This window comes from Mucilaginibacter arboris (assembly GCF_009754915.1).
Lineage (GTDB): Bacteria > Bacteroidota > Bacteroidia > Sphingobacteriales > Sphingobacteriaceae > Mucilaginibacter_A > Mucilaginibacter_A arboris.
This window is the reverse complement of the sequence record NZ_WPIK01000005.1, coordinates 57672-115342: the sequence shown is the minus strand read 5'-3', so window position 1 is coordinate 115342 and position 57671 is coordinate 57672. Positions and strand designations below refer to the sequence as shown.

The 57671-nt window shown below is 39.6% G+C and carries 53 protein-coding genes (2 of these 53 cut by a window edge); 24 read left to right on the top strand and 29 right to left on the bottom strand.

The window, feature by feature from the left end:
- On the top strand, positions 1–2015 hold the 3' portion of the coding sequence (locus tag GO621_RS06780) for a S9 family peptidase (protein ID WP_157565414.1). It extends 166 nt beyond the left edge of the window; 2015 of the gene's 2181 nt are visible here — the last part of the coding sequence; the start codon falls outside the window, past its left edge; the stop codon is at positions 2013–2015.
- Between the two features lie 70 nt (positions 2016–2085).
- On the opposite strand, the gene mutY is transcribed toward GO621_RS06780, so the two are convergent.
- A complete protein-coding gene (mutY, locus tag GO621_RS06775) occupies positions 2086–3165 on the bottom strand; it encodes an A/G-specific adenine glycosylase (protein WP_157565412.1) in 1080 nt (359 codons plus the stop codon).
- A 156-nt stretch (positions 3166–3321) separates the two neighbouring features.
- On the opposite strand from mutY, the gene GO621_RS06770 reads away from it, so the two are divergent.
- The 6 genes from GO621_RS06770 to GO621_RS06745 all read left to right on the top strand — a co-directional run bounded on the left by GO621_RS06770 (position 3322) and on the right by GO621_RS06745 (position 9079).
- Positions 3322–3621 (top strand): HU family DNA-binding protein, encoded by a 300-nt coding sequence (locus tag GO621_RS06770; protein WP_157565410.1) that lies wholly within the window; start codon positions 3322–3324, stop codon positions 3619–3621.
- An 8-nt stretch (positions 3622–3629) separates the two neighbouring features.
- Positions 3630–4493, top strand: coding sequence for a tetratricopeptide repeat protein (locus tag GO621_RS06765; RefSeq protein WP_157565408.1), 864 nt, complete (start codon positions 3630–3632; stop codon positions 4491–4493).
- Between the two features lie 233 nt (positions 4494–4726).
- Positions 4727–6277, top strand: coding sequence for an Rne/Rng family ribonuclease (locus GO621_RS06760; RefSeq protein WP_157565406.1), 1551 nt, complete (start codon positions 4727–4729; stop codon positions 6275–6277).
- 191 nt (positions 6278–6468) lie between these two features.
- A complete protein-coding gene (radA, locus tag GO621_RS06755) occupies positions 6469–7878 on the top strand; it encodes a DNA repair protein RadA (protein WP_157565681.1) in 1410 nt (469 codons plus the stop codon).
- Between the two features lie 57 nt (positions 7879–7935).
- On the top strand, positions 7936–8520 hold the full coding sequence (locus GO621_RS06750) for a Uma2 family endonuclease (protein WP_157565404.1): 585 nt from the start codon (positions 7936–7938) through the stop codon (positions 8518–8520).
- A gap of 73 nt (positions 8521–8593) precedes the next feature.
- Positions 8594–9079: a DUF4920 domain-containing protein gene (locus GO621_RS06745; protein ID WP_157565402.1), complete on the top strand. Its 486-nt coding sequence runs from the start codon at positions 8594–8596 to the stop codon at positions 9077–9079.
- A gap of 76 nt (positions 9080–9155) precedes the next feature.
- Here GO621_RS06745 and carB read toward each other — a convergent pair whose 3' ends face one another.
- Both carB and GO621_RS06735 read right to left on the bottom strand, forming a co-directional pair.
- Complete coding sequence (gene carB, locus GO621_RS06740; protein ID WP_157565400.1) at positions 9156–11972, bottom strand: carbamoyl-phosphate synthase large subunit; 2817 nt, start codon at positions 11970–11972, stop codon at positions 9156–9158.
- Between the two features lie 132 nt (positions 11973–12104).
- Positions 12105–13085 (bottom strand): energy transducer TonB, encoded by a 981-nt coding sequence (locus GO621_RS06735; RefSeq protein WP_157565398.1) that lies wholly within the window; start codon positions 13083–13085, stop codon positions 12105–12107.
- 149 nt (positions 13086–13234) lie between these two features.
- On the opposite strand from GO621_RS06735, the gene GO621_RS06730 reads away from it, so the two are divergent.
- From GO621_RS06730 to GO621_RS06720, 3 genes are all read left to right on the top strand, one after another.
- Positions 13235–15277 carry a M13 family metallopeptidase gene (locus tag GO621_RS06730; protein WP_157565396.1) on the top strand — a complete coding sequence of 681 codons (2043 nt, stop codon included), beginning with the start codon at positions 13235–13237 and terminating at the stop codon, positions 15275–15277.
- 82 nt (positions 15278–15359) lie between these two features.
- The gene (gene pnuC, locus GO621_RS06725; RefSeq protein ID WP_157565679.1) at positions 15360–15962 is read left to right on the top strand and encodes a nicotinamide riboside transporter PnuC; all 603 of its coding nucleotides are present in this window, start codon (positions 15360–15362) and stop codon (positions 15960–15962) included.
- A gap of 112 nt (positions 15963–16074) precedes the next feature.
- Positions 16075–16620, top strand: a complete 546-nt coding sequence (locus GO621_RS06720; protein ID WP_157565394.1) for an AAA family ATPase — start codon at positions 16075–16077, stop codon at positions 16618–16620.
- Here GO621_RS06720 and GO621_RS06715 read toward each other — a convergent pair.
- The 7 genes from GO621_RS06715 to GO621_RS06685 all read right to left on the bottom strand — a co-directional run bounded on the left by GO621_RS06715 (position 16617) and on the right by GO621_RS06685 (position 21594).
- On the bottom strand, positions 16617–16838 hold the full coding sequence (locus tag GO621_RS06715; protein ID WP_157565393.1) for a hypothetical protein: 222 nt from the start codon (positions 16836–16838) through the stop codon (positions 16617–16619). The two genes, GO621_RS06720 and GO621_RS06715, sit on opposite strands and share 4 nt — an antisense overlap.
- 85 nt (positions 16839–16923) lie before the next feature.
- Positions 16924–17418 carry a TlpA family protein disulfide reductase gene (locus GO621_RS06710; RefSeq protein ID WP_157565391.1) on the bottom strand — a complete coding sequence of 165 codons (495 nt, stop codon included), beginning with the start codon at positions 17416–17418 and terminating at the stop codon, positions 16924–16926.
- Positions 17419–17460: 42 nt separating this feature from the next.
- The gene (locus GO621_RS06705) at positions 17461–18474 is read right to left on the bottom strand and encodes a Gfo/Idh/MocA family oxidoreductase (protein WP_157565389.1); all 1014 of its coding nucleotides are present in this window, start codon (positions 18472–18474) and stop codon (positions 17461–17463) included.
- Positions 18475–18496: 22 nt separating this feature from the next.
- Positions 18497–19288 (bottom strand): SDR family oxidoreductase, encoded by a 792-nt coding sequence (locus GO621_RS06700; protein WP_157565388.1) that lies wholly within the window; start codon positions 19286–19288, stop codon positions 18497–18499.
- Between the two features lie 51 nt (positions 19289–19339).
- Positions 19340–20005, bottom strand: coding sequence for a DUF1345 domain-containing protein (locus GO621_RS06695; protein WP_198170158.1), 666 nt, complete (start codon positions 20003–20005; stop codon positions 19340–19342).
- 63 nt (positions 20006–20068) lie between these two features.
- Positions 20069–21163, bottom strand: a complete 1095-nt coding sequence (locus tag GO621_RS06690; protein WP_157565386.1) for an AI-2E family transporter — start codon at positions 21161–21163, stop codon at positions 20069–20071.
- 149 nt (positions 21164–21312) lie between these two features.
- Entirely contained in the window at positions 21313–21594 is a 282-nt protein-coding gene (locus tag GO621_RS06685; protein WP_157565385.1) for an ATP-dependent Clp protease adaptor ClpS, read from the bottom strand.
- A 102-nt stretch (positions 21595–21696) separates the two neighbouring features.
- Between GO621_RS06685 and GO621_RS06680 the strand changes: the two genes are divergently transcribed.
- Positions 21697–22581: a hypothetical protein gene (locus tag GO621_RS06680; protein ID WP_157565383.1), complete on the top strand. Its 885-nt coding sequence runs from the start codon at positions 21697–21699 to the stop codon at positions 22579–22581.
- Positions 22582–23654: 1073 nt separating this feature from the next.
- On the opposite strand, the gene GO621_RS06675 is transcribed toward GO621_RS06680, so the two are convergent.
- The 3 genes from GO621_RS06675 to dcd form a co-directional block, all read right to left on the bottom strand.
- Entirely contained in the window at positions 23655–24344 is a 690-nt protein-coding gene (locus tag GO621_RS06675; RefSeq protein ID WP_157565381.1) for a hypothetical protein, read from the bottom strand.
- A gap of 130 nt (positions 24345–24474) precedes the next feature.
- Positions 24475–27189 carry a TonB-dependent receptor plug domain-containing protein gene (locus GO621_RS06670; protein ID WP_157565380.1) on the bottom strand — a complete coding sequence of 905 codons (2715 nt, stop codon included), beginning with the start codon at positions 27187–27189 and terminating at the stop codon, positions 24475–24477.
- A gap of 80 nt (positions 27190–27269) precedes the next feature.
- The gene (gene dcd / locus GO621_RS06665) at positions 27270–27806 is read right to left on the bottom strand and encodes a dCTP deaminase (protein ID WP_157565378.1); all 537 of its coding nucleotides are present in this window, start codon (positions 27804–27806) and stop codon (positions 27270–27272) included.
- Between the two features lie 72 nt (positions 27807–27878).
- Here dcd and GO621_RS06660 point away from each other — a divergent pair, with 72 nt between their 5' ends.
- From GO621_RS06660 to GO621_RS06650, 3 genes are all read left to right on the top strand, one after another.
- On the top strand, positions 27879–28520 hold the full coding sequence (locus GO621_RS06660) for a 4'-phosphopantetheinyl transferase family protein (protein WP_157565376.1): 642 nt from the start codon (positions 27879–27881) through the stop codon (positions 28518–28520).
- A gap of 132 nt (positions 28521–28652) precedes the next feature.
- The gene (gene lipB, locus GO621_RS06655) at positions 28653–29381 is read left to right on the top strand and encodes a lipoyl(octanoyl) transferase LipB (RefSeq protein ID WP_157565374.1); all 729 of its coding nucleotides are present in this window, start codon (positions 28653–28655) and stop codon (positions 29379–29381) included.
- A gap of 20 nt (positions 29382–29401) precedes the next feature.
- A complete protein-coding gene (locus GO621_RS06650) occupies positions 29402–30112 on the top strand; it encodes an SGNH/GDSL hydrolase family protein (protein WP_198170157.1) in 711 nt (236 codons plus the stop codon).
- Positions 30113–30318: 206 nt separating this feature from the next.
- On the opposite strand, the gene GO621_RS06645 is transcribed toward GO621_RS06650, so the two are convergent.
- From GO621_RS06645 to GO621_RS06630, 4 genes are all read right to left on the bottom strand, one after another.
- Positions 30319–31584: an adenylate/guanylate cyclase domain-containing protein gene (locus GO621_RS06645; protein ID WP_157565370.1), complete on the bottom strand. Its 1266-nt coding sequence runs from the start codon at positions 31582–31584 to the stop codon at positions 30319–30321.
- A 1-nt stretch (position 31585) separates the two neighbouring features.
- The gene (locus GO621_RS06640) at positions 31586–32200 is read right to left on the bottom strand and encodes a DUF6989 domain-containing protein (RefSeq protein ID WP_157565368.1); all 615 of its coding nucleotides are present in this window, start codon (positions 32198–32200) and stop codon (positions 31586–31588) included.
- Between the two features lie 49 nt (positions 32201–32249).
- The gene (locus tag GO621_RS06635) at positions 32250–34058 is read right to left on the bottom strand and encodes a hydroxysqualene dehydroxylase (RefSeq protein WP_157565366.1); all 1809 of its coding nucleotides are present in this window, start codon (positions 34056–34058) and stop codon (positions 32250–32252) included.
- Between the two features lie 139 nt (positions 34059–34197).
- The gene (locus GO621_RS06630) at positions 34198–35628 is read right to left on the bottom strand and encodes an L-serine ammonia-lyase (RefSeq protein ID WP_157565364.1); all 1431 of its coding nucleotides are present in this window, start codon (positions 35626–35628) and stop codon (positions 34198–34200) included.
- A gap of 48 nt (positions 35629–35676) precedes the next feature.
- Here GO621_RS06630 and GO621_RS06625 point away from each other — a divergent pair, with 48 nt between their 5' ends.
- Entirely contained in the window at positions 35677–35973 is a 297-nt protein-coding gene (locus GO621_RS06625; RefSeq protein WP_157565362.1) for a DUF2752 domain-containing protein, read from the top strand.
- 7 nt (positions 35974–35980) lie between these two features.
- Here the strand turns inward: GO621_RS06625 and GO621_RS06620 are convergent, their stop codons facing one another.
- Complete coding sequence (locus GO621_RS06620) at positions 35981–36712, bottom strand: RDD family protein (protein ID WP_157565361.1); 732 nt, start codon at positions 36710–36712, stop codon at positions 35981–35983.
- Between the two features lie 90 nt (positions 36713–36802).
- Here GO621_RS06620 and GO621_RS06615 point away from each other — a divergent pair, with 90 nt between their 5' ends.
- Genes GO621_RS06615 through GO621_RS06585 form a run of 7 tightly spaced genes read left to right on the top strand, consistent with a single transcriptional unit; the run spans position 36803 to position 43536 of the window.
- Positions 36803–37777, top strand: coding sequence for a stage II sporulation protein M (locus GO621_RS06615; protein WP_157565359.1), 975 nt, complete (start codon positions 36803–36805; stop codon positions 37775–37777).
- The gene (locus tag GO621_RS06610) at positions 37756–38634 is read left to right on the top strand and encodes a glycerophosphoryl diester phosphodiesterase membrane domain-containing protein (protein ID WP_157565358.1); all 879 of its coding nucleotides are present in this window, start codon (positions 37756–37758) and stop codon (positions 38632–38634) included. The genes GO621_RS06615 and GO621_RS06610 overlap by 22 nt, the downstream gene beginning before the upstream one ends.
- Positions 38635–38637: 3 nt before the next feature.
- The gene (locus GO621_RS06605; protein WP_157565356.1) at positions 38638–39360 is read left to right on the top strand and encodes a DUF4129 domain-containing protein; all 723 of its coding nucleotides are present in this window, start codon (positions 38638–38640) and stop codon (positions 39358–39360) included.
- Entirely contained in the window at positions 39357–40556 is a 1200-nt protein-coding gene (locus GO621_RS06600; protein ID WP_157565354.1) for a DUF4350 domain-containing protein, read from the top strand. Before GO621_RS06605 ends, GO621_RS06600 begins: the two co-directional genes overlap by 4 nt.
- Complete coding sequence (locus tag GO621_RS06595; protein WP_157565353.1) at positions 40556–41533, top strand: AAA family ATPase; 978 nt, start codon at positions 40556–40558, stop codon at positions 41531–41533. The genes GO621_RS06600 and GO621_RS06595 overlap by 1 nt, the downstream gene beginning before the upstream one ends.
- Before the next feature lie 26 nt (positions 41534–41559).
- Positions 41560–42174, top strand: a complete 615-nt coding sequence (locus GO621_RS06590) for a hypothetical protein (protein WP_157565351.1) — start codon at positions 41560–41562, stop codon at positions 42172–42174.
- Between the two features lie 15 nt (positions 42175–42189).
- Entirely contained in the window at positions 42190–43536 is a 1347-nt protein-coding gene (locus tag GO621_RS06585; RefSeq protein WP_157565349.1) for a DUF58 domain-containing protein, read from the top strand.
- 372 nt (positions 43537–43908) lie between these two features.
- Here the strand turns inward: GO621_RS06585 and groL are convergent, their stop codons facing one another.
- The 7 genes from groL to miaB all read right to left on the bottom strand — a co-directional run bounded on the left by groL (position 43909) and on the right by miaB (position 51350).
- Entirely contained in the window at positions 43909–45549 is a 1641-nt protein-coding gene (gene groL, locus GO621_RS06580) for a chaperonin GroEL (protein ID WP_157565347.1), read from the bottom strand.
- Positions 45550–45630: 81 nt separating this feature from the next.
- Positions 45631–45906 carry a co-chaperone GroES gene (gene groES, locus GO621_RS06575; protein WP_157565345.1) on the bottom strand — a complete coding sequence of 92 codons (276 nt, stop codon included), beginning with the start codon at positions 45904–45906 and terminating at the stop codon, positions 45631–45633.
- 238 nt (positions 45907–46144) lie between these two features.
- Positions 46145–46498 carry a preprotein translocase subunit SecG gene (secG, locus tag GO621_RS06570; protein ID WP_157565343.1) on the bottom strand — a complete coding sequence of 118 codons (354 nt, stop codon included), beginning with the start codon at positions 46496–46498 and terminating at the stop codon, positions 46145–46147.
- Between the two features lie 12 nt (positions 46499–46510).
- The gene (locus tag GO621_RS06565) at positions 46511–48097 is read right to left on the bottom strand and encodes a hypothetical protein (protein WP_157565341.1); all 1587 of its coding nucleotides are present in this window, start codon (positions 48095–48097) and stop codon (positions 46511–46513) included.
- Between the two features lie 19 nt (positions 48098–48116).
- Positions 48117–48626, bottom strand: a complete 510-nt coding sequence (locus GO621_RS06560; protein ID WP_157565339.1) for an LptE family protein — start codon at positions 48624–48626, stop codon at positions 48117–48119.
- Positions 48627–48658: 32 nt separating this feature from the next.
- On the bottom strand, positions 48659–49924 hold the full coding sequence (locus GO621_RS06555) for a sigma 54-interacting transcriptional regulator (protein ID WP_157565337.1): 1266 nt from the start codon (positions 49922–49924) through the stop codon (positions 48659–48661).
- 7 nt (positions 49925–49931) lie between these two features.
- Positions 49932–51350 (bottom strand): tRNA (N6-isopentenyl adenosine(37)-C2)-methylthiotransferase MiaB, encoded by a 1419-nt coding sequence (gene miaB, locus GO621_RS06550; RefSeq protein ID WP_157565335.1) that lies wholly within the window; start codon positions 51348–51350, stop codon positions 49932–49934.
- Positions 51351–51555: 205 nt separating this feature from the next.
- Here miaB and GO621_RS06545 point away from each other — a divergent pair, with 205 nt between their 5' ends.
- Positions 51556–53373 (top strand): hypothetical protein, encoded by a 1818-nt coding sequence (locus GO621_RS06545; protein WP_157565333.1) that lies wholly within the window; start codon positions 51556–51558, stop codon positions 53371–53373.
- 28 nt (positions 53374–53401) lie between these two features.
- Here GO621_RS06545 and GO621_RS06540 read toward each other — a convergent pair whose 3' ends face one another.
- A complete protein-coding gene (locus GO621_RS06540) occupies positions 53402–54472 on the bottom strand; it encodes a branched-chain amino acid aminotransferase (protein WP_157565331.1) in 1071 nt (356 codons plus the stop codon).
- 155 nt (positions 54473–54627) lie between these two features.
- Here GO621_RS06540 and GO621_RS06535 point away from each other — a divergent pair, with 155 nt between their 5' ends.
- Positions 54628–55098 (top strand): universal stress protein, encoded by a 471-nt coding sequence (locus GO621_RS06535; protein WP_198170156.1) that lies wholly within the window; start codon positions 54628–54630, stop codon positions 55096–55098.
- Between the two features lie 110 nt (positions 55099–55208).
- Here GO621_RS06535 and GO621_RS06530 read toward each other — a convergent pair whose 3' ends face one another.
- From GO621_RS06530 to GO621_RS06520, 3 genes are all read right to left on the bottom strand, one after another.
- The gene (locus GO621_RS06530) at positions 55209–56498 is read right to left on the bottom strand and encodes an HAD-IB family phosphatase (protein WP_157565328.1); all 1290 of its coding nucleotides are present in this window, start codon (positions 56496–56498) and stop codon (positions 55209–55211) included.
- 140 nt (positions 56499–56638) lie between these two features.
- Positions 56639–57031: an acyl-CoA thioesterase gene (locus GO621_RS06525; protein WP_157565326.1), complete on the bottom strand. Its 393-nt coding sequence runs from the start codon at positions 57029–57031 to the stop codon at positions 56639–56641.
- Between the two features lie 37 nt (positions 57032–57068).
- On the bottom strand, positions 57069–57671 hold the 3' portion of the coding sequence (locus GO621_RS06520) for an NAD-dependent epimerase/dehydratase family protein (RefSeq protein WP_317163398.1). The gene runs 414 nt beyond the window's last position; the window shows 603 of its 1017 coding nt (coding positions 415–1017); its start codon lies beyond the right edge, outside the window; it ends in the stop codon at positions 57069–57071.

Sequence of the window (57671 nt, the reverse complement as noted above, 5' to 3'; positions counted from 1 at the left end):
GCCCATCTAAAGACATTACCCTGGTAAATGCAGCATTGCTTACACCACAGGGCAAAACAGGACCCCTTGCCATCCGCAGTTTTGCTTTTTCTCAGGATGGCAAAAAAGTACTGATCTACACCAATACCAAAAAAGTTTGGCGCTACAACACCCGGGGCGATTACTGGGTGGCAGACCTCACAACAAAAACTTTAAAACAAATAGGTAAGGATTGCCCTGCTTCTTCTTTAATGTTTGCCAAATTTTCTCCGGATGCTTCTAAAGTTGCTTATGTAAGCGAACATAATATTTATACAGAAGATATAGCATCAGGCACAGTTAGCAAACTAACATCAAACGGAACAAAAAAACTGATAAACGGCACATTCGATTGGGTTTACGAAGAAGAACTGGATTGCCGAGACGGTTTCCGCTGGTCGCCCGACGGAAAATCCATTGCTTATTGGCAAATAGATGCCAATAAAATCAGAAATTATTTAATGCTGAACACAACAGATTCGCTTTATCCTTTTACGGTTCCGGTTGAATATCCTGTTGTTGGCCAAGATCCAAGCAGGTGCAGAATTGGCGTAATCTCGTTAAGTAATGGTAAAACTACCTGGATGAACGTTCCGGGAGATGATGTACAACATTATATTCCACGGATGGAGTGGGCTGCAAATTCTTCAGAACTCATCATTCAGCAATTAAACCGCAGGCAAAATGAAAGCAGGATCATGTTATGCAATGCAAATTCTGGTGAGGTAAAAACAGTATCTGCCGAAACTGATAAAGCCTGGATTGATGCAAAAGCGGAAGCGATAGGTTGGGATTGGGTAGAGCAAGGGAAAAGTTTTATCTGGCTAAGCGAAAAAGATGGCTGGCGGCATATTTACAATATCAACAGAAATGGTAAGGAAAAGCTGCTGACCAAAGGCAACTTTGATGTAATGAGCATAGAACGCATCGACGAAAAAGATGGCATCATTTATTTTATGGCTTCGCCGGATAATGCTACACAAGCTTACCTCTATAAAATCAGCTTAAACGGAAGCGGAAAAGCAGAACGGGTTACACCAGCCGATGAACCCGGAACGCATTCGTACGATATTTCCCCTAACGGAAAAGTGGCTTTACATGATTTTTCAAACAGCTATACTTATCCTGTTTCTGATGTCGTTTCCCTGCCTGCACATCAGGCAATTGGCAATAATCCGGCTTCTTCCCGCCCTCGTAATGCAACGGTTAATAAACCGGAATTTTTTAGGGTAAAAACAGCAGATGGTGTAACAATAGACGGCTGGATGGTAAAGCCAACCAACTTTGACCCGGCCAAAAAATACCCAATTGTATTCTATGTTTATGGGGAACCGGCCGACCAAACGGTTAAAGATACTTACGGAACAGGTTTCAACTTTTTATACGCCGGCAATATGGCTAACGATGGTTATATTTATGCTTCGCTGGATAACCGCGGATCGCCGGCACCAAAAGGACGCGAATGGCGCAAAGCAATTTATCATCAAATTGGTTTGCTAAATATCCGCGATCAGGCAATGGGCGCGAAAGAAGTTTTAAAACGACCTTATATTGATACCAGCCGTGTTGCCGTTTGGGGCTGGAGCGGTGGCGGGTCATCTACCTTAAACCTGATGTTCCAATACCCGGATATTTACAAAACCGGTATTTCTGTTGCCGCGGTTGATAACCAGTTGAACTACGATAATATTTACCAGGAACGTTACATGGGTTTGCTGCCGGAGGATAAACATTATTTTGTAGATGGATCTCCTTTAAGTCATGTTCAGGGTTTACGCGGAAATTTATTGCTGATTCATGGAACGGGCGATGACAACGTGCATTATAACAACGCCGAGCAAATGATAAACGAGTTGATTAAAAACAACAAAGTTTTTCAGTTGATGAGTTATCCAAACAGAACGCATTCCATTTCAGAAGGTGCAGGAACGAGGCGCCATTTGGCAAGCACTTATACCCAATTTTTAAAAGAACATTGTCCGCCGGGAGCGAGGTAGATTTTTAGGTGATAAAAGAAGCATCCTGATTAATTTCAGAATGCTTCTTTTATGGCATAAATTCCATCAACTAAAATAAAAGCTGCGATTGCATTCCATGTAAATGATGAAATTCATTTAAAAATTGATAAATAATTTTAGGCATGGCAAGCTTCTCTAAAGAATCAAAAGATGTATAAAACCAGGAAGGCTGCATATTAATTTCAGCAGATTTAAGCTGAAGATGGATAAAATGTGCAAAAATACGCTGATGCGTTAAAACATGTTTTCTGATAGGAGAGGTAGAAATAATAGCAGCTTCATCACCAAAAAAACTTTTGAATTCTGGAAGTGCAGCAAGATTTTCTATGGGCGTATAAGCTGCTGTTTCAATCAAAGGCAAATCGTACATGTTTGCCCAAATATCATTCATGCTTCTTTTATTGAGCAAAAGTTTGTCCTCCTGGTTTATTAAAAAATAATTGAAATATCGTTCCCGGATTTTTACTGTTTTTAGTTTAACCGGTAATAAATTGATTCGGTTGGTTTGATAAGCGTTACAAGCTTCGCGGACCGGACAAATAGGGCAATCCGGATTTTTAGGTTTGCACAGCATCGCTCCAAATTCCATCATCGCCTGGTTGTGTTGCCCCGGATGTTTTCGGTCTAAAACTTCATCAGCTAACGTTTGAAAAAGCTTTTTTCCTGCCGGAGAATTGATAGGCTCTTCCACACCAAACCATCTGGCTAAAACCCGGTAAACATTGCCATCCACTACGGCTTTGGCTTCATCCGCAGCAAAAGAAGAGATGGCTGCAGCCGTATATTCGCCAATGCCTTTTAATTTGATCAGTTCATTGTAAGTAGTTGGAAAAATTCCTTCTTTATCTTCTAAGATTTGGCGTGCAGTAGTCAGCATATTTCTTCCCCTCGAATAATAGCCCAAACCTTGCCAGAGCTTCAAAATTTCATCTTCTGTTGCTTTGGCAAAAGCAGTTACATCGGGATATTTTTCCAGGAAACGATAAAAATAAGGCATACCTTGTTCTACCCGCGTTTGCTGCAAAATTACTTCGGAAAGCCAGATGGTATAAGCATCAGTTGTGTTGCGCCAGGGCAAGCCTCGTTTGTGTTGCAGGTACCAGTTTTGTATTTCATCGCTCCAATTCATCCGGCAAAAATACACACCTAAAATGCTAACCAAATCATTGTTAGGCAGATGTGTAAATAAAAAAACTGTTTTTTTTTTCGCTGTTTCGTTTTAAAGCAATACTTTTGCAACCCCAAAACACTTTAAGTATTACAATTAAATAAGAACAAACAGCAGATGACTAAAGCAGAGATTATATCTGAGATTTCTACCAAGACCGGGATAGAAAAAGTAGATGTACAGGAAACAGTTGAGGCCTTTTTTAAGGTGGTAAAAGGAGCAATGGTTGGTGGCGATAACGTTTACGTACGTGGCTTTGGTAGTTTTGTTGTTAAAAAGAGGGCCGAAAAAACGGCGCGTAACATCTCTAAAAATACAGCTATTATTATTCCTGAGCATTTTATTCCAAGCTTTAAACCTGCAAAAACTTTTGTAGAAAAAGTACGCACAGGTAACAAATCAAAATCAGATAAATAATTTTTGTGATGAGAAAGAAACAAATAGGAGTAATTGTACTAATTGTTGCAATGATGGCCTATTTATTTTCTTTACCCGTAAAAGGATTGATCAGGCCGAAAGAAGAACGTACAAGGCCTGGGGCAACAGGTGGGGCAATGCAACATGAAGAGCAGCCAACTAATCAGATTGACGAAGATTATGTAGCAATTGCTGCTAAAAAATTGTTAACGCCGCAAATGGCAGCAGAAATTTCGGATAAAGAAGCACAGCTTAAAAGTGCAGCTTCTGATCAGGAAAAATTAGCTATCGCAAAAGATCTTGCCCATACCTGGGACGATGTAAATGTACCGGCACCAGCCGCTTTTTATTACTTATCGATAGCAAGAAAAGAAAATAAGCTGGAAAACTGGTTAAATGCAGGCAATCATTTTAATGATGCTTACAAATTAACCCAGGATACGGTAGCACAACCTACATTTTTAACAAATGCAGTAGAATCTTTTAAAAAGGCGATGCAATTGGCACCGGATAATTTAGATGCACAAACCGGATTGGGCATTGCTTATGTTAATGGCGGCGCACCAAGCCCTATGGCGGGTATATCCTTATTATTAGGTGTAGTTGCTAAAGACCCCAAAAACCTGAAAGCGAATTTAAACTTAGGGTTATTTTCGATGAAATCTGGTCAGTTTGAAAAAGCCGTTCAACGGTTTAAAACAGTTGTTGAACAGAAACCAGAATTAGAACCATGCTTTTATCTGGCAGAAAGCTACAAGCAGCTGGGCATGAAGCCAGAAGCTATTGCAGCTTACCAAAGATGTAAAGAAATGGCAGGCGACCCTGCTTTCAACCAGAAAATGGACGAATACATTAAAGAGTTAAAAAATTAAATAATAATCTAATTAAAAGAAGTTATGCCAAGCGGTAAAAAAAGAAAACGTCATAAAATGGCCACCCACAAACGTAAAAAACGTTTAAGAAAAAACAGACATAAAAAGAAGTAAGCTACTCTTTTAACATTTTGGGCACTCTGTATTACAGAGAGCCTTTTCTTGTTTTTCTGATAATTTACCTGATATTTTAATATATAACGGATATATTTCTGTTACTAAGGAGTTAGCAATTGATAAAGGAATTAGTTATCGATGCTTCCCCGGCTGGAGCAACCATTGCTTTGTTGCAAAACAAGCAGCTTGTAGAGCTTCATAAAGATCAGATCAACAACAATTACACAGTTGGCGATATTTACCTTGGGCGGATCAAAAAGATCATGCCCAGCTTAAATGCTGCTTTTGTTGATGTGGGCTATGAAAAAGATGCTTTCCTGCATTACCTTGATCTGGGTTCGCAGGTGCAGTCTTTACTAAAACTGGCTAAAACAGTTCGTGGCGGAAGTTACAAATCAAAACTGCTGGACAATTTTACTTTTGAACAGGATATTACCAAATCTGGTAAAATTGCTGATATTTTAAGTAAAAACCAGCTGATACCGGTTCAAATTGCGAAAGAACCGATTTCTACAAAAGGCCCAAGGCTAAGTTCCGATCTGTCTATTGCAGGCCGGTATGTGGTGCTTGTGCCTTTTTCGGATGCTATTTCTATATCTAAAAAGATCAAAAGCAATACCGAGCGTACCCGGTTGCGAAAGATTATAGAAAGCATCAAACCCAAAAATTTTGGCGTAATTATCCGTACGGTTTCAGAGGATAAAGGCGTAGAGGAAATGCAAAAAGATTTGCTGGACCTGGTTGCCAAATGGGAAGCTTTTATGACCCGTTTGCCAGCAACAGAACCGGCAAAAAAGATTTTAGGTGAGATTGACCGGACTTCAACGCTATTGCGTGATTTATTGAATGCTGATTTTCAAAGTATCACCGTAAATGAGCAATCTATTTTTGAAGAGGTCCGTTCTTATGTGCAGGAAATTTCTCCTGACTTAGAAAAAATAGTAAAGCTGCATAAAAACGGTGTTCCTATTTTCGAGCATTATGGTATCGAAAAGCAAATTAAATCTGCTTTCGGTAAAACCGTTAACCTTCCGGGCGGGGCTTATTTAGTGATTGAGCATACCGAAGCTTTGCATGTAATTGATGTAAACAGCGGTAACCGCACGGCAAGCAAAGAAAACCAGGAGGAAAATGCTTTCCAGGTAAATAAAGAAGCCGCAAAAGAAATTGCACGCCAATTGCGTTTACGCGATATGGGCGGCATTGTGGTAATCGATTTTATCGATATGCATACACCGAATAACCGTAAAGACCTTTTTGAGTTTTTGCGTGATGAAATGCGGCTCGACCGGGCAAAGCATACTATTTTACCGCCAAGTAAATTCGGATTGGTACAACTTACACGTCAGCGTGTTCGTCCAGAAATGAATATTGTTACTTCCGAAATTTGTCCAACCTGCCATGGAACCGGCACGGTTCGTCCAAGTGTATTATTACTGGACGATATCGAAAATAACCTCAATTACATTTTGCAGGAGCAAAATGAAAAGGGGATTACCCTTTGTGTGCACCCTTTTATTGAAGCTTACATCAAACGGGGCATTTATAACCGCCAGATGAAATGGTATTTTCATTATCATCAATGGATCAAGGTTAAAAGTATGCCCAATTATACCATGAACGAGTTTCATTTTCTATCTTCCAAAGACGAAGAAATTAAACTTTAATTTACGGATTACGATTTCAGGTTTACGGTTTTATAATTGTGTTCTACAATGTAAAACCGTAAACCTGAAATTTTATATGCTGTTTTTACCAAACATTTCTTAGTAAAAAAGCTGTAATTTGTATGCTTCAATAAATGTTTAAGGCAATTAATCCTGTAATCATTTCTCAATCTTCTAATCTTAAAAATAAATTGGCTAAAAGCAAAACAACTTATTTCTGCCAAAGCTGCGGCTTTGAAGCACCAAAATGGTTGGGTAAATGTCCATCCTGCGGGCAATGGAATACTTTTGTGGAAGAAGTAATTGAAAAGCCAAATACTGCCATACCTGAATGGAAACCAGCCAAAAGCAGTTCGCAACGTGCAAATAAACCAGTTCCGGTTTCAGAAATTGTTTTTTCAGAAGAAGACCGGCTCATCACGCATGATAAAGAACTGAACCGGGTTTTAGGCGGAGGAATTGTTGGCGGTTCCTTGGTTTTAATTGGCGGCGAACCGGGAATTGGTAAATCGACTTTAATGCTGCAATTAGCTTTAATTATGCCGGGCATTAAAGTGCTTTACGTTTCTGGTGAGGAAAGTGAGCGACAAATTAAAATGCGTTCTGAACGGATCAGTGCTTCTTTTACCACTAAAATTAATAACCCATATATTCTGGTAGAAACTTCTACCCAAAACATATTCAAGCAAATTGAATTGATAGAACCTGATCTGGTCATTATTGATTCTATCCAAACGTTACATTCTGCTCACATTGAATCTACGCCCGGAAGCGTTTCGCAGGTTCGCGAATGTACGGCCGAATTAATGCGTTTTGCCAAGGAAACCGCAACACCAGTTTTCCTGATCGGTCATATTACCAAAGACGGCGCTATTGCCGGACCGAAGATACTGGAACACATGGTTGATACAGTTTTGCAGTTTGAAGGCGACAGGCATCATGTTTACCGAATTTTACGCACGATCAAAAACCGTTTTGGTTCTTCTTCCGAACTGGGAATTTATGAGATGCAGGGAGAAGGTTTGCGCGAAGTTTCCAATCCTTCAGAAATTTTACTTTCTCAAAGAGATGAAGCTTTAAGTGGAATTACTATTTCAGCAACTTTAGAAGGTATGCGACCAATGTTGATAGAAACACAAGCATTAGTAAGCACGTCTCCTTATGGTACGCCACAACGTTCGGCTACTGGTTTTGATAATAAAAGGATGAACATGCTGCTTGCTGTTTTAGAAAAACGCTGCGGTTTCCGGTTAAGCGCAAAAGATGTTTTCCTGAATATTACCGGTGGGATCCGTGTAGAAGATCCGGCAATTGATTTGGGTTTGGCAGCGGCAATCATTTCTTCGCATGAAGATATTCCGGTTTCTTTTAAAACCTGTTTTGCCGGTGAGTTGGGTTTATCAGGAGAAGTCCGTGCCGTAAACCGTATCGAACAACGTATTACCGAAGCAGAAAAATTAGGTTTCGAGCAGATTGTTATCTCCAGATACAATCTTCCGGCAGCGGGAAAAAATAAAAAACAACTGGATTTTTCGAGATACAATATCGAAATAAAAGCCGTAAGCCGGATTGAAGAGGTCTTTCAGCTGCTTTTTGGTTAAGCGTTTGCTGTTACTACTTAAACTATAATTTGTAGATTTATATCAAGTAAAAGAAGTATGCAATTTTCAGATTTAGATTTATCAAAAACCTACAATTACGCTGATTACCTGCAGTGGAAATTTGAAGAAAGGGTTGAACTGATAAAAGGCAAGATTTTTAAAATGAGCCCGGCGCCAGGTTCAGCTCATCAGCGAATATCAAGAGTCATTTTGGTTGCAATAGATAATTTTTTAGAGAACAAAACATGCGAAGTTTTCTCTGCACCTTTTGATGTACGTCTAACCCGAAAATCTAAAAACAATCAGGATTTGGTAACTGTAGTTCAACCAGATGTTTGTGTGATTTGTGATCCTTCTAAGATAGACGGAAGCGGTTGTTTAGGTGCTCCAGATATTGTGGTCGAAATCCTTTCACCTGGCAACAATAGAAAAGAGTTGCAAAACAAGTACGAAGTTTACGAAGAAAGTGGCGTACAGGAATATTGGATTGTATCTCCGCAGGATAAAACCTTCCTTAAATATACATTAAACGATATAGGTACTTATGTTCCATCCAGATTACTTACTATCGGAAGTGAAGTTACAACACCAATTCTTCCTGGTTTTGTACTCGATTTAGAACAGGTATTTAAGGATAATTAAACTGCTTTGCGGTTAATCAAAACCATCTGTTTTTTTCGGGGTTATGGTATTCATAACCCACATCTAAAAACCCATGAAAAAAATAATCTTTTCGGTAGCCGTTCTTTTTAGTGCATTAACAGTTTCTGCCCAGCATGAAACAAGGCCGCCTCAAGGCCAGGTAAGTATTACCCCTCATGGTAAAGTTTATGGGGAAAAAGTAGATGTAAAAACAGCACACCCCATTGGTGACCTGGAAAGCTATCTCGGCCGACGTACTTCTGTTACCACTACTATTTCAGGTAAAGTAGCTGATGTAGATAGAAATGGCGATTTTTTTACGATAAGGGATAACAAAGGAAGGCCGGTTACCGTACATTTTAAAAATGCAGGATACAAATTACCACAAAACATCAGAGGTAAAATGGTGCTGATCGATGGTGTAATTTCTAAACAATTTGTTGCCAACAACCACCAGCATTATGCAGGTTCAAATTCGGGAATGGAAAAAACGCATCAGCAAAATAACAATTCGGGCACTTATCAAATTGCAGCCCGGGGCGTGCAGGTGCTTAATTAACAATGCTTCTTTTATAAGCTAAAAAACCACACCGGATATTAACGGCGTGGTTTTTTTATAGGTAAAAGAAGCATGCCTATTTGCTCAAATACATTGATTTTTCTTTGTACAGATGGCGGAAATACGGGTCTTCCAGATCGCGTATAAAACGAATAGATTCTCCGGTCGATTTCATTTCCGGCCCTAATTCTTTATTTACTTCCGGAAATTTATCAAAAGAAAAAACAGGTTCTTTAATGGCGTAGCCTTGCAGTTTTCTTTCAATCGTGAAATCTTTTAACATGTTTTCTTCAAGCATAATTTTCGCTGCAATATTGATGTAGGGAACATCATAAGCTTTTGCAATGAACGGGACCGTACGCGAAGCACGTGGATTTGCTTCGATCACATAAACCTCTTCATTTTTTATGGCAAATTGGATATTTAACAAACCACGAACATTTAATGCTTTAGATATTTTGATGGTGTGTTCTTCCATTTGACGGATTACGTTTGCTGAAAGATTAAACGGAGGCAAAACAGCGCTCGAATCTCCGGAATGAATTCCAGCCGGTTCAATATGTTCCATCAAACCAATAATGTGCACATCTTCTCCGTCGCCAATTGAATCTGATTCTGCTTCTTCTGCACGGTCCAGAAAATGATCAATTAAAACACGGTTTCCTGGAAGGTTTTTTAGCAGGTTTACAACTGCTTTTTCCAGGTCTTCATCATTAATCACGATACTCATTCCTTGTCCGCCAAGAACATAGCTTGGCCGGACCAGAACTGGATAACCAACTTCATGTGCCACTGCCAGCGCTTCTTCGGCGCTTTCGGCAACGCCGTATTTTGGATACGGAATACCTAATTCTTTTAACAGATCAGAAAAACGGCCGCGGTCTTCGGCAATATCCATGTTATCGTAAGAAGTCCCGATGATTTTAATACCATGTTCATGCAGCTTTTCTGCCATTTTTAAAGCTGTTTGTCCGCCAAGCTGAACGATCACGCCTTCCGGTTTTTCCAGTTCGATGATCTCGCGTACATGTTCCCAGAAAACCGGCTCGAAATACAGCTTGTCAGCCATATTAAAATCGGTAGAAACCGTTTCCGGGTTACAATTGATCATGATCGATTCGTAACCGCATTCTTTGGCAGCCAATAAACCATGCACGCAACTGTAATCAAACTCAATTCCCTGGCCAATACGATTGGGACCGGAACCTAAAACAATAATTTTTTTCTTGTCAGAAACAACAGATTCGTTCTCGCCTTCATAAGTTGAATAATAATAAGGCGTTTTAGCTTGAAACTCAGCAGCACATGTATCTACCATTTTGTAAACACGGTGCAAGCCTAACTCTTTGCGGCGCTGGTAAACATCTTCTTCGGTAACATGCTGTAAAACATAAGCAATCTGCGCATCCGAAAAGCCTTTTTGCTTGAGGGTGAAGAAGAAATCTCTCGGAATATTATTTAAGGAGTACCGGCGGAGTTCGATCTCCAGGTTTACCACATCCTGGATCTGGTTTAAGAACCAACGGTCAATTTTTGTTACTTTTCGAACAGATTCTATCGGCACACCTAAGCTTAACGCATCATAAACGTGAAACAACCTGTCCCAGCTTGGATGTTCCAGGCTGTACATAATTTCATCTAAATTTCGGCTTTGCCGGCCATCGGCACCTAAACCGGCACGGCCAATTTCCAGGCTCTGACAGGCTTTTTGCAAGGCTTCAATAAAGCTTCGACCAATGCCCATTACTTCGCCTACAGATTTCATTTGTAAACCAAGCTCTTTGTTGGCACCTTTAAATTTATCAAAGTTCCAGCGCGGGATTTTTACGATAACATAATCTAAAGTGGGTTCAAAGTAAGCAGAAGTGGTTTTGGTGATCTGGTTTTGCAGCTCATCCAAATTAAAACCAATCGCTAATTTCGCCGCGATTTTAGCAATCGGGTAACCGGTTGCTTTAGAAGCCAAAGCGGATGAACGGGAAACGCGCGGGTTAATTTCAATCGCAATAATATCATCGTTTGCCGGATTAACCGAAAACTGAACGTTGCAACCGCCGGCAAAATTACCGATGGCACGCATCATTTTAATGGCCTGATCGCGCATGGATTGATAAGCACGGTCGCTTAAAGTCATGGCAGGCGCAACCGTAATGGAATCGCCGGTGTGGATGCCCATCGGATCAAAATTCTCGATAGAGCAGATGATGATCACGTTATCGTTATTATCGCGCAGCAGTTCCAGTTCAAATTCTTTCCAGCCGATCACTGCTTTCTCCACCAAAACTTCATGTGTTGGCGAAGCTTGCAAACCGCGGCTTAATGCGGCATCAAATTCTTCTTTTTTATGTACGAAACCGCCGCCGCTTCCGCCTAAAGTATAACTCGGGCGGATCACTAACGGAAATCCAATTTCCTGCGCCGCTTCTTTTCCTTCCAGAAAAGAGTTTGCAATTTTAGAAGGCGCCACGCCAATACCGATATCAACCATTAACTGGCGGAACTCTTCGCGGTTTTCGGTCTTCTCGATGGCGGCAATATCAACACCAATTATTTTAACGCCGTATTTTTGCCAGATGCCGCGTTCTTCGGCTTCTTTACAGAGGTTTAAAGCCGTTTGTCCGCCCATGGTTGGCAGCACGGCGTCAATTTGCCGTTCCTGTAAGATCAGTTCCAAACTATCGTAATTAAGCGGAAGTAAATAAACATGGTCGGCAATCACTTTATCCGTCATGATCGTTGCCGGATTGCTGTTGATGATGGAAACTTCAATACCTTCATCTTTTAAGGAAAGGGAAGCTTGAGATCCGGCATAATCAAACTCGCAGGCCTGGCCGATAACAATAGGGCCGGAACCGATAATTAAAACCGAATTGATGGAAGTGTTTCTGGGCATAGGGCTTTTTATGAGTAAAAAGTTGTAAGTTAAAGGGTAATCAACTTTAGCTTAACCAGGATTTCCTATGCAAATAGATGGAAAATCCCGACTGTTTGTCGGGATGCAAAGGTAATGTTTTTAATGGCGTTTTTACCTGCCGCCCAAAGAAAAATTAAACGGCATGGTATAAGCAACTTTAACTGCTGCACCTTGCTGTATTCCGGGGTTCCATTTGGGTGATTGGCTCAATACTCTTATTGCTTCAGCATCCAAATCCGGATCAACACTTTTCAGGATTTTAAAATCGGTCAGGCTTCCGTCTTTTTCTACTGTAAAACTTAAAATTACTCTTCCTTGTATATTTCTTTGTTTGGGTCTTGCCGGATAATGTACGTTTTGAGAAAGATAACGGCCAAAAGCGCTTTCGCCGCCTTTAAAAGTTGGCAATGCTTCTTTTACCGTATAATTTATGGTAGTGCCGTTTTCTTCGGTCCTGGTGCCTTTCATAAATTTCCCATCAGCATATTCTTCTGTAAAAGTAACTTTGCCTTGGTTAAGGGTTCCTTTCCAGGTTCCGTTTTTCTTTCCATCTTTTACGTCGCCTTCTTCTTTAATAGTTTTAAAATTACCATCAAAAATTGGATAGTGCCCATCGCCATCTTTTACCAGAATGGCGCCGGTAGAATCATAAGCGGCTTGAACGGTCTGTTTTTCATCTTCTGGCATAAAAGATTTTTTATCAGTAAATTTTAGGCAGGTGCTTTGTCTGTACAATTTCCCGTTTGGGTAGTAATCATAGATTTCGCCAGTAAGTTGCCCATTTTCGTAAGTACCAATTCGTTTTTTATTTTTATCAGGATAAAAGCTAACAAATTGGCCTTCCAGCTTGATGGGATCGATAGTAGATGATTTGCCAATCATTTTTGGGTTACCGTTTAAATAATATTCTATCACATTATACAGCACCGTTCCAGAATCAGGTTCACGAACTATTCGGGTATAATCAGCGCTATCGCGCTCGGTAACATATTTGCCGTTATTCTTCAAAAAATAAACGTTTTGTTTTTGGGCGAAGCCGTTCAATGCCAAAAAACAGGCGATAAAAGAAGCAAGGTAAAATTTAGGGTTCATAATTACAGGTTACAGGCGCTCAATATACGTACTGTTTTTATCATACAAAAACCCTCAAAATAGTAACCAGCACAAATTTTACCTGCTAAAAGAAGCATTGGCGTATAGAAAATTGGTATGTTTGAAAGGACGTCCTTTTTTAATAATTGATGAAAATTAAAACTAACTTATTTATTGCTTCGGGCTTGCTTTCGGCTGTTTTATTGACTTCTGTCCCTGTAAAAGCACAGCTCAAAAAAGCAAACGACCCGGTTTATCAAAACCTCGATCCATCGGTAAAACCCGGCGACAACTTTTTTATGTATGCTAACGGCGGCTGGATCAAAAAAAACCCAATTCCAAATGCTTATTCCAGCTGGGGAATTGGAAATGTTGTAGGTGAAGACTTGCGCGAACGTTTAAGAAAGATTAACGAAGATGCCGAAAAAGCAAATGCGCCAAAAGGTTCGAACACCCAAAAAATAGGCGATTTTTATTACAGCGGAATGGATACCCTTACCATTGAAAAACTTGGTATCAATGCTATTAAAACGCCGTTAAACCGAATCGATCAAATTAAATCCAAACAGGATGTTTTAGATGTTGCCGCTTATTTAACTACCATTGGCGCACGTACTTTTATCGGTTCCGGTGTTGGCCAGGATGCGAAGAACAGTGTAAAAATGGTCCTGCAATTCCGCCAGTCTGGTTTGGGTTTGCCTAACCGCGATTATTATTATAAAACCGATGCCCGTACTACCAGGATCAGGAATGATTATGCCCAGCAGCACATTCCAACCATGCTTAAACTTTCCGGTTTAAATGATGCAACTGCTGCCAATGCTGTTTTTACCATAGAAAAAGCTTTGGCCGACAGCAGCCGTAATTTGGTTGCCCTGCGCGATCCGTACAAAAACTATCACAAAATGCCGGTTGCCAAACTGAACCGGTTAACGCCAAATATTAACTGGGTAAACCTGCTTCCAAAGCTTGGTTTAAATGCTGTTGACAGTGTAATTGTTGGCCAGCCGGAATATTATGTAGAATTAGACAAAGCGTTAACACAATTTTCTGTTGCCGATTGGAAAGCTTATCTGCGCTGGAAATTGGTTTCTTCTTATGCTTCTTATTTAAGTAAAGATTTTGAACAGGAAAACTTCCGCTTTACAGGAACGGTTTTATCCGGAAGAAAAGAGCAACTGCCGCGCTGGAAACGTGTTTTAGATACCGAAAATGGCTTAATGGGCGAGTTGTTAGGACAATTATTTGTGAAAGAATATTTTCCGGCAGCCAGCAAAAAGCGTTATGTAGATATGGTTGAAGCGATCCGCGCAGCTTACCGCGAGCATATTGAAAAACTGGATTGGATGAGCCCGGAAACGAAGCAAAAGGCTTTGGCAAAACTAAATGCTATTCATCCAAAAGTTGGTTATCCTGATCAGTGGAAAGATTTTTTTGCACTGCAGGTTAGCCGTACTTCCTATGCAGAAAACGTACTAAACGGCCGTCACTGGCAGTATGAGGAAAACATACACAAGTTGGGTAAACCGGTAAACCACGCGGAGTGGAACATGACGCCGCAAACTTATAATGCTAATTACAGTCCGTCTAACAATGAAATTACTTTGCCGGCAGCACAATTCATGATTCCCGGCGTAAAAGATGCAGATGTAGATGATGCTGTGGCTTACGGTTATGTTGCGGCTTCTACCATCGGACATGAAATTACGCATGGTTTTGACGACCAGGGCCGGCAGTACGATGCCAAAGGAAACCTGAAAGCCTGGTGGACACCAGTTGATTCAGCGAAGTTTACACAACGCGCTCAAATGTTGGTTGATCAGTTTAATGGTTATAAAGTTTTAGATAGCTTACACGTAAACGGCAAAGCAACTTTAGGCGAAAACATTGCCGATTTAGGCGGAATTGTTTTAGGCCTGGATGCATTTAAAAAGACCGCTCAATACAAAGAAGGTAAAACCATTAACGGTTTAACGCCTGTGCAGCGTTTCTTTTTGGGTTATGCTTTAGGATGGCTGGGGCATACGCGTGATGAAGCTTTAGCCAACCAAATTTTAACAGATGTACACTCGCCGGGCTATTTGCGGGTAAACGCCCCTTTTTCTGATGTGGACGAGTTTTACACCGCTTTTGGCATTAAAAAGGGCGACCCGATGTGGATCGATCCGGATAAGCGTGTGAAGATCTGGTAATGCTTCTTTTATCGACTAAAAATCAAAGCGATGGAACACTTCATCGCTTTTTTTTATGCCCATAAAACTATCTTTGGTTTTTATGATCTTAACTAATGCTTTTACTGATTGGGTCCGGGCGCAAAACCCATTGGAAGCAGCTGGTGTAATTACCGGGATTTTATGCGTTTATCTTGCTGCAAAAAATATCATCTGGAACTGGCCTTTTGCCATTATCAGCGTTTGCATTTACGTTATTATTTTTTTTGAAGCAAAACTATATGCAGATATGGGCTTACAGTTTTACTTTTTGGTAATGAACATTTACGGCTGGTATTTCTGGGGCCGGAAACCAAAATCCGAAGAAAAAGTTCCGGTAATTAAGATCACCCAAAAAGAAATAATATTTTCCATTATCGGAGTTATCCTTTTTACAGCAATTTTGGGTTTTTTGTTGAAGCATGGAACGGATGCAGCTTTCCCTTTTATCGATAGCTTTTGTACGGCCTGCAGTTTAATTGCCCAGGTTCTGTTAGCCAGGAAAGTGCTGGAAAACTGGCTGATCTGGATTTTTGTTGATGTAATTTACGTTGTTGTTTATACCGCTAAAAACCTGCATCTAACTGCTGGCATGTATGCTTTATATTTAATTATTGCTGCTTTGGGTTATCGGGACTGGCGGCGGGATTACCGGTTACAGAAATAGGCTGGTTGTCATCCTGAACTTGTTTCAGGATCTCTCAGGATAGATAAATACCTTGCTTGTGAGATACCGAAACAAGTTCGGCATGACAAACAAATCCAACATAAACAAAAAAATGAACCAAAATATTATAAAAATAGCCATCGTCGGACCAGAATCTACCGGAAAATCTACCATGTCTAAATGGCTGGCAGGGTACTACCATACCATTTGGGTACCAGAGTTTGCACGTGGATATTGTGAGAACCTGGCAGCAGATTGTACTTTACAAGATGAAATCAACATGTTTTACGGACAGTTGGCATTGGAAAAAGAACTGCTGCCAAAAGCAAACAAACTGCTGATCTGCGATACTACTTTTATCACTGTAAAAATTTGGAGCGATGCTTTATTCGGCTCAACACCAGAGGAAGTGCTGGAGGAGTTGCCCAAACATCATTACGATTTTTATGTATTGCTGGACATTGATATGCCCTGGCAGGATGACCCGCTGCGAAACTTTCCAACACAGCGGGAATATTTTATGCAGGTTTGGCACCAGGAACTGAAAGCGATCCATGCCAGTTATCAGGTAATTTCGGGAATCGGGGTGGAGCGGTTTCAAAATGCAGTAAAAGCAATTGATACTTTTACTGCACTAAATTTTAACAAACCTGCTTAATTGCCGGTTTTGCTGGTATCGCTGCCAGAAGATGTGGTAGCATTGCCGGTAGCACTTGTGCCCATAGAAGAACTTTGGACAGCTTTTGTGGTATCGCTTGCGCCGGAACTACCATACGAACCGGAATCTGCCTGTGCCCCACCTGTTTTTGCTGAACTGTTACAGGCTGATAAAGCAAGCCCGGAAGCAATAAATATGATCAGACTAAATTTTTTCATGATAAAAGAAGTGTTTTAAGTTGAAGCCAGTCAGAAAGATTTTGTTTAGGTGAAAAGCCTTAATGCTTCTTTTACCAGATAAAAATTACTCTTTAACTGCTTTAACTAAATCCTGTACTTCAGGGATTTTAGCAAAAGTTTCTACCAGCTTATGCTTTTTATCATAAACAGCAAAGTATGGCGTAGTTCTTACCTGATAAAATTTCTGTACTACATAGGTATATCCTTCTGTTCCTACAAGTATGTTTGGATATTTTTGAAGCTGGTAATCCTTCACAAATTTAGGAAGCGCTTTAAACTGTACCTGCGGATTAACAAAGCTGATCATCACAATTTGTGTATTGCCAAATTCTTTAATGTGCTTGGTGATTTCCATCGTCATGTGCTGGCAATGCGGGCAATCGGGCGCAAAGTACATAATCATTACCGGTATATTCTTTTTAAGATTGGCAGGCGTAACATAAACACTATCAGAAGTAAGGATTTTATACGGCGGAATATCTTTGTTGAGCGGTGCATCCTGCGAGCAGGCGGTTAAAGTAAAACCAAGGAACAGGAATAAAAAATATAAGGGTTTCATGCAGGGAATTTGTTTTAGCGATGCTGTTTTTAGCACCTGTTTTTATTCAATAATCGCTAACTGTGTCAGAATATCTTCTTCCGTTACCGGAAAAGGTTTTCCTTCACAGATACTGTGATAAACGGCATCAAAAATAGCCATAAAATCACCTTTCATGGAAGGGATTTTAGTTGCTTCCATCGTTTCAGTTTCCGGGTCGATGCAGGTTAGTTCGCCGTCCATTCCGGGTTCTTCCAAGCCATAAGCCAAATCTAAAGGCGACATGCCTTTGTCTAACTGTGCTTCCTGTACATCAGCACGCTTTTTTATAAAGCTACCACGTGTTCCATGTATTACAAAAGCAGGTAAAGGGTTGGCCACCAGTAAGCTTGCCGTTACAAAAATATTAAGGTTTTCAGGATATTGAAGATGAACGGAGGTATAATCAGGAACTTCTGTTAAATGACGGAAACTGCCGGTATTTTTACTGAAAGCGATGGGTTTTCCAAACAAACTAATGACTTGATCTAATAAGTGCGGGCCTAAATCATACAAGATCCCGCTTGCAGGCATTGGCTTTTCTTTAAATGCTTTCGGCCCAATTTCCGGCCGCCAGCGGTCGTATCTAAAATGAACTTCAATCAGTTTCCCTAAATAATTCATTTCCAATACTTCTTTTACCGCCTTAAAATCACTGTCCCAACGGCGGTTCTGGTAAACAAAAACTTCGCGGTTTACGGCCCGGCCTAAATCAAATAATGCTTTGGCTTCTGCTGCCGTTGCAGCAATTGGTTTCTCAATCAGCACATGTTTGCCTGCTTGTAATACTTGTTTTGCCAATTCAAAATGCGTGTAATTTGGCGTATTTACTACGACCAGTTCCAAGTCCGGATGGTTGATCACTTCTTCTAAAGTATCATAACTTTTTATGTTTGGATAAAATTGGGCAGCTTTTTTGGTATGCCGCTCTGCAACAGCTTCCAGGCTAAAACCAGGATTTGCATTTAAAAAAGGTGCATGAAATATGCGGCCAGACATGCCGAAAGCCAATAAGCCGGTTTTGATAGGTTGATCCATTTTGAGAATTTAAATTGATGTATTAAAAAATGCTTCTTACCACGCCGCCATCCACCTGGATAGTGGTGCCGGTAATGTACGAAGCTTTTTCTGATGCTAAAAATGCAATTAAAGCGGCTAATTCTTCCGGTTTGCCAATCCTTCGTAATGGAATATTTTTGGCTCTTGACTGTAATGCTTCTTCTTCCGTCATGCCTGCTTCCAGTTCTTTTTTGATGCCTGAACTTCGGATACGGTCAGTTAAAATCATTCCCGGGCAAACATTGTTTACTGTAATTTGGTCCGGCCCAACTTCATCAGCCAGCATTTTAGCCATGCCAACCACGCCCATTCGGATGCTGGTAGAAAGCACAGAATTATCCAGTACCGATTTAACAGACATGCTGACGATATTGATGATCCTGCCGCTGCCGGTTTTTTTAAGATGTGGCAATACTAAGCGCGTTATCCGCACGGTACTTAATAAATTCAGTTCAAAAGCAGCTTGCCATTGGCTTTCATCAAAACTTTCTACTGGCCCAAAAGGCGGTCCGCCGGCGTTGTTTACCAAAATATCAATCTGCCCAAAATGTTCGGCTGCTTTTGCAATAAAATCTTCTGCTTGTGCCGCATTGGTTACATCTACCGGAATACCGATCACCTGGCTTCCTGTTTTTTCGCTGATTTCCTGTGCTGTTTTTTCAAGATCTTCTTTGTTTCTCGAACCGATTACTACCCGCACACCTTCGGCTGCCAAAGTTTCTGCTGCTGCGCGGCCTAATCCTTTGCTTGCAGCTAAAACCACTGCTACTTTATTTTTGATACCAAGTTCCATAAAAATAATTTGATCTTGAATTTTTAAGTGGAAATCAACCTAATGCTTCTTTTAATGTGCAAATAATCCGGAGATGATGTTGATACTCAAAGCTACAATTACGGTATTAAAAACAAAAGATAAGATACCGTGTGCCCAAGCTAACCTCCTGATTTTGCGGGAACTGATCTCGACATCAGAAACTTGGAACGTCATCCCGATAACGAAAGCGAAATAAACGAAATCCATATAATCAGGTTCTGGTTCTTTCGGAAAATCCAGTCCGCCATCATATCCCTCTATTCCATCTCTGTCACCATAATAAAGATGTGCGTAACGTATGGTAAAAACAGTATGTGTTAGCCACCAGGAAATTGCAACGGAAGCAATAGAAAGCATAACGTGAGCTGTGATTTGTTCGGGAGATTTTCCTTTAATCGATTGCAAAAGCAAAACAACGGCAAACAAGCTTGCAAAAGCCGAAGAAACAATAAAAAAGAAGATAAACGTTAAACTCGAATCTTCCAGTTTAGCTGTTTTTCTAACATCTTTTGGATGTGTGGAGAGAATAAAAATCCAGCTTATGAATAAAATACTAAAGGCATAGCTAATCCATGTAAGCATTAAATTGATTGGTAATGCTAACTTACGCGTAAAAAAGTAAGTAATTAATGCAGCAGCAAGTGCAATAATTTGCCGGTGATGGGCATCTACGTATTTTACATTTTTTTTTGCCATTGGTTTTGGTTGAACTTAAAAAAGTAGTTGCGGTTACAGTATTTTAGGGGATAAAAGAAGTATTTAAGCTACAATTTTTTTTCTACGCCGTAGTTTCCAAATCTGGCCCATGTGCTGCGTTGGTATTTCATCTCCCAATAATTTCCCCCAGGGTTTAAGGTCCTCAATCCGGTCAAAAATAATTTTTAACACAGCAACCATCGGAATAGAAAGGAACATGCCCGAAACGCCCCACAAAGCGCCGCCTAACAAAACAATAATAATAGAAATCAAGGCGTTGATTTGTACTTTGGAAGAAACAATGCGCGGGACCAAAATATTATTATCAATAAACTGTATAACAGAGTAAGCGATGATGATGCCTAATTGCGTGCCGTACCCATCTTTAGTTACCGTTGCTATTAATATAGGCAATGCAATGGCAATAATGCCGCCAATGTAAGGCAGCATATTTAAAATAGCGCCAATAACACCTATCAGTAATGCATATTTTACACCTAACAAAAACAAAGCAGCAGCATTAAGAACGGCTACAATTAATGCTTCAATCAGTAAACCAACAATATAACTTTGAATAGCAGTTTTGGTCTGGTTTAAAATTTCGGCTACACTTTGTGTGTTTTCTTCGGAGAAAACCTCGTACAAAAAATTAAGGATCAGTTTTTTATAAAATAACAGTAAAAAAATATAGACAGGTATTAAAAATAGTACACTGAACAGGCCAAATAAACTTCCGATAGTTTGGCCAACCAAGCCTTTGTTATTGTTGGCTGCTTCATTTAATAACTGCATCTGCTTCTGGATGCTCATTCCAAAAGTATGCTGTATCCATGCTTCTATCTGGATAATAATTTGTCCGCCTTTAGCTTTTAATGCGGGTAAAGTATCGCCAAACTGGATCATTTGCGAAGATAGAAAATACAATACCGCAGCTATAAAAATAACCAGGCCCAGCAGGGTGAGTGCAATGGCAACAACCTTGTTTATTTTAAAATGCCTAAGCTTGTTGTATAAGGGGTTGAGCAGAATAGCTAATAAAATAGAGAAACCCAGAGGCACCAGCAGGTCGGCCAGCATGTAAAGCACCATTACAAAAAGTGATACCCCAAACAGGATAACGGTAGATTTAAGGTAAAACGGGTATTGTTTGATGAGCATATTTTCTGGGCTTTATAAATGCAAATGCTTCTTTTACCATGATAAAAAATGGATAGCTGTTGCAGGTTTGGTACTAAGTTAAAATAGCATAACCGCATTAACCCGATAAGGTTTAAGTTTTTATGCCGGTAAAAGAAGTATGCCCCGGTTTATTCTACCGAAACTGTTAGGCCTTCCTGCTGTAAAATTTTGCGGTAAACTTCTACTTCTGTAAAAGAGCCTTCTAAAATAGCGCATTTTCCTTTGGTATGTACTTCCCAGGCAATTTTTTCTGCCTGGGCATCGTTGTAATCCAAATACTTCATTAAGCAGTAAATTACATGATCGAAAGAGTTGACCTCGTCATTCCATAATATCAGCCGGTGGCTTTCTTTTAAGCCGGCCAACAATTCTTCCAGGGTGAAGCTTTCTTCTTTAATCTCTGTTGACATATTGATAGCAAATCTAACGAAAATAAAAATCGGATATTTGAAAAATACCTAAAACCATTTGTTTTAAAATTAGTCTGAACGAAAAAATTCATAATCCTGCAAATGAAAACCCTTTCTTTTTTCCTGCTGTCCGCTGTACTATCAGTATCAGTTTCGCATGTTTTTTCCCAATCTAAATCAAACCTTAAAATTATTAGCAAGCCGGAACACAGTATCCAGGTTGATGGCAATTTAAAAGATTGGGGCGACAGCCTGAACTATTACAATGAAGCGAAAAGGCTGCATTATGGTTTTGCAGACGATAAGGAGAACCTCTATTTTGCAATCCGGATTGAAAACCGCGGGCAGCAGGAGCAGGCCATGCGGAACGGGATTACCTTAGCTTTTAATCCCGAGGGAAAAAAGAAAGAAACTTATAGTTTAACTTTTCCTTCGCCGGAACAGGATGAAAACAGCTTATATGTAATGCCTAAAATGGATAACGCCATTACCGAGCAGCAGTTAAAACAGGAAAATATGGAAGAACAGCGCAAAGCAGATTTACTGAAGCTGCGCGATATAGAAGTAAAAGGATTTAAAGATATTGAAACCGACCATATTACCACCGCCAATACTTATGGCATAAAAACAGTATTGAATATGGATGATAAAGGCGCTTTGGTGTACGAAGCAGCTATACCGATAAAAATGTTGCATATCGATAATACAAATGGCAAGCCCTGGCTATTTGATATCAAAATCAATAGTTTTAGTGCTGCAAAAGGCAGCCACGATGGTTTACGCCCTTCAGGAGAAGCAGGCGGAATGGGTGGCATGGGCGGTGGCGGTATGCGTGGCGGTGGCATGAACGGTGGTGGTGGGATGAGGGGCGGCGGTGGCGGCATGCGCGGCGGACGTGGCGGCGGTATGGGTGGAAGCCAGGGTAATTATGGCAGCAGCAGCGACCAGGCAAAAACGGTAGAAATTAAGGATAAATTTGTGTGGTAAATGTAGGGGCGATTTATATGAATTGCATCCAGTATTATAAAAAACTGCATCAAATAAAAGCCGTTCTTGGTTATATTAAAACAACTTTTTTTGTTGATGCTTCTTTTAAGGCAAAAGTTTCGATTAGTTTTAAAATGATTAAAAATCATTAGTTCAAAGGTCTCGGGTTACAAACCCGGGCAGGAGAATTTTTCTAATCCAATTAAAATAACTTATACCTTTTCTATTAATACAAATGCTTCTTTTATCACCTAAAAATTTACTCCACATTTTGCAATAAACTAAGCGACAAGGTGATTAAAAATCATTGGCTTAGAAATCCAAGTCAAACAGAAATCATTTCCATTATTTCTGTCAAAGTCCTTTCCGTTACATAAATCCGTTTTATCCTTCTTTTATACAAAGCGGAATTGAAAAATTAGAACCAGCAGGGGTTTTAATCTTGAAGTTGTTTAAACTTTTTTTTCTGGCCCATTTTTTTTAGGTTGATGCTTCTTTTATCGCTTAAAAAATATTAACCGCTGGTTTTTAATTTCTGTAGTTGATGTTTCTTTTATCACCTCAAAAATGTTAGGGCCTGTTTAAATTTTGTCCTTTTGTTTGATGCCCCTTTTGTGCCATGATTTTTTTAAATGTTTTAGCTAAAGCCCGTTGCCGGTTATCCTTTGTCCACGGCCTGAAGGCCGTGGCAACCGCCAATAATTAGAACATGGCCCGGGCGTCCTGTCCGCACAGGGCAATCCAGCATTGGTAAACAAAGGTTGTCGTAAAAACTACGCTTTAAAATTGCCACGGCCTTCAGGCCGTGGGTGGTAGAAACACAGGCAGCGGCTTTAGCCAAAAAAAGGGCATACAAAAAATTAGGGAATAAATTTTAAACAGGCCCTGGTTTTTTGATTTTTAGGCTGATGCTTCTTTTATCACCTAAAAATGTTGACCATTGTTTTTTTGATTATTTAAATGCAGGCAAACACCAATTTTTATCCGGTAAAAGAAGCATGGGCACGGTCCTGAACCTATCGAAGGGCCTTGTACCTATTTAAACGAAGCCTAAAAGTTTAAACAACTTCATCTTATTTAACATTTATGTTATTACGCTGCTTCTCATTAATTGAAATCGTTGGTCTGTTATCAAGTAACGTTATTATACCATCAAAGCAGATGCGCTTACCGTTTATTTCTTCTGGTCTGGGTAAAACTTTACGCGAAACACTAACAGTGATGTTTTGGTTAGGATAATTTGCCCCTACATTTAAAAACACACTGTCTCCAACTATTTTATAATCATAAGCCATGTCGCAGATTGAAACATATTCTCCAATATACTTATGCACATCTTTTAAAGGGACAGATATAGGTACAATAGGCACGCCAATATTAATTGGAATTATTTCGCTGATTCCAATTTTCGTCATACTTCCCTCCATGTTAATCGTTAGTTGGCCTTTAAACAAAAGCACCTTTCCTGTAAACATGGTTAATTTCCCATTTAAGCTTCGTAAGTAATTATAATAGGATTTTGAATAATGTTTTTGATGGATTACAAGAGTGAGTAATTCGTCTTTATTACGCCAATCACTTAAGCCTAATGATATTGTTTTAGATTGTGGAATATGTTTAACATTTATTACAGTTGCTGTTACGGTCACTGTTTTACCAATATGTTCAGCAGCTTCAAAAGCACGAATACTATTTGCATTTTGTGCAAATAGTTTAGCTATACACGGTGCTGTTAAAAAGGTTAACAGAAGGATTTGTTTCATAAGATGAATGTTGATTTATTAATTTTGCCTGTATGAGTTTTACAATCCCTTTTTTACAGAATTAATATTGCTGAATTATCCTTAACAGCTTAAAACTTCAACCCTAATACTTCTTTTACCACCCAAAAACTTACTCCACCTTATAATGGTAAACCTGCCTGCCCAGATTTCCTGCATCATCAATACCTTCTATCACTACGCGATAAGTGCCTTTGCTATCTGCATTAAAAAAGCTGAAAGTAGCTTTACCATCTTTATCGGTAATTAAATTCGGGTTCCAGTAAATGGTTGTCCGTAAATCGGCCACGGCTTTATTGGTTTTCGGGTCGTCATATTTAGGCGAATAAAACTCTTTGCCCCGGCTAAAGCCTTTTGGGTTATACGTTACAATACCGGGTGCATATCGCTGGAAAGAATAACTGGGATCGTCTCCGCGTTTGGTATTGATAACCAGCACGCCGCCGCTGCCCCTGCCGCCATAAATAGAAGTATAACCTATGGTACGCAAAACTTCAATACTTGCAATATCAAGCGGGTTAATTGTAGTAAGGTAATCGGGTTCCATATAAATCCCGTCCACAATTATTTGCATGGGTGTATTAAAACTACGGGTAGAATAAGGTATTCCGTTCCTGAAAATCACCCCTAATAACCTGCCCTGCAAACATTGGTCTATTGTAGCACAGCCCATTTGCTCAAACAAATCGCCTTTTATAATCTGATCGGCATTGCCCGGGCCGTTTAAGTTAGAGGAGTTTTTAAGCGGTTCTTTTTTCTCGGTAATGGTTACTTCTTTTAAAACAATGGTGCGGTTAACCAAGCCATATTTTCGCAAGTCATCGTACTGCGCTTTGCTGTTTTGCAGGTAAGCAGCCAGGTCACGGTTTAAGTTGATAGAAACATCGGGTGCATTTTTATTTTTGGTTACAAACTGTTGCGGGACATTGTCCAAAGTAATTTCTACATTTTTTTTGCCGTTTACGCCGCGTGCCTGTATTACAAAACGAATACTGTCAGGAAAAATTAAATTATCAAACTTAAACCTGCCGTTTGCATCCGTTACCGTATCCAGCAAAAACGCGCCTTTTGTGGTGGTAAACAAAGTAACTTTTCCTTTCGGAACCGGTTTTCCGCCTAAAGTTTTCACAATCCCGGCAATAGACATCGATTTTTCCGGCTGATAAGTAAGCTGCGGAAAACTGTTGCCCATCAGCATCCGCCAGGCAAAGCGGTGGTAACCTTGTGTCAGCATCAGCACATCTAAATCTGCCTGTGCTTTTTCATCTGTATGTGCAAAATAGTAGTTGGGCTGTTCGATGTAACCTTTTATATCGGATGTTAAAAGTAAGTTGGATAAGATGGTACTTTCTTTATCCTCGTTAACCGGGACCTTGGTTTCATCTGTTACGGCAACAGAAAAACTGCCTACAACAGGTGCCTTATCTTTATTTTGAGCCGTGAAATCAAGTTTTACATTTTGTCTGGGCGAAGTAGTTTCCGGAGAAGTTACATTAATTTTAAGCTGATCGGGATTGTTTACAAAAATAATCCGCTCGTTTAAAGGCTCGCCTTCCTGCGTAAACAAAGTAAATTGTGCAATGCCGGAAGGAAAGCGGCTTTTAGGAATCCGGGCAGAGAAAGACTGGCTTTCCAGCTTGCTTTTGGCAGTGTAATAAACATCGCCGCCAGACTGGCCCACTACCATAATATCTGTATTTTGCTTTAGCTTAAAAGTTTCATTGCTAACCGAAACATGCAGGTTAATAAATTCAGGATCGGTATTGCCAACGCTTAGTACAAAACCTTGGTCAGAAGCTTTTGGCAAGTCATAGTTTTTTTCAGAACCATCCGGAAAGGTAATTTTTGCTGTATAAGTTTTGCCTGTTTCCGGGAAAAGCATAAAAGCGCCCATTCCCAAATGCTGCGTGCTTATTTTAGCAACTTCGTTATTGGTGTTGTTAAAAACGCTTCCTTTTATGGCGATGCCTAAACCATCTGCGCCAACTGCTTTAAAGGCAACTTTAGAGCGGATGCCATTTACCAGATCGCCGCTTTCCGGAAAAAACTGCACATCTACATCATTGGATGTTGCTTTAACCGGTACTGTTTTTACCACTGTTTTTTTATCATCAGTTGTAATATTGGTAATAATTTGTCCTGATTTTAAAGAAGCAGGCTGCGGATTACTGAAACTGATGCTCAGGTTTCCGTTGGCATCGGTTGTGCCTTTTCCTTTTAAAACCGTCCGGAAATCTAATTGTACGCGGTAGCTTACCGCTTTATCTGCACAAGGCTTGTTGTTTAAATCAGCATAATTAATAACAGCGTTTATTTTTTGTACGCCATTCTCGGTAGTAAACTGATAATTTACCGTGGTAAAAACAGTATTAGAAATGGCATTGCCAACGCTGATGGTTTTATCAAAAAAATAATCTTCGCCAAAGTTGCGCATCCATTGGGTGTAAGCGCGTATCCGGTAATTGCCTTCCTGCAAAGTATCGGCTAAAGTAAAATTGCCCCAGCTTAAACCGGCAGCCATTGGCAAACGCAGCGATTGTTTAACAGAATCTTTTTCGTTGATCAGGTCTACATATAAAATCTTGCTCAAGCCCGAAGGCTGATGTTTGCCGCCGATGGTAGTGTAGGCTTTAAAATAAATCAGATCGCCAATGGCATAATAAGGTTTATCTAACTGCAGGTAAACTTTTTCTGTAGGAGAATCATCGTTAAACTTCTGTAATTGGGTTAAAATCTTTTTTAGAGGGTCATCCTGCTGAACAGCAAAACCCAGTATTCCTGTTGCCAGAAGCAGCAGGCAAATAGTCAAAAAACGCTTTAATTTCATAGGTTTAACAAAAGGAAACAAGATACTAAGTAAACGCCGATTTTTAATAAAAAGCTTTTGTAACGCATAGATTACAATTGCTAAAACTGGTTTTTCCACATCATGCTTTCTACGGGCCTTGTGGTAGGTTTACTGTATTTGGCATTGGCTTTGGTATTATACAGTGTTTCTATTTCTCCTTCCACCACAAAATAAATTAACTGGCCAATGGGCATTCCCGGGTAAATGCGTACGGGTTGTGTAACCGAAATTTCAAGCGTCCAGGTATTGCAAAAGCCAACATCGCCTTTTCCTGCTGTGGCGTGAATGTCAATCCCTAATCTTCCGGTACTGCTTTTACCCTCTAAAAATGGTACATGCCGGTGCGTTTCGGTATATTCTACCGTTACACCTAAATATAAAGTATTGGGCTGAAGCAGGAAACCTTCTTTCGGGATTTCAAAATGATCGATTTCGTTATGCTGTTTGGCATCTAAAACACGGTTTCTATAAGTGGCCAGATATTTACCAAGATGTACATCATAAGAATTAGTGCCTAAACAAGTTGGGTCAAAAGGTTCAATAATAATTGTTCCCTGTTCAATTTCCTGTAAAATAAGTTTGTCTGAAAGAATCATAAGGTGCGAAGATGCGGAACCTAAATTAGAATATTTTAAAATATATTGCTATCCTTTTCGCAACTTTACTTCATGGGGATTGCTTATCGTAAAAAGGTGGATAACGACACCGAATTTGCCCTTTGGAAAATTGAAGAAAATGCCGAAGAGTTGTATCAACAATTACAGTTGGATGAAGGTGAAAAAGCCTTTATACAAAACCTGAGCAATGGCAAACGTTATTTACACTGGCTGGGCACGCGCGTGCTGCTGCGCAAAATGCTGAACACCGAAGAATACATTGATTGTAAGGTAGATGAGCACGGGAAGCCTTATCTAACTTCCATCCCTTATCATATCTCTTTCAGCCATTCTTTTGATTATGCGGCGGTGATGATCAGCAAAAGCAAGCCGGTTGGGATCGATGTTGAAAGAATTGACCTGAAAGTGGAGCGGATCGCTAAAAAGTTTTTGCGGCCTGATGAACTGGCATTTATCAAACCAGAACATCATATCAAGCAATTATACGCCTGCTGGTGTGCAAAAGAAGCGGTTTATAAATGTTACGGACGGAAGGAAATTTCTTTTTTACACCATATTTTTCTGGAGGAATTTGATTATCAGGAGGAAGGTATTTTCTGCGCTAAAATCAGAAATGACGAGGTGGATTTGGATTTTGAAGTAGAATATCTGCCATTTAACGGGTATATGATCGGGTATGCAAAGGAGGTGTAAGAATTGGGAGCGGAGAAGAATGAGAGAACGAAGAGCGGAAAAACGGGCATCCATTACTTTGGTTTACCATGAACCATAATCCATCAACTACTTGGCCATTTACCAATTAACCATGAACCATCAACTTTTAACATGAGCAAGAACAAGCAGGTTTTTTTTGAAGATTGGGGTTTGATAGATTACCAGCAAGCCTGGAACAGGCAGGAAGAAATTTTTGCAGCAACCGTAAAGCTAAAAACAGAAAGCCGCAACCGTGGAGAAGACGATGCTTCTTTTACCGGCATAAAAACAGTAACGCCCAATTATTTAATTTTTTGCGAGCATCAGCATGTTTATACTTTGGGCAAAAGCGGCAAACCGGAACATTTGTTATTATCAGAAAAGCAACTGCAAGAAAAACACGCCAAATTTTATCCGATTAACCGCGGCGGCGATATTACTTATCATGGCCCCGGCCAGTTAGTGGTTTATCCGATTTTAGATTTAGATAATTTTTTTACGGATATTCATTTATATCTCCGCACATTGGAAGAAGCTGTTATTTTAACTTTGGCAGATTTTGGCATTAAAGCAGAACGTTATCCGGGTTATACCGGTGTTTGGCTGGATGCTGCCGATCCAAAGAAAGCTAGAAAAATATGTGCAATGGGCGTTCGGTGCAGCCGCTGGGTTACGATGCATGGTTTGGCTTTTAACATCAACCCAAACCTCGATTATTTTAAAAATATTATTCCCTGCGGAATAGAAGACAAAGCAGTAACTTCAATGCAAAAAGAGTTAGGCAAAGAAGTAAATATTGATGAAGTTAAAAAAATCCTGAAACACCATATTTCCGTATTATTTGATATGGAAGTGATATGAAAATAGTAGGAAGCATATTAATGGCGATTGCAGTTATGGCTGGCTGCAAAAAACAACAAATAGCTGCAACTACAGTCCCCGTAGCTGTTGTTGTTGCGCTGCCTGTTATTAACACGGTCGATACCACGATAAGTTATCTTGCTTTGGGCGATTCTTATACTATCGGCCAATCTGTTCCATACACACAATCTTTTCCTTTTCAATTAGCATCGCAACTAAGAAGTAACAACTTTTATGTTACCGATCCGCTTATTATTGCACGCACCGGCTGGACAACTGCCGATTTAAAAAGGGCTATTGCAGATTCGGCCATAACTAAAAAATTCAGCTTTGTTACTTTGCTTATTGGTGTAAATAATCAGTTTCAGAATGGCGATACTGCAACTTACCGGACTGATTTTGATGACTTAGTGAATACGTCTGTTCTTTATGCTAAAAGCAATCCTAAACATGTATTTGTGCTGTCTATTCCCGATTGGTCTGTTACGCCATTTGCCCTTACTTCCGGGCGCAACATCGCTACCATCAAAGCACAGATAGATGTTTTTAATGCCATTAATGAAAGGGAAAGCAATAAGTTAGGTGTTAATTATTTAAACATAACTGATGTTTCGCGAAAGGCAGCAACAGACACTACTTTACTGGCAGATGATGGGTTGCACCCTTCGGGTTTGATGTATTTAATGTGGGTTAAATTATTAGCGCCCCAGGTAGTTGCGGGCTTAAAATAACTGTTTAAATCCGGGTTTCTTATTCCGGCAATCCTTATAATATTGTTTATTGTTTCGTGTTGAAATAAATTTCAGCATGCTTCTTTTATGCCATTAAAATTTGTTTAACCTTTAATTCAGGCTGAAAATAACCGTTTGCCAATTTTTACCTGGTAAAAGAAGCATTAAACAGACAGAACAAAATTTAAACAAATGCGGGGATTTTGTCATGAAAGGCAGGTAGGTCCTTCAATAAAATACATATCAATTTGCCCTTTATTTTTAGCTTCGATTTTGCCCCGGTATTCGCAATCAAACTCGTTTTTTACCAGTGCATAAGTAGAACCGGAAATGTTAATACGGTTAGGTAAGCCTTTTTCCTGCATGCGTGCTGCTGTATTAACGGTATCTCCCCAAATATCGTAAGCAAATTTTTTAATACCGACTACGCCCGCTACCAACGGGCCGGTATTAATGCCAATCCTGATATTAAAAACCTCTTTTCCTGCTGTTAGCCTTTTTATTTTCAGTTCCTCCACCGCATTAATAAAACATTGTGCAACATGTATCATTACCACTGCATTATCTGTGGTTGGTATGGGCAGACCGGCCGCACAGATATAAGCATCGCCAACAGTTTTTATTTTCTCGATCCCGTTATTTTCAATAATGTTGTCGAAAGCTTCAAAGTATTCGCCAATGGCATATACCAGTTCCTCCGGACTAAGTTTTTCTCCAATTAAGGTGAAATTTACAAAATCGGCAAACATTACTGTTGCAATTTCATAACTGTAAGCTTTTGTTTTGCCGGTTTCTTTCAGTTCTAAAGAGATGTCGGCCGGTAAAATATTAAGCAGTAATTGTTCTGATTTTTCTTTTTCGGCTTCAATAATTTTATTTTTCTGATCGAGTTTTTCGAGCATGTATTTTTTTTGCTGCTCAAAAACAGTCGTAATTAAAAACATGATCAATACCAGGCCAACGGTATCAGACAGTTTTTTTATCAGATAGTTGTTTGCAGAAATGGTATCGAAAAAATCAGGAAATTTATAACCATAAAATTTCATCAGATAAAGAATAATAATACTGGTTATAGAAACAGCCGTCCAGATAAGCCCGCTTTTTAAGTCCGAGATCATCAGGACAATACATGGCAAAACGATCATCCAGAATAAAATGTGAGAGGAACTGCCGCCTGTAAAAAACACGCAGATCAACACACCAACTGTTCCTATAAAGATGTATAAATGTGCAGTTGCTTTACATGAAAGTCCGGCTTTAAAAAGAAAAGGAAGTATTAAAAAGCCAAGGGCATTAAAAATCATGGCATAAATACCTGCTGTAAAATGCATGTACAAGCTTTGGAGCATAAAGCTGGTTGAAAAAAGCATTGTACTTAAAATTACAGATACTGTAATCCTTACCGACCGGTAGGTGTCGGGATCTTTTTTATACTTGTCGAGAATAAACCAGTTAATAATTTTTGAAACCATTTTACCCCGTAATTAATATGGCAATAATACAGGCAAAAAGCATAACCAGGCCTTGTAATATGCCGTAGCCTGCTATTGTAACCATGTTTTTATTTTCTGCTTTTGATAAAAACCAGGGAACGGTAAACATTAATAATCCTTCGGCAATAAAAATGTAATAAGGAACGCTTTTCCAGGTTTTGCAATGCTGATAGTCCCACCATCCGGCTTTAATTGCCCAGCTTTCATATAATGGGATAATAACGGCGCTTACAGCTATCATAATTAAACCACTTATTAAAACCCCTGTTTTTTTTGAGATAAGCCAGCCTAAATAACCAATTTGTATCAACACCACCGCCCAGCTAAAAGGCATGTAATAAGGCGATGACCAGAGGGCAGGTTCTTTTAAGGGATAAACAAGCGTATTGGTATAAGCAACAAGATAATGGTCTGCAAGCAATTCTGTAAAACCTGCTATAATAGAAAATATGCAAAGCAATTGATAAACCTTATCAAAGGTAATGGCGGTATAAAAAAGGTAAACAATAAAAAAAACCAGGCCCCAGTGTTCGGCACTGATCCAGCCAATATGTTTCATGCTGTCATAAACAAGCATACCAATGGCTATAATCATAACAGTTAAACTGAAAATGATCCTTTTTAAAGAAAAAGGATTCGAAAGCTCAGTTTTTTGATAAGGCGGTGCTGAGGCTGTTGGCTGTAACATTTTTTGCTTTTTTAAACAGACTGAATATCGAATTTAAAAACCTGCCGAGTAAAGGTTCGTTTATTTTCCATGCCAAGCCTTTTCTATACCTTCTCCTGTCGAGCCATTTATAATACAGCAGCCAGTCGGGTTCGTGCAATTTCCAGACTTTACAAAACGGTACTTTTTTGCCAGACCGGTCAATGATGTTGTTTACAGCCCTTCTTGCTGCTTCGTTTGCCCCTTCCATTGTAGCCAAATCGGTATTGGTTTTGATATAATCTGATGCCAGGAACAGATTTGGAATATCTGTATAGGTTTCCCTTCTTAGCACCCAGGTATCAACTTCATTAACTAATAGGGGTTCTTCGTTTTTATCGCAGCTGTTTGTACCAAATCTAATCGGCTGATTGTTGTTTCCATTTACAGACGGGGCATTAGCGTCTAATACATCATCTCTAAAAATAATGTCGCAATCTATATTGGCACATTTCAGGTTGCTGTCTTCTAAAATAATCTCCCCGCTCCGGTTAAAACTTTGCTTCATTTGTTCCCATACTTCGGCAATTACTTCTTTTTGAGAACAATCTTTAGCGGGTTTATTATAGATGAGCCCGGGAACATCCCAGTTGGAAACATCTACAGAAATAATCCCTCTAACATCGCCTGTTCCATATTGGCTAATGTCGAAATCTTTCCAAAACTGTATTTGCGATATGGCAGTAAGTGCCCAGGGCGAATCAGCTAAAATGATATGGCCTTTATTGATGCTTACATCTTTAAGCAGGTAAAATTGGATGCCGTTCATCCAGGCCACATCATTTGCAAGAGTGGCAATATCATCGAGGCAAGTATCCAACTTGTATATTTCCGGGTTATATTGCATTAGTTTTGCCGCACGTTCTACAGGCAAAGCGCATAAGTAGTAATCTCCGGTAAACTTTTGCTTTCCTGCGCTATCAGAAGAAGTACAAACCCCTGTGATGGTACCATTTTCAAACTCCAAATATTCCACAAACTGATCGAAATGATAGCCAACGCCTTTGCCTTTTAAATACTCCAGCCAGGGGAACAACCAGACATCGTTGGTAGGGCCGCATAAAATCCTGTCGGTACGAACAGAAGGGTTGGCCATGTTAAAGAGTAATTGCAGAAAAATATCGCCGCCGGTTTTGGTACTGGCTTTTTCTGCTTTTGCAGCCACCAAAGTACGTGTAAGGCCATTTACAAAAAGTGTTCTGTAGCTTTCGCTGTATTTATCCGCTTCTGTAAATTCCCACCAGCCAATATGTTCATATTCATTGGTACGCCTTTCTTCGCAGCTCGTCATTAACTGCCACACTTTTTTAGCGATTACTTTAGATTCTCCTGGCGAAAGGCCAGATTGTGTATGAAAAATGTCATGTATAATCAGCAGTAAATCACTAAAAGACCTGGGAAAGTTCCCGGGTGCATAAATGGGTGTTTGCCCCATTCTCGCCATCATAATGCGGGAACATTCGATTAAGTTATCGTAAACGCCATTCGGGTTATTTTTGAATGGGATACGCTTCATCGTATCTGTTATGTGGCGATAAAATCCGGGGAAAAAACGAAAGCCGTGTTCACCGGGCAAGGGCTGCCTATTCTCAGTTGGCAGATCAGAAATAGGTGTAGAGCGTGCTTTTCCTCCCGGCAATTGTTTATGCCGTTCTAAAACCTCCACTTCAAAACCTCTTTCAACAAGTTCATGGGCAGCACTCATCCCTGCAATGCCACCACCAAGAATAATAACCCTCTTAGCCATGAAAATTAACTTTAATGGAAATTAATTTCAAAAGGTAGTAAAATTGTAAATAATTTAAAAAGATTTTTAACTGATTATTTATAAGTAAAAATAAAATATTGTCAGCATAATTTTAAATGCTTCTTTTACCACCTAAAAATCAGCATTCTTTCATACTTAGCGAAACCTGAACGGCCAGTCCGCCATCCGCAGTTTCCTTGTATTTCGAGTTCATATCCTGCGCAGTTTCCCACATCGTTTTCACCACCGCATCTAAACTAACTTTTGCACTGTCAGGGTTGCTTTGTAAAGCTAATTGCGATGCCGTAATGGCTTTAATTGTACCCATCGTATTTCTTTCAATACATGGAACTTGTACTAATCCGCCGATCGGGTCGCAGGTCATGCCCAAGTGATGTTCCATGGCAATTTCGGCAGCCATTAAAACCTGCCGTTGTGATCCTCCCAGGCATTCCGTTAAAGCTGCTGCTGCCATAGCTGAAGAAACACCGATTTCGGCCTGACAACCGCCCATAGCAGCAGAAATGGTCGAGCCTTTTTTAAAGATGCTGCCAATTTCTGAAGCGGTTAACAGGAACCGGATAATATCATCCATGCTGTTTTTATCACAAAAAATAATCATATAATGAAGTACAGCCGGAATAACACCTGCCGCGCCATTGGTGGGCGCCGTAACTACTCGTCCGAATGAGGCATTTTCTTCATTAACCGCCAAAGCAAAACAACTTACCCAATCCAATATATATTGGAAATTGTTGCCTTTTGCTTTGATGGCAGCAATCCAGCTATCGTAATCGTTGTAAATAGTATCACCCAGAATGCGTTTATTTAAACGTGCTGCACGCCGTGCTACATTTAATCCTCCGGGAAGATAGCCCGAAGTATGGCAGCCGCGGTACATACATTCTTTCATCACCTGGAAAAATTGCAGCACACCTGTTTTTATATCTGCTTCGCTGCGCCAGGCTAATTCGTTTTCCATTACAATATCAGAAATTTTAATGCCGGTTTTTAAACACCAATGCAATAAATCACCGGCAGTTTCGATTGGAAAAGGCAAATCAACTTCCGGTTTTGCAGAAGTTTGCTGACCGCCTTCTTTCACCACAAAACCGCCGCCAACAGAATAATAAGTTTCGGAAACAGCTTTATCATTATCCAGAAAAGCCTGAAAAGTAACGGCATTTGGATGATAAGGCAGGCTGTTGTTCATCAGGAAAAGCAGATCATCTTCCATACGGAAAGGAATGCTTCTTTTACCGCCTAAAAATAGTTGTTGTGATAATCGGATGTTTTCAATTTTGGGTCCGATCTGATCTACATCAAACGTAACCGGATCATCTCCGCTTAAACCTAATAAAACGGCAATATCAGTCCCGTGGCCTTTCCCGGTTTTAGCTAATGAACCGTAAAGCAGTATTTTGATCTGGATAACCTGTTGAAGCAAACCCTGGTTTTCCAGCAATTGTACAAACTGCTGCGCGGCGCGCCAGGGGCCCAAAGTATGCGAGCTGGAAGGCCCGATACCAATTTTAAACATATCAAAAACCGAAATCTGCTCTTTTTGCATTTCCAAATTTACTACTTTTAAAAACGATGTTTCCTTAAACCTGGATCGATGGATAAAAGCGTTGAAAAATATTTACTGCATTGCCCGTTTAAGCAATTAACAGGGATTGATTGTCCCGGCTGTGGTTTTCAGCGCTCTTTTATTGCTTTGTTAAAAGGACGTTTATTGGAAAGTTTTCATTTTTATCCGGCAACAATTCCGATACTTCTTTTAGCACTGTTTTTATTGTTAAAAGTAAAAATTCAGTTGGATCAGAAAGGAAGGATTTCCCGTGCTTTATTTGCGGTTGCAGTTACTGTTGTAACGGTTTCTTATGCTTTTAAAGTTGTGCAAGGCAGATTATAAAAGATTCCTATAACTCCATCTTTGCCATTATAAAATTATAATCATGCATAATAGTTTGTAAAAAACGCAGATCGTCAAACGATGAAACAACAGAAAGATGTGTTTTAATCTGGTTTGCCATATTATGTATCAGCACCGGATTATTATTTTGGATCACTTCGTGGATTAATACAATATCGCGATCTGTTAACTGATTTACTTCCTTAAAAACCGGCACATAATCCGGCAGAACAGGAGCAAAAGCAATCTGATTAACATTCGTCCGGGATTTAGTGCTCACTAAAGTTGTACCGGCAGCAAGATCACCAATACGCTGTTTGTTTTTGGTGACGATAACAGCAATCAGCGCAGCTAACTGAAAAGTAATCAAGAAATCTACAATGCGAAACAGCCAGCGAATGATGTACTGACCTAAACTTGCACGTGCGCCATCCAAACTGATCACTTTAATTTTCATGATCCTTTTGCCAACACTTTGTCCGTTTAAAAAAACTTCGCAAACCAGATCATAAAAAACCAGGCTAACCAACCATGCAATGTACAAACCAACAAATGCATATCCGAATATTCTGATTCTTTCCATCACGCTGCCACTTAAAGCAGCTATTATGCCACCAGCAATCAGGATCAAAATAAAAATACCAAAGTCAATAAGCCGGGCAACAATACGTTCGCCCAGACCGGCAACTTCGTAATCAATTTCAATATTTTGGCTGGTTGTTATTTTTATGGTTTCCATCAATAACAAATATATTTTTATTGATGGAAATAATTATCTTACCAAAGAATTAAAAGCCGGTTATCGAAGAATTTATACCCTAAAAGAAGCATGCGGGAAGCTTTATTTATCAAACAAAATTCGGAAAGGTGGCAAAAGTATGAACAGATGCAAACGCCGGACCCGGATGAGTTGGCCGAGCGTTTCATCAGTTTGACAGATGATCTGGCTTATGCCAAAACCTTTTATCCGCAATCAAAAACTACCGCTTATTTAAACGGATTAACGGCGCGTTTACATCAATCAATTTACCAGAACAAAAAAGAAAAATCCAGCCGTTTTATTTCTTTCTGGAAGTTTGAACTGCCTTTGCTTTTTAAAAAGTACGAACTGCAATTACTTTATGCTTTTTTGTTTACGGTTGTTTTTGCTTTGATGGGCGCTTTGTCTGCCAAGTACGACAATAGTTTCCTTCGTTTAATTTTAGGGAACGGCTATGTAAACATGACGAATGAAAACATTGCCAAAGGCGACCCTTTTGGCGTTTACAAACGGCAAAACGAATTCAGCATGTTTTTTCAAATCGCTTCTCATAATATTTTTGTCGCTTTTTATTGTTTTGTGGGAGGCGTTTTTTTCTCGCTCGGCAGCATTTATGCTTTGATCAGGAACGGCATTATGCTTGGCTCTTTCGAGTATTATTTTTTTAGTAAAGGTCTTGGCTTACAATCCGTTCTGGTGATCTGGATCCATGGAACTTTAGAAATATCTTCCATTATTATTGCCGGAGCTGCCGGCCTGGTGTTAGGGAAAAGCATATTATTTCCTAAAACTTATAATCGTATAGATTCTTTTAAATGCGGCGCTAAAGACGGGACTAAAATGGTAATTGGCTTGGTCCCGATTTTTATTACCGCTGCTTTTTTCGAAAGTTTTGTTACGCGGCATACCGGAATGCCGGTTTGGTTAAGCGTGTCGATACTGTTTTTATCACTACTTTTTATCATCGCTTACGTAATTATCTATCCCAATTATCTCCATAAAAAAAATCAACCTAAACCAATATGCAACCTAAAATTGAATTAGTAAAAACCCGCGATTTCGGTGAAATTATCAATGATACCTTCACTTTTATCAGCCAGAACTGGAAACCTTTATTAAAGTCGTACGCTATCATTTGCGGCTTTTTTATTGTGGCTAACCTGGTTGTTGCTTTGTTGCAGCAAAATAAAGTGATTAGTGCGATGCAAACTCCTATAACACCGCATACTTATTTTACAAGGTTCTCTGGCATGTTTGGCATAACTTATTTGTTAAGCATGATTTTTGGTTTGTTATCTTATACATCTATTACACTTGTTCCGCTTTGTTTTATCGCGCTTTATAAAGAAAAAGGAAATGTAGCGCCAGAAACCGAAGAAGTATGGGGCTATTTTAAATACTATTTTTTCAAGGTGATGGGCAGTTATTTGCTTATCGGGATTTGTCTGGTTATCGGTTTCGCACTTTGTCTTGTTCCCGGATTTTATCTTGCGCCCATCTTCATGCTGATATTGCCTGTTATGGTGATGGAAAATACTGGTTTTGGCTATAGCTGGTCGCGCAGTTTCCAATTAATTAAAGAAAACTGGTGGCAAACTTTTGGCGCTATCGTCGTCATCTGGATCATTACTTATGCAGCTTTGATGATCTTTATCATCCCGGTAACACTCTTTTCTGTTGGTACGATGTTTATAGCCAAATCTCATCCCAGTTCTTCCGGTCTCATGCTTACAACTATTGTTTCTGCCCTTTGCCAGGTATTTTTGATCTTGCCTGTTATAACCGCTGCTTTGTGTTATTTTAATTTGAACGAAAAGAAAGAAGGAACGGGTTTAATGGACCGCATCAATAAATTCGGCAGTAACGATCCTGATGCCGGTTTGCCAAAAGAAGAGTATTGATCGATGTACAAAGTAATCTGCCTGCTCTTCTGCTTTTTTATCAGTGCTTCTTTTACCACCCAAAAACATGCGGTAAAAGAAGCATCGGCTGTTTTGAAGACAGATAGCAGCGCATTAACTATCAGACATTTTAATGCTGCTTCGCTGGAGGATTACCGACAGCATCGGGATTTTAAATATGTTGATCATCCTGGCGAAGGGATTTCTTTATGGGACCAGTTCTGGCGATGGTTCTGGTATTGGATAGACAACTTAATGGCGGGGAAAGTAACCGGAAGCATCATGCAATTGCTTTTTATCATTTTGGGCGCGGGAGCATTGGTTTTTATGGTCCTGAAACTAATGGGAATGGATATGATGCAGATTTTTACCGGTAAAACAAGTACGGTCGAAATTCCTTATCAGGAATCCATAGAAAATATTCATGAAATTTCTTTTGAGGAAGAAATAGAAAAAGCTATTTCCAATCGTAATTTTCGTTTGGCTGTCAGGTTGCTTTATTTAAATTGTTTGAAGAAGTTGAGTGACGCCGGAGCGATCCAGTGGAAAGCCGATAAAACCAATCAGGCTTATCTGCATGAACTCAAAAACCCGGAGCAGCAGCAGAAATTTGGTTTGCTAACCCGGCAGTTTGAATACGTTTGGTACGGAGATTTTAAGGTTGATCAGGAGCATTTTCAGCAGATCAGAAATTCATTTCAGCAATTCAATCCGAAGTTGAGATGAAAGACTTAAAAATCTATCTGATCATCGCTTTTTCATTGCTGCTTGTTTATTGCGTAGTTCAATACAACCGGCCCAAACCTGTTGATTGGGAGCCAACTTATCTCAACACGGATAAAATCCCTTATGGAACTTTCATTTTATATCATCAGTTAAACGATATTTTTCCGGGTGCAACCATCCGCAGCAGCAGGCAGCCGGTTTATAATACTTTGTATGATGCTTTAGCTGAACATCGATATCGGCCAGGAACTTATTTGATTGTTGCCCCAAAAGTCGACATCGACCAATACGATTATGAGCAGATGATTAATTACATCAAAAAAGGCAATGCTGTTTTTATCGCCTCTTTTTATGTAAGCCAATTTTTAAGCGATACGTTAAAGCTGAAGATTAACAGCGAACCTTCATTTTCATTCAAAAAAAAGACAAAGACCGGTTTTACAAATCCTGCCTTAAAACCAAAGCAAATTTATGCGTTCGACAGGCAGATCGGCAATCAGTATTTCAGCAAGTTCGACACTTCCAAAGCCGTTGTTCTTGGTAAAAATCAATATAACCACAGTAACTTTATTCGATATCAATTTGGAAAAGGTTTTTTGTACCTGATGCCAAGTCCGGATTATTTCATCAACTATAATCTTTTAAAACCAGCAGGAAGCGATTATGCAGCAAAAGCGCTTTCTTATCTTCCAGCGAAAGGAGAAATCATCTGGGATGAATACGCGTCTGCAGGGGCAGCAAATGCTGATGACTCGCCCATGCGTGTTTTTTTAAGTCATGCCGAATTACGCCGGGCTTATTTTATGGCTCTTTTTAGCCTGCTTTTTTTTGTGTTGTATGGGATAAAACGCCGCCAGCGGATTATTCCGGTTGCTGATCCCTTGCAAAATGCAACGGTAGATTTTGTAAAAGTTGTTGGCCAGGTTTATTATCAGCAGAGAAATAATTTAAATATCGCTTCTAAAAAAGTTACTTTCTTTCTGGAGCATATTCGTAGCCGTTATCAATTGAAAACAAACGTTTTAGACCAGGAACTGATGGAAACGCTGATCAGTAAAAGTGGTGCAAATGCAGAAACAGTTGCACAAATTTTTAAATATATAGATTACGTGCAAACCGGAAAACAAATTTCCGACAGAGAGTTAATCAACCTCAATTACTTAACAGAACAATTTTACAAGCAAGCAGGCTTATAATGGAAGAAGAAATATTTAACCCGAGAACAGATCTCGCACAATTAAACCAATCAGTTACCGAAATCAAAAACGCACTGGCAAAAGTAGTAGTCGGACAGCAGGAAATGATTACGCTGCTGATTGCCGGAATTTTAGCAAACGGACATGTTTTGATTGAAGGTGTGCCCGGAGTTGCCAAAACATTAACGGCAAAACTGATGGCCAAATGTATCGATACTAATTTTTCGAGGATACAATTTACGCCGGATCTGATGCCTTCGGATGTATTGGGAACTTCTATTTTCAACCCAAAACAAAGCGGGTTTGAATTTAAACCAGGACCGATTTTCGGGAACGTGGTTTTGGTAGATGAAATAAACCGTGCGCCAGCCAAAACACAATCGGCTTTGTTTGAAGTGATGGAAGAGCGACAGGTTACCATTGATGGCAACACTTATCCAATGCAGGAACCGTTTGTAATTCTGGCTACGCAAAATCCGATTGATCAGGAAGGAACGTATCGTTTGCCCGAAGCACAGCTTGACCGGTTTTTGTTTAAAATAGAAGTAAAATACCCTACGCTGGAAGAAGAAACAGCTATTCTACAGCAACATCATCAGCAAAAAACTTCGGAACAATTAGATGAAATCAAGCCCATTCTTAATGCTGCTCAAATAGAAACTTATCGTAATCAGGTTAGAAGTCTGCACGTAGAACCCAAGTTGCTGGAATTTGTTGCACGGATTATCCATGAAACCCGTAACAGTAAATCGCTTTATTTAGGTGGTTCGCCGCGTGCTTCCTTAGCAATTATCAACGCAGCTAAAGCAATTGCAGCCATGAGCGGACGGGATTTTGTTACGCCGGATGACATCATTTATGTTACTCCAGCTGTTTTGCGGCACCGAATTATGCTTTCTCCGGATAAGGAAATGGAAGGTGTAACGCCGGATGAAGTAGTTCATCAAATCATTCAAAAGTTAGAAATACCCCGGTAAAAGAAGCATTAGGTTAAATTATAACGATGAAAAATTTACGATATTTACTTGTGTTAGGCGGTTTTATCAGTTGCAGAAACGCGAGTACAAACGTAGCAATGGTTGATAGTAAAGCTGCAAATGCTACTAAAAGCATTGATACCACTGTAAAGCAAAACCTTTCAGCAGGTAATAGAGAATATATTGATTTTAATTCAGTAAGGATTAACGGTAAGCTTCCTTTAATCACCAAAACTACTTTGCTTTATAAGTTATTAGGAAAGCCTGATAGCATTGTTGTTCCAAACATGGATAATATTTGTACTTCTTTTTATGACAAGCCTTTTAAACAGGCTTATATTAAGAAAAGTAATATTGAAATTTATGGCGATACAGCAGTTGTAACATCAATAAATTTTGAAAGCCGGTTTAGTTTAGATTTAAAAACGAAAACCATCCGATTAAACCACAACACTACCTTATTGGAATTACAAAGATTATTTCCAAACGCAGTAAAATCCCAAACGGAATTGGATGTAGATAAATTAGGGAAAGCAGTTTCTGTAAGCCTGGCATTATCAGAACGATTTAGTGATGGTTCCTGGCTGTTATTTTTTAAAAATGGAAAATTGGTTCGGATAGATTACTTTATGCCTTGCTAAAAAATCGAAAACAGATTGAAAAATATTTACTCGAATTTTTATTACAATCTTTTTCTGGGAAACCGCCTGTTCTTCGGATTGGCCGTTGCCGTGATACTGTTTTTACTATCCTTTTTTTTTAGCTGGATGGGAGATATTCCGTTGTTCTTTTTCTGGGCATTGATGCTGTTGCTTGTTATTGACTTGTTTTTGCTTTATCGTACAGAGAACGGACTTTTTGCGCGCCGCAATGCACCGGAACGTTTAAGCAATGGAGATGAAAATGAGTTGGGTATTTATGTAGAGAACTTTTATTCTTTCCCGGTAAGTTTGGGTTTAATCGATGAAATTCCATTCCAGTTTCAAAAGCGCGATGTCTGGTTTAAAACCGAACTAAAATCGCGCGAGCATAAAATGATCAATTACCAGCTTCGTCCTACTAAACGAGGTGAATATGAATTTGGTGACATTCATGCTTATGTACAATCTCCGATAGCCTTAATTAGTCGCCGTTACACTTTTGCGCAGGCGGAAATTTTGCCTGTTTATCCTTCTTTTTTGCAGATGCAGAAATACGAATTGCTTGCTGTTTCTAATCGTTTAACCGAACAAGGTATCAAAAAGATCAGGAGGATTGGGCATAGTATGGAATTCGAGCAGATCAAAAATTATGTTCCGGGAGATGATTACCGGACCATCAATTGGAAAGCAACTGCCCGAAAAGGCGATACGATGGTTAATGCTTTTACGGATGAAAAATCGCAACATGTGTATTGTATCATCGATAAATCGCGGGCAATGAAAATGCCGTTTGAAGGATTAAGCCTGCTGGATTACGCTATCAATGCTTCACTTGCACTCCTGAATATTGCTATGTTAAAAGAAGACCGTGCTGGTTTAATTACTATTTCCGAAAAAACAGGAGCGGTAATTCCGGCGGACCGTCGTTCCGGGCAATTGAATAAGATTTTACAGGTGCTTCATAAAGAGAAAACACGTTATCTCGAAACCAACATGGAAGCGCTTTATACTACTGTCCGTACGGTTGTTAAACAACGCAGCCTGATTGTTTTTTTTACCAATTTTGAAAGTCTTTCAGCTATGGAACGGCAACTTCCTTATCTGCGGAAAATAGCCCGTTTACATTTACTTTTGGTCGTATTCTTTAAAAATACAGAACTGGAAAAAATAACAGAAAAACCTGCTACAGATGTAGAAGAGGTTTACATCAAAACGGTTGCAGAAAAATTTTTGTATGAAAAAAGGTTAGTGGTAAAAGAATTGAACCAGTATGGTATTCAATCTATTTTATGTAATCCGCTGGAGGTGACGGTAGATTCAGTAAATAAATATTTGGAAATAAAAGCCCGTCAACAAATTTAAGCAAGTAATAACAACAAATTCATGTTGTCTTTAAAACTATTAAAACTTATAAAAAGGCAGTTATAACAATCGGTGCTTCTAACAGAACCCAATCAATGATAATGGTTTTAATGTGGTTCTTTTTTTCGAATAATACTTTCATACAGTGCTTTATACAAAGTTAATGCCTGTATGGGTTTTATTCGTCATCTTAATATAAGTTTAAACATATAATCGCTTGATTAAACTTATTTTTAACTTTTCTTAACATAAACTAAATATTGATACTGTTTTTATTACATTAAAAGTAATAGCAAACAAAATAGCCTGTCTGGAAAACCAGACAGGCTATTTCAATATATAATAAAGTGAACAGTATTATAAGGAGGATGATTACATCATGCCACCCATACCGCCGCCGCCCATTGGAGGCATACCAGCACCACCTTTTTCATCTTCAGGATCATCAGCTAAAACGCATTCTGTTGTTAACAACATGGCAGCGATAGAAGCAGCATTTTCCAAAGCAACACGGCCAACTTTAGTTGGGTCGATAACACCGGCACCAATTAAGTTTTCGTATTTATCGGTACGTGCATTGTAGCCAAAATCAGCAGTACCTTCTTTTACTTTTTGTACTACGATAGAACCTTCGATACCTGCGTTTTCGCAAATCTGACGTAATGGTTCTTCAATAGCACGACGGATGATCTGGATACCAGTATTTTCATCTTCGTTTTCGCCTTTCAGGTCTTTTAAAGATTCTACGGCACGGATGAAGGCAACACCACCACCGGCAACGATACCTTCTTCAACCGCAGCACGGGTTGCATGTAAAGCATCATCCACACGGTCTTTTTTCTCTTTCATTTCTACTTCAGTAGCAGCACCAACGTAAAGAACAGCAACACCGCCAGATAATTTAGCTAAACGTTCTTGTAATTTTTCGCGGTCGTAATCAGAAGTAGTTGATTCAATCTGAGATTTGATCTGGTTAACGCGGGCTTTGATTTCTTCTGATTTTCCAGCGCCGTTAATAACCGTCGTGTTGTCTTTATCAACAACAATTTTTTCAGCAGTACCTAAGTAAGAAAGGTCGGCATTTTCTAATTTGTAACCTCTTTCTTCAGAAATTACTGTTCCGCCAGTTAAAATAGCGATGTCTTCCAGCATTGCTTTACGGCGGTCGCCAAAGCCTGGAGCTTTAACCGCAACCACTTTCAGTGAGCCACGGATTTTATTTACAACCAAAGTAGCTAATGCTTCTCCGTCTAAATCCTCAGCAATAATTAACAATGGTTTGCCGGTTTGAACTTGTTTTTCCAATACTGGCAATAATTCTTTCATGCTGCTGATCTTTTTATCATAGATCAAAATGTAAGGGCTTTCTAATTCCGCTTCCATTTTATCAGCATTGGTTACGAAGTATGGAGAAAGGTAACCGCGGTCAAACTGCATACCTTCAACCGTTTTAACTTCAGTTTCTGTACCTTTTGCTTCTTCAACAGTAATTACACCATCTTTACCAACTTTTCCCATTGCCTCAGCGATCAAAGAACCAATTACTTCGTCGTTATTGGCAGAGATAGAAGCAACTTGTTTGATCTTATTATTGTCTTCGCCAACTGTTTGAGATTGCTCTTTTAAATTAGCAACTACAGCAGAAACGGCTTTATCGATACCGCGTTTCAGATCCATAGGGTTTGCACCGGCAGCAACGTTTTTAATACCGGCAGTAACAATTGCCTGAGCTAAAACAGTAGCAGTAGTTGTTCCGTCACCTGCAATATCAGCAGTTTTAGAAGCAACTTCTTTAACCATTTGTGCGCCCATGTTTTCTAAAGAATCTTTTAGTTCGATCTCTTTAGCAACCGTTACACCATCTTTGGTAATGCTTGGGGAACCAAATTTTTTGTCGATGATAACATTACGGCCTTTCGGGCCTAAAGTTACTTTAACCGCATTGGCCAAAATATCAACACCGCGTTTTAAAGCATCGCGTGCTTCTACATTATATTTAACTTGTTTTGCCATTGTTTTTGTGAATTTTACTTATGTTGATTGAATAAATTTTTAGGAAAACCTGAAATTTGCGCTAACCCTGATTTTTTTGATCTACAGAACTGCGTAAACGTCTGATTCACGCATAATTAAGTACTCTTTACCTTCGTAAGTAATTTCAGTACCGGCATATTTGCCATACAAAACCTCGTCGCCAACTTTAACAGTTAAAGGCTCATCTTTTTTGCCTTCGCCAACGGCAACGATTTTACCACGCTGTGGTTTTTCTTTTGCAGTGTCTGGGATGAAAATGCCGGATGCAGTCTTTTCTTCGGCAGCAGCAGCTTCTACTACTACTCTGTCTCCAATTGGTTTAATGTTTAATGACATAGTTGTATTAAATTTTAATTAAGATTATAAATGTTTGCTGATGCTTGAACAGCAACTGTGCCAAAGGCCAATTTTTGCACATATTGACTTATATGCAGGCACATCTTGTCAAAATTACTTTTATAAAAATAGAAAGCTGTTTTATAAGCAGATGAACATGCCATCCTGACAGCAATTAAAAACTAAAAAGGCCTCTGCATAAACAGAAGCCTTTTAATATCAATGCTGTTTTTACAGCCTATTTTTTTGCAGGGGTTGGGGCAGCAGCAGGAGCAGCAGGCAAATTAAGCGGCCCGCTAACTGGTGCAGCAGGTTTAGATGCTTTTTCGATCTGGTCCTGGTTTTGAATGTTGTTAGCAGATGAAGGGCCATTTTTGGCAACCACATTAACAGCAAGCGAAAATATCATCAGGGCAATTGCTAAAACCCAGGTTCCTTTTTCCAGGAAATCGCCGGTTTTTTGTACGCCCATCATTTGCGATGAACTGGAGAAATTGGAGTTTAAGCCACCGCCTTTGGGATTTTGGATCAGTACGATCAAACCAAGCAGGATGCAAACAATAACAATCAGGATAACAAGCACTAAATACATTTTTTATCGGTATTAATTTATCTTTTTTTCTATCAATTCAATTTGGTCTGTAAAGTAACGGCTTTTTTCCGGAAATTTCAACAACAGCTTTTTATAAGTATCTAAGGCTTTGTGGTAAAGCATCTGGTCTAAATAAATTTTAGCTAAAGTTTCGGTTACCAGAACATCCGCATCTTCCGAGCTCTTTTTAGCCTTGTTTTCGGTATCTAATTTTTCGCTGCTTGGCGGATGGATGTGCGGTTCTTCAATAATAAACCTTTCAATCAACTGGTCTTCCTTGCGTTTTACAGGAGGCTCGGCAGCAGTCTTTAAATTGTTTTCTGCCAGTCCGTGCGGCGGTTTTGTATGAAAAATGCTTTCAATATATTGCTGGTGCAATTCCGGGCCAACGCTTAGTCCGGGATTAGTTTTTTGTGCGGTTGTGTGTTTAATATAAGGCTGATAAGTGCCAGCATACTCTTTACGGGTTTTATCCAGCCACCACATAAACGTGTAAGGCATCTTATCATCATGATATTTAGAAACCGTTTCCGGCTCTTTTTCTTCCGGAATTACTGAATTTTCTGGATCAACTTCAGGATTTTCCAAAGAATTTTCCTCGGCGTTATGGAGTTGTTGTGTTGGGTTTTGCCCGAATTTATTATTGAAAGTGAAATAATCGATAGAAGCAATACTGCTCAGCATATCTTTTTCCGCTTTGTCCTGAACAGTAAAAACAGAAGGTCCTTCAGTAGCTTTTTCCGGTTCGGTTATAACTGCCGGTGCTGTTTCTTCCGGAACAACAACCTGTTTTACAGGCTCAATCCGGATATCTTCAATCGCAGTGATCTCATCATAAACTTCTTCATCAATTTCCTGGGTAAAAGAAGGATGTGCAATTTCTGGTTTTGCTTCCTGAATTGCAGTATCTTCTTCCGGCGGCGCTGCCACTTCTTCCATCGGAAATACAATTTCTTCGGCAGATTGGTTGATGAAATTTAAACCTACATCTTCTACGCGAAGGTCATTTTCTGCAGCCATTGCCTCTTCCGGGTTTAGGTAGGCCAAAGGATCATTTTGTGTAGATAATTGTTCGGTTACCAGTTTTTCCCCGGTAAAAGAAGCATCGGCCGTTTCTTCAAAAGGCGTTTCTGCTGATAAATTTTCTTCTTGTGGCAGTGCAGTTTTTTCCTCTGTAAAAGAAGCATCAACTGTTTCTGCCGGATAGGTTTCTTCTAAAAGAATTATTTCATCATCTTCCGTTGCTGATTTTTCCTCGGTAAAAGAAGCATTAGATCCTAAGGTTGCTGCTGCCGGAACCAGAACAAAAGGATAAACAACTTCCGGTTTAGGCAGCTTTATTAATTCGGGTTGATGGATCAATCGAAACAAAACTTCGCGGTTTGCTGCATGTACCGCTGCCGATTGCAGTGCTTTTGCAGCAATTCCAGGTTCGCTGTTTTGAGCAGCTTTAGCTAACAGCAAATGGAAAACACTGCATTGCGGATAGGTTTGCACCAATGCTTCCAAAGCCTGTAAATGACTAAGGTTAGCAGTAGCCGGATGCGCTAATAAAGGCTTTAAAAATTCGGGCAGCTGCCCGTTCTGTATCTGATCCACGGTTGAAACTACGATTTGCTTACCAATTTGCAAAAGCCTTGTTAAAAATATCTTCTGTCAACTGCACGTTAATTGCCTGGATCAGCGTTTGTTCCTTCGTGCCAATATCGCCCTGGTAATCCTGATAGCGCGAAAACGATTGCTCAAAACTTAATTTAGGATCTAAACTGTTGGTATATTTTACACTAACGGTAATAGTTAAGCGGTTTGTATTGGCAATAGGAGCCGTGCTGGAGTTAGCGGCAGGCAAAACTGTTGGTGCAATGGTGTAGCCGGTAATGCGGCCTTCAAATGTAGCATCAGCATCGCCACGAACCGTACTTAACCGTGTTTGATTTCGGATACGGTCTTGCAAGGCTTGGGTAAAGCTCTGGCTCAGGTTGTTAACTACCAATGGCGCTACGTTTTCAAAAAACATAACATTAACTGTTTTTAAACTTCCTACAGAACCGCCGTTAAGCGAATAAACGCCGCAGGAGGATATTAAAAACAGCAACGGCACAAATAACAACAGCACATTTTTATTCATGGTAAAAGAAGTATTAACAATTGGCTTTAATTTTATAAATTGAGTTCTTTAATTTTTCGGTAAAGCGTTCTTTCAGAAATGCCTAACTCCTGGGCAGCAAACTTGCGTTTTCCTTTATGCTTTTTTAAGGCTTTTTTAATCAGGTCTGATTCTTTTTCCATAAGCGAAAGCGATTCTTCCACTTCTTGGGCTTCATGTGTAATATTCAGCTCTTTGTTATTATTTTGAACAACCGGTTGCTGTATGGTTAAAGTTGGTTCCTGCTGGTGGTTTTGGTGAAGATGATTGTGGTGGCGGTCTCCATCAACTTCAATATCCCGGTAGAGCTGGTTTAATACCTGCGGGTTGCCGGAATAATTGGCAGGGACGCCGCCGTTTTCTATAATATCAACAACTAATTTTTTCAAATCTGTCATGTCGCGCTTCATATCAAAAAGCACTTTGTATAAAATGTCGCGTTCAGAAAAATCGTCTTTTTTCTGCTGATTGATGCGCATAGGCAAATTATTTCCGCTGCTTTCCTGCGGAATGTATTGGAGCAGGCTTTGCGCCGTAATCATGTGATCACGTTCTAAAACGGCAAGCTGCTCAGCAATATTCTTTAACTGGCGGACATTGCCCGGCCAACTGTAATTAACCAGCATTTGCTGCGCTTCCTCGTTCATCTGGATAGGAGGGGAACGATATTTGGCAGTAAAATCAGCCGTAAACTTGCGGAACAACAGGTAAATATCTTCTTTACGGTCCCGCAGCGGCGGAATGCGTAAGGGAACAGTATTTAAACGATAATATAAATCTTCGCGAAACTTTCCTGATTTAACAGCATCATAAACATCAACATTTGTAGCTGCAATTACACGCACATTTGTTTTTTCTACTTTGGATGAACCAACTTTAATGTATTGTCCGGATTCTAAAACCCGAAGCAAACGTGCCTGCGTACCTAATGGCATTTCTGCAATTTCATCCAGAAAAATAGTACCGCCGTTAACCGTTTCAAAATAACCTTTGCGCTCGCCGATAGCGCCGGTATAAGCACCTTTTTCGTGTCCGAATAACTCCGAATCAATTGTTCCTTCCGGGATGGCACCACAATTTACAGCGATGAACGGACCATGCTTCCGCGGACTCATTTGATGAATGATATGCGAAAAAACTTCTTTACCGCTTCCGCTTTCGCCGGTAATTAAAACCGAAATATCTGTTGGTGCAACCTGATTGGCAATATCAATAGCACGGTTTAGCAACGGAGAATTGCCAATAATGCCGAACCGCTGTTTTATTTCCTGTATCTCCATACTTCTTTTACCCTATAATTTTACCGATCAAGGTAGCAGTTGTACATTTTTCAATTAAAACATCAACATAATCTCCTGGTTTAAAACGATCATCAGCCGGAAAAACCACTGTTGCATTCTTGTCGCTTCTGCCACTATAATCCAGTTCTGATTTTTTAGAACGTTTCTCAATCAAAACCTGTTGAACCTGGCCAATTTGCTCTAACAAACGTTTGTAGGAATGTGCTTGTTGTTTGTCCACAATTTCGCGTAAACGCCTGCCTTTTACTTCTTCCGGAATATCATCTGCATAACGTTTGGCAGCTAAAGTTCCTGGCCGTTCAGAATACATAAACATATAAGCAAAATCGTACTGCACGTAATCCATCATGCTTAACGTTTCCTGGTGTTCTTCCTCGGTTTCAGAACAAAAACCGGTAATTACATCGGTAGAAATGGCACAACCCGGAAGAATCCGGCGGATAGCATCAATCCTGTTCATGTACCAGGCACGGTCATACGTTCTGTTCATCAGTTCCAAGATCCGGCTGTTGCCAGATTGTATGGGTAAATGAATGTATTTGCAGATGTTATCGTACTTTTTCATCGTTAAAAGCACTTCATCAGTAATATCTTTTGGGTGAGAAGTAGAAAAACGAACGCGTAGTTTTGGATTGATCAAAGCAACAAACTCTAATAAACCTGCAAAATTCATGGTAATGCCTTCTTCGCTTGTCCATTTGTAAGAATCTACATTTTGCCCAAGCAGTGTAACTTCTTTATAACCTGCGTTAAATAAATCGCCACATTCTTTTACGATAGAAAAAGCATCGCGACTGCGTTCGCGGCCGCGCGTAAACGGAACTACGCAAAAAGAACACATGTTATCGCAGCCACGCATAATCGAAACAAAAGCATTAATGCCATTGCTGTTTAAGCGAACCGGACTTATATCAGCATAAGTTTCTTCCCTCGACAACAATACATTTACAGCTTTTTGTCCGCCATCAACCTGTTCAATTAAGTTTGGCAAATCGCGGTAAGCATCCGGCCCAACTACCACATCAACCAGTTTTTCTTCTTCCAGAAACTTGGCTTTTAAACGTTCTGCCATGCAGCCTAAAACGCCAACCACCATTCCCGGATTGCGCATTTTAGAAACCTTAAATTCTTTCAAACGGTTACGTACGCGTTGCTCTGCATTTTCGCGGATAGAACAAGTATTGATAAAAATCACATCTGCTTCTTTAAAATCAGAAGTAGTTTCAAAACCCTGATCGGCCAGGATGGAAGCCACAATTTCACTGTCAGAAAAATTCATGGCACAGCCATAACTTTCAATGTAAAGCTTGCGTCCGTTATTTTTTAAAACTGGTTTATCCAGTACCAGAGCTTCACCTTGCCGACTTTCATCATGTTTACTGTTTGGAAAATCCAAATTCATCATAAAAAATTAAGAATGCAAAAGTAAGAAAATGTTATTTAATAAAATGACAGATTGGCAGCATTTAGCTATTAAACGATTGATAATATTATTACAAGTAACTCGTGCTTAGCATTAGAAAACGTATCTTTTAAAAAACTATTCTATATATTGTACTGGTTTTCTAAAATGTTAACGTATAAATAAAGTCGGCAGGAAGACGATTAGAATGAAGTTTAAAAAGTTAACAAACAACAAATGGTTTAAAAAATTAGGTTTACCACTGTTAGTGTTGCTGTTTTTAATATTGATGGCTGCAGTGGTTATTAACCTTTATTTTTCTCCTGTTTTATCGGCACAACTTAAAAAAACAGTTTTTAAGCTTAGCAATGGTTTGTACCAGGCTGAATTTACAGGCAGCAGCATCCATGTAATTAGGGGCCGTATTATAATAGATCATCTCACGCTAAAACCCGATACTGCTGTTTTTAACCGCTTAAAAAAGGCAGGCAAAGCGCCTAATAATTTATATACACTTTCGGTTGATAAAATTGTGCTGAAGCATATCCATCCGTTTAAATTATATTTTAAAAAGGAGTTGGATATGGATGAAGTTGTAATTAGTAACCCTGCTATTCAGGCTATTTATCAGCCATTTAGAAACCACGACTTGCCAGACAGCAGTAAAAAAACGTTTTACCAGCGTATTGCAGGCACTTTAAAATCAGTTCATGTAGGGCAAATTCTATTTAGCAATACCAGCCTTCGGTCGCGGGAGGAAACAGATCATCAGGTAAGGGTGAGGCATTTAAAAGAAATTGACCTTAAAGCAACAGATATGTTAATTGATTCTGCAAGCCAGAATGATAAAAGCAGGTTTAACTTCTGCAAAGATATAACCGTTGTATTTAACAATTATAGCGGCCAAACTGATAACCGTTTATATAACTATAAGGCAAAGGCAGTTACTTTTTCCAGTTCGAAATCGAGCATAAAAATAACCAATGCTGTTTTTATGCCACAAAAATTGATAACCTCATCTGTTGGTAAGGCAGCACTGAAACGCAGTAATTTTGAGTTTACAACAGATTCAGTCCGCATTAATCATTTTGATTATCAATCTTTTATCAGTTATCGCAATTTTATTGCCTCCGATATTACTGTTTTTGGTGGCAGGGCAAATATTTTTTATAACCGTACTTTACCTAAAATACATACAGATTCATCAAAAAGCGGTTTATACACACTTTTGAAGAATGTCCGCAAAGATATGGCGGTCCAAACGCTGCGCCTGGAAGATATTGATGTAATTTATACAGAAATAAGCGCTAAAACCAAACTTCGCGGAGCCATTACTTTTGAGCGGCTGAATGGTTATGTTCATAATATTCTTACCGGTAAAGATACGCTTCGTGCAAACAGAAACTTAACGGCAAACCTTACTGCTAATTTAATGGGCTACGGCAAGTTAAATATTAACCTGCATTTTGATCCGGCCAATCCTGCAAACATTTTATATTACAAAGGCAGCCTCGCGCCCATGAACCTGGTTAACCTTAATCCGGCTACTAAAACATTGGGGCTGATACAGTTTACAAATGGCATTGTAACTTCGCTTAATTTTGATATGCAGGCGGATGCCACAAAAGCTACCGGTACAGTTGCTTTTTTATACCGTGATTTGAATGTGGTTTTATTGAAACAGGACGAAAAGAACGCGCTCAGGCGCATGTCTTTTATCTCCATATTGGCCAATGCTTTTGTCCTGATCCGCAATAATCCAACATTTAACAGTCCGCCGCGTGTAGAAACGGTTGTTTTTGAACGGCCGGAAAATACTTCTTACCTGGGATTGCTTTGGCGGTCTGTTTATGCCGGAATTAAAGGATCTATAGGTTTATCGGCAGAAATTGAACATAACCTGAGGCGAAGGGTTGAGGATTATAAACAAAATAAAGACCAGCGCGAAATAAATAAAGCCGCCAGGCAGGAGCGAAGGCAAGTGCGCCGTTTAAAAAGGCAGTTAAAAGAAGCACAGGATTATTAAAACCAATGCTTCTTTTATCCTATAAAATTTAGGATACAATATAATTCCAGTTGTTGATATCTTCTGTACGGCCGTATTTAATGTCATCTAAAGTACGGCGCAATTTTGCAGCAAATTCTCCTTTTGCCGGATCTGGCAAGGTATAAACTTCTCCTTTAAAACCAATTTCTGCAATCGAAGTAATGGTTGCTGCAGTTCCTACACCAAAAGCTTCGGTTACTTTTCCGTTTTTTATGCCGTCTAAAATTTCAGCCACAGCAACACGGCGTTCTTCAACCGGAACGTTCCAGCTTTTTGCAATTTCTAAAATGCTGTCCCGTGTTACACCTTTTAAAATCGTATCGCGGGTTGATGGTGTAACTATTTTTCCATCCATTACAAATACAATATTGGCAGCGCCTAGCTCTTCTACAAAAGCATGTTCGCGGGCATCTGTCCAGATAATCTGGTCAAAACCTTCTTCTGCAGCTTTTTTTGCCGGTAACATAGAACCTGCATAATTGCCTGCTGCTTTTGCAAAGCCAAAACCGCCATCGCAGGCGCGTGCATATTCAGTTTCTACCTTTACCTTTAAATACTTGGAAAAATACGGGCCAACCGGGCAGGTTAGAACGCAAAATTTATAAGTAGCAGATGGATGTACGCCCAAAGCAGCTTCGGTAGCAAACATAAACGGACGGATGTACAAAGAGTGGTTTTCTTTGTCCGGGATCCATTGCTGGTCTAATTCAACCAAAGCAGCAATGCTTTGTACAAATAAATCTTCCGGTAGTTGCGGCATGCACAAACGTTCTGCTGATTTGTTAAAACGCTCCGCATTTTTATTTGGGCGGAAAATAGAAACGCGGCCGTCTGCCAGTTTATAAGCTTTTAATCCTTCAAAAAAAGTTTGCCCGTAATGTAATACAGACATTGCCGGGCTCATTTTAATCTCGCCATAAGGCAAGATCTGGAAGTTCTGCCATTGTCCGTCTGCATAATCGGCAACCAGCATGTGGTCGCTAAAGTTTTGCCCGAAAACTAAATTGCTATAATCTATTTGTGGTAAGCGTGAGGTTTCTGCTTTGCTAATTTGGATGTCAAGCGTATCTGATACCATAACTTTATTGTTTGTTTTATCGACGCAAATTACGATTTTTTGTTTGTTTTCTTTAAAGATGATTGCAAGCAGTTCAATTGCTTTTTTGAATGCTTCTTTTAGCAGTAAAAAATTCAGTTAAAAAATCTTATATATGTGGCATAATTCAGCAGATCATGGAATTCAAAAAGATATTAATCGGGATTGATGACAGCTATCAGTCAGAAAAAGCTGCTGCTTACGGATTTGCATTGGCTAAACTTTTAAATGCAGAAGTAGGCTTGGTTGAAGTTGTAGAACCAATGATTGTTCCACCAGTAACAACGGGCATTGTAGGCGGAGAAATTGACATGTTAACCAACATGCCGCCGGTAGATATTATGAATGCACAGGATGCAGCAGCCAAAAACGTAATGCAGCGTTATGTAGCGCAATACGGCGAAGGGCATAATATTTCGCAGTTTTTAGAAACCGGCGATGCAGCAACGGTATTAGTAGATACAGCGGCAAAATTTAAAGCAGATTTAATTGTAGTTGGCTCTCACGGCCGAACTGGTTTTAATCGTTTTTTTACCGGAAGTGTAGCTGAAGATGTTACACGTCATACAGAAATTCCGGTGATGATTGTTCCGTTAAAGGACAAATAATTATACGATAAAAGAAGCATTGTCATCCTGAACTCGTTTCAGGATCTCTCAAGTATTTAAACCTGTCTGATGGGATGCCGAAACGAGTTCGGCATGACAAAAAAGCCTAACTAATACAACAACCTGAACTTAATTGTATGCTCAATCTGCTTCAGCTCGGTTAAAACCTGCTGGCCGTAACCTGCATTTACATCTGTAATTACGTAACCAATTTGTGCGTTAGTTACCAAAAATTCGCCAACAATATTAATGTGATGGCGGGCAAAAACATCATTAATTTTTGCCAGGATACCAGGAACGTTTTTATGAATATGGATTAGCCGATGTGCATTATTAATGCGCGGCGGCTGCAAATCAGGAAAATTAGCGCTGGTATGCGTTTTCCCTTCGTTCATAAAATCCATTACCCGTTTGGGGATAAAATCTGTATTGCGCGGATTGTGTTTAACATCGTCAAAAATAATAATGCCTTTTTCGCAGGCAAACTCTGCCATTTTGCGGTTTGCTTTGCCGAAACAACCAATCACTTTTAATCGGCCAGCTTCTTCCAACTGCTTTTCTGTTGGCTGCGTATCTTCATCACAAAATAAAATCCCGGCTTCCTCTAAATATTTTCGTTCTATTTTTGAGCGGATGCGGATGTTGTAACCTTCTTTTGCTAACTGAATTACGGCTTCATCGGCAACCTCGCCTGCAACTAAACATTTAATGCGGTTTTTAGGATAAGAAATTGCACGCGCAAACTTGTTAATGTATAAAAATTCATCAAAACTTGGCGTAACATAATCTGCTTTTTCGATGATGGTTTTGCGTTCAATGTTTTCTGTAAAGGCAAAAAACTTTTTGATCAACCCAAATTCTTTTAACTGAAAATCTGAATGCCCGTCGCCAATACCAAACAAATCTCCCTGTAAATTCAGTTCGCGCAGCAGTTTTACTTTGCCGCCTTCCTGCGAAAGCGGATTGCTGCGGTCGTAACCAACAATATTTCCCTGTTCATCAAACTCAAAAGTATTGGCATAAATATTTTCGGTTTTAATATGATATTTGGTAACTACAGGCGTAATAAATTCTTTAAACCCACCAGAAACGATCAATACTTCGTCCTGATGTTCTTTAAAAAAATTACGGTTGCGGGAAAACGAAGCAGAAACTTTTTTGCGCAAATGCTTCACCAATAAATCTAAATGACTTTTATTAGCCTGCAACAATTTAACACGGCCAGCCAAACTTTCTGAGAAAGATAAGCGGCCTTCCATTGCCGCATTTGTTAAATCTTCAATTTGTTTATAAACTTCTTCCCTTCGGGGATCATCTTTTAAAGAGATTCGGGCGAGTTCGTCAAGCGCTTCAACTTGTGTAAACGTGCTGTCGAAATCGATGATGAAATATTGGCTCATATTTAAAAGTAAAGAAGGCGCAAAGGTGCAGTTTTTTTAGGTAAGAGCGATAAGGTTTGAGGAATGAGTAATTAGCTATCAGCATTAATGGTATTAGCAATGAACCATTAACTATCCATGCTTCTTTTATGCCCTATTTTTTAGTGTTCACTTAAAATAGGCGTAGGTTTTTTATTTTCATCTACAGCAACAAAAGTAAATTCGCCATGGATAGCCCGGTAGCGTTCTTCTTCATACATCTGTTCCACAAAAATTTCCACTTTTACTTTCATACTGGTCCGGCCAACGTGCATTACACGCCCAACCAATTCGATAATTGTTCCCGCGGGAATTGGTACCGTAAAATTGATCTTGTCAGAAGAAACCGTAACCAACCGTTTTCTGCTAAAACGGGTAGCCGTCATAAAAGCGACTTCGTCCATCAAGGCCATGGCCGTACCGCCAAAAAGCGTATCGTAATGGTTGGTGGTGTTTGGAAAAACCGTTTTAAAAACCCGCGTTACACTATTTTCAATGCGTTCATCAATGGTCATTTGCAAAAATAGCCTTAATTATGGAAGGAAATGTTTTTCAGTTGGATTTAAGGACTGCGCAAATTTCCGCTATCGATTGCTTTACCGGTTTAAACTCAAAGCCCAATGCTTCTTTTACCTTGCAATTATCGTAATCCTGTATGCGGCTGGCAGATTGTGCGGTAACTTTATCGACTCCGATTTTTTTACCGGTAAAAAAAGTACCTAAAGCTGAAGCGCGCCAGGCTAAACCTAACATCCAGGGTTTAGCTTTTAGGGAAGGTGGTTTTAGGTTGAAGTGATCGGCAATTTCATCAAAAAGCGTTTTGTAGTTCCAGTTTTCGGCATTGATAATGAAGCGTTCATTGCTGATCTTGCTTTCCATCAGTAGGATCATGGTTTTGGCCACGTCTTCCACATCCACCAAACCGCAACTGCCGGAAGTATAAAATTTTAAGCCTTTTCTTACGGTTTCAAAAATTTGACCGGTGCCTTCTTTACCGGCATTTTTACCAATAATTAATGACGGGTTAACAATTGCGGCATTCAAGCCTTCGGCCATGCCGCGCCAAACCTCCATTTCGCTTTCGTATTTAGACATCGCGTAAGCGTTATCTTTTGGCGATTCTTCCAGGTGATGTTTCTCGTTGATGAGTTCGCC

Bases quoted from the DNA above. Each gene is read 5' to 3' on its own strand.
- mutY (WP_157565412.1), bottom strand. From the start codon at position 3,165: ATGAATTGGAGCGATGAAATACAAAACTGGTACCTGCAACACAAACGA.
- GO621_RS06770 (WP_157565410.1), top strand. From the start codon at position 3,322: ATGACTAAAGCAGAGATTATATCTGAGATTTCTACCAAGACCGGGATA.
- GO621_RS06765 (WP_157565408.1), top strand. From the start codon at position 3,630: ATGAGAAAGAAACAAATAGGAGTAATTGTACTAATTGTTGCAATGATG.
- GO621_RS06750 (WP_157565404.1), top strand. From the start codon at position 7,936: ATGCAATTTTCAGATTTAGATTTATCAAAAACCTACAATTACGCTGAT.
- GO621_RS06745 (WP_157565402.1), top strand. From the start codon at position 8,594: ATGAAAAAAATAATCTTTTCGGTAGCCGTTCTTTTTAGTGCATTAACA.
- carB (WP_157565400.1), bottom strand. From the start codon at position 11,972: ATGCCCAGAAACACTTCCATCAATTCGGTTTTAATTATCGGTTCCGGC.
- GO621_RS06735 (WP_157565398.1), bottom strand. From the start codon at position 13,085: ATGAACCCTAAATTTTACCTTGCTTCTTTTATCGCCTGTTTTTTGGCA.
- GO621_RS06730 (WP_157565396.1), top strand. From the start codon at position 13,235: ATGAAAATTAAAACTAACTTATTTATTGCTTCGGGCTTGCTTTCGGCT.
- pnuC (WP_157565679.1), top strand. From the start codon at position 15,360: ATGATCTTAACTAATGCTTTTACTGATTGGGTCCGGGCGCAAAACCCA.
- GO621_RS06720 (WP_157565394.1), top strand. From the start codon at position 16,075: ATGAACCAAAATATTATAAAAATAGCCATCGTCGGACCAGAATCTACC.
- GO621_RS06715 (WP_157565393.1), bottom strand. From the start codon at position 16,838: ATGAAAAAATTTAGTCTGATCATATTTATTGCTTCCGGGCTTGCTTTA.
- GO621_RS06710 (WP_157565391.1), bottom strand. From the start codon at position 17,418: ATGAAACCCTTATATTTTTTATTCCTGTTCCTTGGTTTTACTTTAACC.
- GO621_RS06705 (WP_157565389.1), bottom strand. From the start codon at position 18,474: ATGGATCAACCTATCAAAACCGGCTTATTGGCTTTCGGCATGTCTGGC.
- GO621_RS06700 (WP_157565388.1), bottom strand. From the start codon at position 19,288: ATGGAACTTGGTATCAAAAATAAAGTAGCAGTGGTTTTAGCTGCAAGC.
- GO621_RS06695 (WP_198170158.1), bottom strand. From the start codon at position 20,005: ATGGCAAAAAAAAATGTAAAATACGTAGATGCCCATCACCGGCAAATT.
- GO621_RS06690 (WP_157565386.1), bottom strand. From the start codon at position 21,163: ATGCTCATCAAACAATACCCGTTTTACCTTAAATCTACCGTTATCCTG.
- GO621_RS06685 (WP_157565385.1), bottom strand. From the start codon at position 21,594: ATGTCAACAGAGATTAAAGAAGAAAGCTTCACCCTGGAAGAATTGTTG.
- GO621_RS06680 (WP_157565383.1), top strand. From the start codon at position 21,697: ATGAAAACCCTTTCTTTTTTCCTGCTGTCCGCTGTACTATCAGTATCA.
- GO621_RS06675 (WP_157565381.1), bottom strand. From the start codon at position 24,344: ATGAAACAAATCCTTCTGTTAACCTTTTTAACAGCACCGTGTATAGCT.
- GO621_RS06670 (WP_157565380.1), bottom strand. From the start codon at position 27,189: ATGAAATTAAAGCGTTTTTTGACTATTTGCCTGCTGCTTCTGGCAACA.
- dcd (WP_157565378.1), bottom strand. From the start codon at position 27,806: ATGATTCTTTCAGACAAACTTATTTTACAGGAAATTGAACAGGGAACA.
- GO621_RS06660 (WP_157565376.1), top strand. From the start codon at position 27,879: ATGGGGATTGCTTATCGTAAAAAGGTGGATAACGACACCGAATTTGCC.
- lipB (WP_157565374.1), top strand. From the start codon at position 28,653: ATGAGCAAGAACAAGCAGGTTTTTTTTGAAGATTGGGGTTTGATAGAT.
- GO621_RS06650 (WP_198170157.1), top strand. From the start codon at position 29,402: ATGGCGATTGCAGTTATGGCTGGCTGCAAAAAACAACAAATAGCTGCA.
- GO621_RS06645 (WP_157565370.1), bottom strand. From the start codon at position 31,584: ATGGTTTCAAAAATTATTAACTGGTTTATTCTCGACAAGTATAAAAAA.
- GO621_RS06640 (WP_157565368.1), bottom strand. From the start codon at position 32,200: ATGATTATAGCCATTGGTATGCTTGTTTATGACAGCATGAAACATATT.
- GO621_RS06635 (WP_157565366.1), bottom strand. From the start codon at position 34,058: ATGGCTAAGAGGGTTATTATTCTTGGTGGTGGCATTGCAGGGATGAGT.
- GO621_RS06630 (WP_157565364.1), bottom strand. From the start codon at position 35,628: ATGCAAAAAGAGCAGATTTCGGTTTTTGATATGTTTAAAATTGGTATC.
- GO621_RS06625 (WP_157565362.1), top strand. From the start codon at position 35,677: ATGGATAAAAGCGTTGAAAAATATTTACTGCATTGCCCGTTTAAGCAA.
- GO621_RS06620 (WP_157565361.1), bottom strand. From the start codon at position 36,712: ATGGAAACCATAAAAATAACAACCAGCCAAAATATTGAAATTGATTAC.
- GO621_RS06615 (WP_157565359.1), top strand. From the start codon at position 36,803: ATGCGGGAAGCTTTATTTATCAAACAAAATTCGGAAAGGTGGCAAAAG.
- GO621_RS06610 (WP_157565358.1), top strand. From the start codon at position 37,756: ATGCAACCTAAAATTGAATTAGTAAAAACCCGCGATTTCGGTGAAATT.
- GO621_RS06605 (WP_157565356.1), top strand. From the start codon at position 38,638: ATGTACAAAGTAATCTGCCTGCTCTTCTGCTTTTTTATCAGTGCTTCT.
- GO621_RS06600 (WP_157565354.1), top strand. From the start codon at position 39,357: ATGAAAGACTTAAAAATCTATCTGATCATCGCTTTTTCATTGCTGCTT.
- GO621_RS06595 (WP_157565353.1), top strand. From the start codon at position 40,556: ATGGAAGAAGAAATATTTAACCCGAGAACAGATCTCGCACAATTAAAC.
- GO621_RS06590 (WP_157565351.1), top strand. From the start codon at position 41,560: ATGAAAAATTTACGATATTTACTTGTGTTAGGCGGTTTTATCAGTTGC.
- groL (WP_157565347.1), bottom strand. From the start codon at position 45,549: ATGGCAAAACAAGTTAAATATAATGTAGAAGCACGCGATGCTTTAAAA.
- groES (WP_157565345.1), bottom strand. From the start codon at position 45,906: ATGTCATTAAACATTAAACCAATTGGAGACAGAGTAGTAGTAGAAGCT.
- secG (WP_157565343.1), bottom strand. From the start codon at position 46,498: ATGTATTTAGTGCTTGTTATCCTGATTGTTATTGTTTGCATCCTGCTT.
- GO621_RS06560 (WP_157565339.1), bottom strand. From the start codon at position 48,626: ATGAATAAAAATGTGCTGTTGTTATTTGTGCCGTTGCTGTTTTTAATA.
- GO621_RS06555 (WP_157565337.1), bottom strand. From the start codon at position 49,924: ATGGAGATACAGGAAATAAAACAGCGGTTCGGCATTATTGGCAATTCT.
- miaB (WP_157565335.1), bottom strand. From the start codon at position 51,350: ATGATGAATTTGGATTTTCCAAACAGTAAACATGATGAAAGTCGGCAA.
- GO621_RS06545 (WP_157565333.1), top strand. From the start codon at position 51,556: ATGAAGTTTAAAAAGTTAACAAACAACAAATGGTTTAAAAAATTAGGT.
- GO621_RS06540 (WP_157565331.1), bottom strand. From the start codon at position 54,472: ATGGTATCAGATACGCTTGACATCCAAATTAGCAAAGCAGAAACCTCA.
- GO621_RS06535 (WP_198170156.1), top strand. From the start codon at position 54,628: ATGGAATTCAAAAAGATATTAATCGGGATTGATGACAGCTATCAGTCA.
- GO621_RS06530 (WP_157565328.1), bottom strand. From the start codon at position 56,498: ATGAGCCAATATTTCATCATCGATTTCGACAGCACGTTTACACAAGTT.
- GO621_RS06525 (WP_157565326.1), bottom strand. From the start codon at position 57,031: ATGACCATTGATGAACGCATTGAAAATAGTGTAACGCGGGTTTTTAAA.